This window comes from Psychrobacillus sp. NPDC096426 (genome assembly GCF_044762745.1).
In the GTDB taxonomy this organism is placed as follows: domain Bacteria; phylum Bacillota; class Bacilli; order Bacillales_A; family Planococcaceae; genus Psychrobacillus.
Genome location: NZ_JBIWEX010000025.1, coordinates 1 through 57,671 on the forward strand (window position 1 = coordinate 1; position 57,671 = coordinate 57,671).

The 57,671-nt window shown below is 35.9% G+C and carries 52 protein-coding genes, 1 pseudogene and 1 riboswitch (1 of these 54 running past the window's edge); of the genes and pseudogenes, 42 read left to right on the forward strand and 11 right to left on the reverse strand.

From position 1 onward, the window contains the following. Nucleotides 1–593: 593 nt before the first annotated feature. Entirely contained in the window at nt 594–1,946 is a 1,353-nt protein-coding gene (gene mgtE / locus ACIQYS_RS17945) for a magnesium transporter (protein WP_402983076.1), read from the forward strand. A gap of 56 nt (nt 1,947–2,002) precedes the next feature. Further along, a complete protein-coding gene (locus ACIQYS_RS17950) occupies nt 2,003–2,389 on the forward strand; it encodes a hypothetical protein (RefSeq protein WP_402982906.1) in 387 nt (128 codons plus the stop codon). A 531-nt stretch (nt 2,390–2,920) separates the two neighbouring features. On the opposite strand, the gene ACIQYS_RS17955 is transcribed toward ACIQYS_RS17950, so the two are convergent. Further along, nucleotides 2,921–3,442, reverse strand: a complete 522-nt coding sequence (locus ACIQYS_RS17955) for a CotY/CotZ family spore coat protein (RefSeq protein ID WP_402982908.1) — start codon at nt 3,440–3,442, stop codon at nt 2,921–2,923. A 132-nt stretch (nt 3,443–3,574) separates the two neighbouring features. On the opposite strand from ACIQYS_RS17955, the gene ACIQYS_RS17960 reads away from it, so the two are divergent. The 11 genes and pseudogenes from ACIQYS_RS17960 to ACIQYS_RS18010 all read left to right on the forward strand — a co-directional run bounded on the left by ACIQYS_RS17960 (nt 3,575) and on the right by ACIQYS_RS18010 (nt 11,364). Then, complete coding sequence (locus ACIQYS_RS17960) at nt 3,575–3,967, forward strand: hypothetical protein (protein ID WP_402982910.1); 393 nt, start codon at nt 3,575–3,577, stop codon at nt 3,965–3,967. Beyond that, the gene (gene spoVAC / locus ACIQYS_RS17965) at nt 3,967–4,422 is read left to right on the forward strand and encodes a stage V sporulation protein AC (protein ID WP_402982912.1); all 456 of its coding nucleotides are present in this window, start codon (nt 3,967–3,969) and stop codon (nt 4,420–4,422) included. The genes ACIQYS_RS17960 and spoVAC overlap by 1 nt, the downstream gene beginning before the upstream one ends. Continuing rightward, nucleotides 4,416–5,423, forward strand: coding sequence for a stage V sporulation protein AD (locus ACIQYS_RS17970; RefSeq protein ID WP_402982914.1), 1,008 nt, complete (start codon nt 4,416–4,418; stop codon nt 5,421–5,423). The genes spoVAC and ACIQYS_RS17970 overlap by 7 nt, the downstream gene beginning before the upstream one ends. Before the next feature lies 1 nt (nt 5,424). Next, on the forward strand, nt 5,425–5,790 hold the full coding sequence (gene spoVAE / locus ACIQYS_RS17975; protein ID WP_402982916.1) for a stage V sporulation protein AE: 366 nt from the start codon (nt 5,425–5,427) through the stop codon (nt 5,788–5,790). Between the two features lie 154 nt (nt 5,791–5,944). Continuing rightward, nucleotides 5,945–6,019: pseudogene (locus ACIQYS_RS17980) on the forward strand (YjcZ family sporulation protein); the annotation flags it as partial. A 33-nt stretch (nt 6,020–6,052) separates the two neighbouring features. Then, complete coding sequence (locus ACIQYS_RS17985; RefSeq protein WP_402982918.1) at nt 6,053–6,298, forward strand: stage VI sporulation protein F; 246 nt, start codon at nt 6,053–6,055, stop codon at nt 6,296–6,298. 185 nt (nt 6,299–6,483) lie between these two features. After that, nucleotides 6,484–6,783, forward strand: coding sequence for a hypothetical protein (locus tag ACIQYS_RS17990; RefSeq protein ID WP_402982920.1), 300 nt, complete (start codon nt 6,484–6,486; stop codon nt 6,781–6,783). 176 nt (nt 6,784–6,959) lie between these two features. Further along, nucleotides 6,960–7,484 carry a hypothetical protein gene (locus ACIQYS_RS17995; protein WP_402982922.1) on the forward strand — a complete coding sequence of 175 codons (525 nt, stop codon included), beginning with the start codon at nt 6,960–6,962 and terminating at the stop codon, nt 7,482–7,484. A 68-nt stretch (nt 7,485–7,552) separates the two neighbouring features. Further along, the gene (locus tag ACIQYS_RS18000) at nt 7,553–9,127 is read left to right on the forward strand and encodes a hypothetical protein (protein ID WP_402982924.1); all 1,575 of its coding nucleotides are present in this window, start codon (nt 7,553–7,555) and stop codon (nt 9,125–9,127) included. A gap of 25 nt (nt 9,128–9,152) precedes the next feature. After that, nucleotides 9,153–9,830, forward strand: a complete 678-nt coding sequence (locus ACIQYS_RS18005) for a DUF2642 domain-containing protein (protein WP_402982927.1) — start codon at nt 9,153–9,155, stop codon at nt 9,828–9,830. 175 nt (nt 9,831–10,005) lie between these two features. After that, on the forward strand, nt 10,006–11,364 hold the full coding sequence (locus tag ACIQYS_RS18010) for an arsenic transporter (RefSeq protein WP_402982930.1): 1,359 nt from the start codon (nt 10,006–10,008) through the stop codon (nt 11,362–11,364). 415 nt (nt 11,365–11,779) lie between these two features. Here ACIQYS_RS18010 and ACIQYS_RS18015 read toward each other — a convergent pair whose 3' ends face one another. The 3 genes from ACIQYS_RS18015 to ACIQYS_RS18025 are packed head-to-tail and all read right to left on the reverse strand — an operon-like array spanning nt 11,780 to nt 13,508. Beyond that, complete coding sequence (locus ACIQYS_RS18015; RefSeq protein ID WP_402983079.1) at nt 11,780–12,208, reverse strand: GNAT family N-acetyltransferase; 429 nt, start codon at nt 12,206–12,208, stop codon at nt 11,780–11,782. Nucleotides 12,209–12,211: 3 nt separating this feature from the next. Beyond that, nucleotides 12,212–12,727, reverse strand: coding sequence for a YjcG family protein (locus tag ACIQYS_RS18020; protein ID WP_402982933.1), 516 nt, complete (start codon nt 12,725–12,727; stop codon nt 12,212–12,214). 58 nt (nt 12,728–12,785) lie between these two features. Beyond that, entirely contained in the window at nt 12,786–13,508 is a 723-nt protein-coding gene (locus ACIQYS_RS18025) for an alpha/beta hydrolase (RefSeq protein WP_402982936.1), read from the reverse strand. A gap of 165 nt (nt 13,509–13,673) precedes the next feature. Between ACIQYS_RS18025 and ACIQYS_RS18030 the strand changes: the two genes are divergently transcribed. Then, nucleotides 13,674–14,258 (forward strand): phosphatidylglycerophosphatase A family protein, encoded by a 585-nt coding sequence (locus tag ACIQYS_RS18030; protein ID WP_402982939.1) that lies wholly within the window; start codon nt 13,674–13,676, stop codon nt 14,256–14,258. 169 nt (nt 14,259–14,427) lie between these two features. After that, a complete protein-coding gene (locus ACIQYS_RS18035) occupies nt 14,428–16,350 on the forward strand; it encodes an FUSC family protein (RefSeq protein ID WP_402982942.1) in 1,923 nt (640 codons plus the stop codon). Between the two features lie 47 nt (nt 16,351–16,397). On the opposite strand, the gene ACIQYS_RS18040 is transcribed toward ACIQYS_RS18035, so the two are convergent. Together ACIQYS_RS18040 and ACIQYS_RS18045 are read right to left on the reverse strand one after the other, a co-directional pair. Continuing rightward, complete coding sequence (locus ACIQYS_RS18040; protein WP_402982945.1) at nt 16,398–17,117, reverse strand: thermonuclease family protein; 720 nt, start codon at nt 17,115–17,117, stop codon at nt 16,398–16,400. A gap of 108 nt (nt 17,118–17,225) precedes the next feature. Then, nucleotides 17,226–17,369, reverse strand: a complete 144-nt coding sequence (locus ACIQYS_RS18045) for a hypothetical protein (RefSeq protein ID WP_402982948.1) — start codon at nt 17,367–17,369, stop codon at nt 17,226–17,228. Nucleotides 17,370–17,681: 312 nt separating this feature from the next. Here ACIQYS_RS18045 and ACIQYS_RS18050 point away from each other — a divergent pair, with 312 nt between their 5' ends. From ACIQYS_RS18050 to ACIQYS_RS18075, 6 genes are all read left to right on the forward strand, one after another. After that, entirely contained in the window at nt 17,682–19,070 is a 1,389-nt protein-coding gene (locus ACIQYS_RS18050) for an aldehyde dehydrogenase (protein WP_402982951.1), read from the forward strand. 78 nt (nt 19,071–19,148) lie between these two features. Further along, complete coding sequence (locus ACIQYS_RS18055; protein WP_402982953.1) at nt 19,149–20,198, forward strand: M42 family metallopeptidase; 1,050 nt, start codon at nt 19,149–19,151, stop codon at nt 20,196–20,198. Between the two features lie 88 nt (nt 20,199–20,286). Continuing rightward, nucleotides 20,287–21,861 carry a peptide chain release factor 3 gene (locus tag ACIQYS_RS18060; protein WP_402982955.1) on the forward strand — a complete coding sequence of 525 codons (1,575 nt, stop codon included), beginning with the start codon at nt 20,287–20,289 and terminating at the stop codon, nt 21,859–21,861. 186 nt (nt 21,862–22,047) lie between these two features. Continuing rightward, nucleotides 22,048–25,113, forward strand: a complete 3,066-nt coding sequence (locus ACIQYS_RS18065; RefSeq protein WP_402982958.1) for an efflux RND transporter permease subunit — start codon at nt 22,048–22,050, stop codon at nt 25,111–25,113. A 66-nt stretch (nt 25,114–25,179) separates the two neighbouring features. After that, nucleotides 25,180–25,338: riboswitch (yybP-ykoY riboswitch) on the forward strand. Then, nucleotides 25,337–26,128, forward strand: a complete 792-nt coding sequence (locus ACIQYS_RS18070) for a TerC family protein (RefSeq protein ID WP_402982961.1) — start codon at nt 25,337–25,339, stop codon at nt 26,126–26,128. Its footprint overlaps the riboswitch before it by 2 nt. Before the next feature lie 93 nt (nt 26,129–26,221). After that, on the forward strand, nt 26,222–27,574 hold the full coding sequence (locus ACIQYS_RS18075) for a TrkH family potassium uptake protein (RefSeq protein ID WP_402982964.1): 1,353 nt from the start codon (nt 26,222–26,224) through the stop codon (nt 27,572–27,574). A 140-nt stretch (nt 27,575–27,714) separates the two neighbouring features. Here the strand turns inward: ACIQYS_RS18075 and ACIQYS_RS18080 are convergent, their stop codons facing one another. Next, on the reverse strand, nt 27,715–29,466 hold the full coding sequence (locus tag ACIQYS_RS18080) for a B12-binding domain-containing radical SAM protein (RefSeq protein ID WP_402982967.1): 1,752 nt from the start codon (nt 29,464–29,466) through the stop codon (nt 27,715–27,717). A 187-nt stretch (nt 29,467–29,653) separates the two neighbouring features. Between ACIQYS_RS18080 and ACIQYS_RS18085 the strand changes: the two genes are divergently transcribed. Together ACIQYS_RS18085 and ACIQYS_RS18090 are read left to right on the forward strand one after the other, a co-directional pair. Beyond that, nucleotides 29,654–30,718, forward strand: a complete 1,065-nt coding sequence (locus ACIQYS_RS18085) for an ATP-binding protein (protein ID WP_402982970.1) — start codon at nt 29,654–29,656, stop codon at nt 30,716–30,718. Between the two features lie 75 nt (nt 30,719–30,793). Then, nucleotides 30,794–31,237 carry a MarR family winged helix-turn-helix transcriptional regulator gene (locus ACIQYS_RS18090; RefSeq protein WP_402982973.1) on the forward strand — a complete coding sequence of 148 codons (444 nt, stop codon included), beginning with the start codon at nt 30,794–30,796 and terminating at the stop codon, nt 31,235–31,237. A gap of 38 nt (nt 31,238–31,275) precedes the next feature. Here the strand turns inward: ACIQYS_RS18090 and ACIQYS_RS18095 are convergent, their stop codons facing one another. The 3 genes from ACIQYS_RS18095 to ACIQYS_RS18105 all read right to left on the reverse strand — a co-directional run bounded on the left by ACIQYS_RS18095 (nt 31,276) and on the right by ACIQYS_RS18105 (nt 32,807). Further along, nucleotides 31,276–31,887, reverse strand: coding sequence for a hypothetical protein (locus tag ACIQYS_RS18095; protein WP_402982976.1), 612 nt, complete (start codon nt 31,885–31,887; stop codon nt 31,276–31,278). A 54-nt stretch (nt 31,888–31,941) separates the two neighbouring features. Further along, on the reverse strand, nt 31,942–32,553 hold the full coding sequence (locus ACIQYS_RS18100; RefSeq protein ID WP_402982979.1) for a CPBP family intramembrane glutamic endopeptidase: 612 nt from the start codon (nt 32,551–32,553) through the stop codon (nt 31,942–31,944). A gap of 65 nt (nt 32,554–32,618) precedes the next feature. Next, entirely contained in the window at nt 32,619–32,807 is a 189-nt protein-coding gene (locus ACIQYS_RS18105; RefSeq protein WP_093264291.1) for a YkvS family protein, read from the reverse strand. A gap of 126 nt (nt 32,808–32,933) precedes the next feature. On the opposite strand from ACIQYS_RS18105, the gene ACIQYS_RS18110 reads away from it, so the two are divergent. From ACIQYS_RS18110 to ACIQYS_RS18140, 7 genes are all read left to right on the forward strand, one after another. Further along, on the forward strand, nt 32,934–33,122 hold the full coding sequence (locus ACIQYS_RS18110; RefSeq protein WP_402982982.1) for a hypothetical protein: 189 nt from the start codon (nt 32,934–32,936) through the stop codon (nt 33,120–33,122). A 91-nt stretch (nt 33,123–33,213) separates the two neighbouring features. Further along, nucleotides 33,214–33,369, forward strand: a complete 156-nt coding sequence (locus ACIQYS_RS18115; RefSeq protein WP_402982985.1) for an aspartyl-phosphate phosphatase Spo0E family protein — start codon at nt 33,214–33,216, stop codon at nt 33,367–33,369. Nucleotides 33,370–33,391: 22 nt separating this feature from the next. Continuing rightward, on the forward strand, nt 33,392–34,330 hold the full coding sequence (locus ACIQYS_RS18120) for an AAA family ATPase (RefSeq protein ID WP_402982988.1): 939 nt from the start codon (nt 33,392–33,394) through the stop codon (nt 34,328–34,330). Beyond that, nucleotides 34,327–35,481 (forward strand): DUF58 domain-containing protein, encoded by a 1,155-nt coding sequence (locus ACIQYS_RS18125; protein WP_402982991.1) that lies wholly within the window; start codon nt 34,327–34,329, stop codon nt 35,479–35,481. Before ACIQYS_RS18120 ends, ACIQYS_RS18125 begins: the two co-directional genes overlap by 4 nt. Then, complete coding sequence (locus ACIQYS_RS18130) at nt 35,481–36,722, forward strand: hypothetical protein (protein WP_402982994.1); 1,242 nt, start codon at nt 35,481–35,483, stop codon at nt 36,720–36,722. The genes ACIQYS_RS18125 and ACIQYS_RS18130 overlap by 1 nt, the downstream gene beginning before the upstream one ends. A gap of 144 nt (nt 36,723–36,866) precedes the next feature. Continuing rightward, on the forward strand, nt 36,867–37,733 hold the full coding sequence (locus ACIQYS_RS18135) for an NAD(P)-dependent oxidoreductase (RefSeq protein ID WP_402982997.1): 867 nt from the start codon (nt 36,867–36,869) through the stop codon (nt 37,731–37,733). A gap of 125 nt (nt 37,734–37,858) precedes the next feature. Then, nucleotides 37,859–38,764, forward strand: a complete 906-nt coding sequence (locus ACIQYS_RS18140; protein WP_402982999.1) for a chemotaxis protein — start codon at nt 37,859–37,861, stop codon at nt 38,762–38,764. A 194-nt stretch (nt 38,765–38,958) separates the two neighbouring features. Here ACIQYS_RS18140 and ACIQYS_RS18145 read toward each other — a convergent pair whose 3' ends face one another. Continuing rightward, entirely contained in the window at nt 38,959–39,426 is a 468-nt protein-coding gene (locus ACIQYS_RS18145) for a YkyB family protein (protein ID WP_402983002.1), read from the reverse strand. Nucleotides 39,427–39,617: 191 nt separating this feature from the next. Here ACIQYS_RS18145 and ACIQYS_RS18150 point away from each other — a divergent pair, with 191 nt between their 5' ends. From ACIQYS_RS18150 to ACIQYS_RS18205, 12 genes are all read left to right on the forward strand, one after another. Then, nucleotides 39,618–41,675 (forward strand): EAL domain-containing protein, encoded by a 2,058-nt coding sequence (locus ACIQYS_RS18150; protein WP_402983005.1) that lies wholly within the window; start codon nt 39,618–39,620, stop codon nt 41,673–41,675. 1,263 nt (nt 41,676–42,938) lie between these two features. Beyond that, nucleotides 42,939–43,391, forward strand: coding sequence for a cyclic-di-AMP-binding protein CbpB (gene cbpB, locus ACIQYS_RS18155; RefSeq protein ID WP_402983008.1), 453 nt, complete (start codon nt 42,939–42,941; stop codon nt 43,389–43,391). Nucleotides 43,392–43,480: 89 nt separating this feature from the next. Beyond that, nucleotides 43,481–44,356 carry a transcriptional regulator CcpC gene (locus ACIQYS_RS18160; protein WP_402983011.1) on the forward strand — a complete coding sequence of 292 codons (876 nt, stop codon included), beginning with the start codon at nt 43,481–43,483 and terminating at the stop codon, nt 44,354–44,356. Between the two features lie 56 nt (nt 44,357–44,412). After that, complete coding sequence (locus ACIQYS_RS18165; protein ID WP_402983014.1) at nt 44,413–46,821, forward strand: hypothetical protein; 2,409 nt, start codon at nt 44,413–44,415, stop codon at nt 46,819–46,821. Further along, nucleotides 46,818–47,747: an ABC transporter ATP-binding protein gene (locus ACIQYS_RS18170; protein ID WP_402983016.1), complete on the forward strand. Its 930-nt coding sequence runs from the start codon at nt 46,818–46,820 to the stop codon at nt 47,745–47,747. Before ACIQYS_RS18165 ends, ACIQYS_RS18170 begins: the two co-directional genes overlap by 4 nt. A 1-nt stretch (nt 47,748) precedes the next feature. Then, entirely contained in the window at nt 47,749–48,591 is an 843-nt protein-coding gene (locus tag ACIQYS_RS18175; protein ID WP_402983019.1) for an ABC transporter permease, read from the forward strand. 13 nt (nt 48,592–48,604) lie between these two features. Next, nucleotides 48,605–49,987, forward strand: a complete 1,383-nt coding sequence (locus ACIQYS_RS18180) for a hypothetical protein (protein ID WP_402983022.1) — start codon at nt 48,605–48,607, stop codon at nt 49,985–49,987. A gap of 12 nt (nt 49,988–49,999) precedes the next feature. Then, nucleotides 50,000–50,992 carry an AAA family ATPase gene (locus ACIQYS_RS18185; protein WP_402983025.1) on the forward strand — a complete coding sequence of 331 codons (993 nt, stop codon included), beginning with the start codon at nt 50,000–50,002 and terminating at the stop codon, nt 50,990–50,992. Then, a complete protein-coding gene (locus ACIQYS_RS18190; protein ID WP_402983028.1) occupies nt 50,989–51,864 on the forward strand; it encodes a DUF58 domain-containing protein in 876 nt (291 codons plus the stop codon). The genes ACIQYS_RS18185 and ACIQYS_RS18190 overlap by 4 nt, the downstream gene beginning before the upstream one ends. 11 nt (nt 51,865–51,875) lie before the next feature. Continuing rightward, complete coding sequence (locus tag ACIQYS_RS18195; protein WP_402983031.1) at nt 51,876–53,633, forward strand: vWA domain-containing protein; 1,758 nt, start codon at nt 51,876–51,878, stop codon at nt 53,631–53,633. Next, nucleotides 53,617–56,217 carry a VWA domain-containing protein gene (locus ACIQYS_RS18200; protein WP_402983034.1) on the forward strand — a complete coding sequence of 867 codons (2,601 nt, stop codon included), beginning with the start codon at nt 53,617–53,619 and terminating at the stop codon, nt 56,215–56,217. Before ACIQYS_RS18195 ends, ACIQYS_RS18200 begins: the two co-directional genes overlap by 17 nt. A gap of 179 nt (nt 56,218–56,396) precedes the next feature. Then, nucleotides 56,397–57,671, forward strand: partial view of a VanZ family protein gene (locus ACIQYS_RS18205; protein ID WP_402983037.1) — the 5' portion only. It continues 117 nt past the right edge of the window; the window shows 1,275 of its 1,392 coding nt (coding positions 1–1,275); its start codon is at nt 56,397–56,399; its stop codon lies off the right edge, out of view.

Genomic DNA, 57,671 nt, shown 5'->3' on the forward strand with positions numbered 1-57,671 from the left:
TACTTTGACAAGCAAAAAGAACAATCGATTGTACGATATTCTGTTCGAAGACTTGAAAACTTGGGTTACAACGTTACAATCACTGAACCAAATGCCTCCTAATCCAACAAATAATTCCATCCAGATTTTGGCGCTGCAATTTTTAAAAAACAAATGAGCCGCGTCTGCTTTCGTATTGTCTTTTTCTCTAAATCGAAGATTTTAATTTTCATGGGAGTATAGAGATAATGCGCACAGTTATTGATGTCTCACTTCAAGTTAACTTGTTATCTTGAAGAAATCTGTTGCTTTCATCAACAATTTGGTTGCTCTCGTGCTGATTTAGTAGTTTTCCGAATAGAAATGGGTGCTTTCCATAACTGATTGATTGCTCTTAGCTATTTACTGGATACCTACTATTATGCCCACTATTTATCATCATGCTCGCAAAGTTAGATAAAAGCTCATTTTTAAAATATAGTTTTAGAATGATTTCCCGGGGAATAATAAAATGTGAAACATCCCTGTTTTCTATGAAAGAGGTTGCTTATTCGTTTTTAAGCTCATACAATGAGAGAGGAACGCTGGAAGGAGGGAAAAGTGTGAAAGAAGAAATGAACCAACTACAATTAGAAGAATCAAATTTAATTGATTTTTTAAGTAAGGATTTAATGGATGACTTTAGAGAAGAATTTATGCAGCTACATCCTTATGATCAATCGCTATTTTTTGAAAAGGTGGAGCCAGAAATACGAAAGAAAATCTTTCACTACCTATCTCCTCAAGAAATGGCCGAGCTGTTTGAAGCAACAAAATTTGAAGAAGAACAATATGACTTCTATTTAAAGGAAATGGATACCACTTATGCTGCAGACATGCTTTCCTATATGTACGCTGATAATGCAGTAGATGTATTAAATGAGTTAGGCAAAGATCAAGTTGCTAGTTATTTAAGTATAATGGATGTGGAATCTGCACAAGAAATTAAAGATCTTCTCCATTATGAAGAATATACAGCTGGGTCTATTATGACAACAGAATATGTTGCCATTCCAGAAACATCCACATGTCGTTCCGCCATGACCATATTAAGAAACGAAGCACCGAAAGCTGAAACAATTTATTATTTATTTGTAGTAAGTGAGGAGCATCAATTAACTGGAGTTATCTCCCTTCGAGATTTAATCATTGCAGATGAAGATACGCTTATTAAAGATATTATGAATGAACGTGTCGTTAGCGTATTAGTTAGCGCCGATCAAGAAGAAGTAGCACATATGATTAAAGACTATGATTTCTTAGCGGTGCCGGTAGTAGATTTTGAACAACATTTACTCGGGATTGTCACGGTCGATGATATTATCGACGTATTAGATGAAGAGGCATCGGACGACTACTCTAAACTTGCCGGTGTTTCCGATATGGATACATTCGACAAAAATCCGTTTCAAGCTGCCAGAAAAAGGTTACCATGGCTTATTATATTATTATTTTTAGGAATGATGACTGCAAGTTTGATGAGTGTTTTTACGGAAACGCTAGAGAAAGTTGCATTACTAGCCGTTTTCATTCCATTAATATCTGGAACTGCGGGAAATAGCGGTACACAGGCATTGGCTGTAGCAATTAGAGGTATTGCGACAGGGGATATTGAAAAGCAAAGTAAAATGAAACTACTTGCAAGAGAAGCGGGAACTGGTCTAACTACTGGTCTATTATGTGGAGTTATTGTAGTTGGGATTGTTTTCTTTTGGAAGCATGATTTACTCATCGGGTTATTAGTCGGGGCAGCCATTTTTGTTTCCATTTTTGTTGCAACGATCTGTGGTTCTTTTATTCCTTTATTGATCCAACGAATGAAAGTAGATCCAGCTGTTGCATCTGGTCCATTTATCACAACGATTAATGATGTCATTAGTATTTTAATTTACCTTGGGCTTGCGACTGTGTTTATTTCTTCCTTGTAGGTCTCGTTCACATTATTTTAGCTAAATGCATAAAGTAAAGAAAAAAGGATGTGTCTGTGAACGCTTATAATGATCCTTTAATCTATATAAAAGGCCCACCGGTTTTCCATCTTCCACCTAGGGAAAAGATGGATATACAAATGGTAGAGCAAGTGAAAGAAGAAATTGAGCAAGAGGAAAGTACTTCTATCTATGAATTACGTACGAGTATGACGGATAAAACAATTGCTAAATTAGAAAAGTTGAAATTTTTAGCGAAACCATTTCAGCGGAAAGTATATCGCCCTTTAGTGTTCCATTTTGCAGATGGTTCACTTCTTCAAGGTGAAGTGGAAAAAGTGGATGGTGGGCTAGTTACTTTTTCCGTTGGAGCTGGAGAACTGATGACGTATCGAATCGATCAAGTAGAAAGAATTATATGGCGTGGAGTAGAAATGAAATAAAGTAAACAAACTATCCTTATAAGGGTAGTTTTTTTATAGCTTTGATGCAATATATAGATAATGCATTTTACGGATAGGATCTTCGGGGGGAGAGTTGAGTGTTCTATTTGACGCACTCGGGGTAGTCTTTGTCGTGTTCGAAGGCTAGTTTGTAGCGTTCGCAGTGGATTTCATCTCATTCAACCATATATTGGGTTTTATTTTCAAGAAATGTTACATAGATTGAATTTGGACCAGTGACACTGATCAACTAGCAAACTTCGTAGATTGGAGCGGAAGGGTGGCGACTCTGGGGGGATGAGTGAGACAGATGATCCATCACAACGTACGCGAAAGCGGCGGTGATGGATCATCGCTCACCCTGTGGAAAGCGTCCGTCCTGTAGCGGAAATCCTAGCGGAAACTTCTTAGTACACAGCATTCCTATTCTGCGCATTACGTACTTTAATGTTGTTTCTTATGTATCGAATTTCATAACAAAACCGTTCGGGATTAGCCCGAACGGAAGTAGACACTACAATGATGAAACGATCAGTCACATACATTTAAAAATACATCTGCTACGCATTCAATTGCGCAGAAACAATTTAAATCTACTGTAATACAACTACCTGTTAATCTAAAATTACGAACCTTACAAAGTTTTCTTAAATCAATTTTTGTACCTTCAGCATTCAATAAATCTACTTCATGTCTTTCTTTATTAAGTGGTTCTAAAACACGTAAAGTTGCACAACAACCATCAAAAATATCTTCTACACGGAAAAATACAGAAATACAATCATTATCGCAGTTATCTGTGTCACGGAAAAACGCTTTAAACGGATCACCATCTTTTGTTAACAACATGAAAACTCGTGTGTCCGCTCGATGCCGAGCAGCTGGACTAACAAGACCTCCAAGTGGCTCTAAAAAACAGTTCGTAGGACATTGCGGGCATTCTTCATTTGTCGCTTGATCTTGAATGTCTTTAATCGCACGAACAACATCGCAAACGCAACCTCTATCACGTTTAATTTCATCATTTTCATCTTCAATTCTTCCACAACCCATTGAGTTTCACCTCCTTTTTATCTCTTTCTAATCTATGTAGCTTCTTCCTAACGGGTAGGGCAAATATCTCGCAGGCATGTGTATATTTCATTTTCGTTCGAGTATACTAACACGAAAAGGAGCAAGTATCTAATGAAAAAAATAATGCATGTTTTCCTTGTGTTGCTACTCTTAACGGCTTGTTCAAATGAAAGAGACGAGGCCATTTATTCGACAGCGGACTCAGGACAACTAGAGGAATTACTGAACAAGCAAAATACGATTAACGGTTATAAAAGTGTGTTGGAAGAAAAGGATATTATCGTTGCAATCGATATAAAAAGGATGAAGCGATTCAATAAAGAAAAGATAGAAAAAAATTTAAAGAAGGAAATAGAAGAAAAATTTCCGGATAAAGAGATACTCGTCACAGGTGATTTGAAAATAAGGTGGGAATTAGAAAAAGTAATGGACAAACAATTGAAAGCAGAGGAACTATCTAAAAAAATTGAACAAATAAAATCACTTTCAAAGGAAGAGACATAATGGATCAAAAACAATTCGATAAAATTGTCGACAAACAAACACCGAAAACGCCTATATTCGCAAATATGTTAAAAGCCTTTTTAGTCGGAGGTATCATTTGTACCGTAGGACAGCTTGTTACCTTATTTTATATCCGATTTTTCTCATTTACTGAACGAACTGCGGCTAATCCTACAGTAGCGACTATGGTGTTTATTGCAATGATTTTAACTGGCACCGGTTTGTATAAAAAAATTTCTCAATTTGGTGGTGCAGGATCTGCAGTACCTGTCACAGGATTTGGAAATGCGGTAATTTCAGCATCTATTGAGCATAAATCAGAAGGATATGTACTCGGTGTAGGTGGTAATATGTTCAAGCTTGCCGGTTCAGTTATTGTATTTGGAGTTCTTTCGGCTTTTATTGTCGCTTTGATTAAAACAATTCTAGTGAAATTAGGAGTGGTCTCATGGTGAATGCATTTGGGACAATTCAATTTAAAGAAATGCCTAGTATTGCAAGTACAGGTGTGGTAGTTGGACCAGTGGAAAAAGAGAGTTTTTTTGCGGATGCTTTTGATGAAATATTGCCACTCGAGAATGAAAAAGGAGAAACGTATGAACAAGCAAATACTCGTTTCATCGAAAAGGCTTGCACAATAACTGTTCGAAAAGGCTATGAACAAATGGAAAATGTCGATGTATTTATCGGAGGAGATTTGATCAATCAGTTATCTCCGACGAATTTTGCTGCAAGAAAATTAGCAATTCCTTTTTTAGGTGTTTTTTCTGCTTGTGCAAGCTCAATGGAATCATTAATAATCGGTAGCCTACTCTTAGAATCCGGTAATGCTAAATCGGTTTTAGCTGGAGCGTCGAGTCATCATCCATCAGTAGAAAGACAGTTCCGGTATCCAATTGAATATGGGGCGCAGAAACCTGGAAGTGCACAATGGACGGTAACAGCAGCAGGCTTTGCACTACTTCAAAAACATGCAAAAAACGCGCCAATTATTACACATGCAACTATCGGAAAAGTAGTGGATGGCGGACAAACAAATCCTTTACATATGGGAGCGGCAATGGCACCAGCGGCTAGAGACACAATAGAAAGACATTTGAAAAATACGAATAGTAGCATGGCTGACTATGATGTTATTATGACTGGCGATTTAGGGAAAATAGGTTTGTCTATATTAAAAGAAATGTTTCAAGATGAGAATAGCGGTGTCATTTTACAAGACGCGGGAGCAAGTTTTTATGGAGAGAATTCCTTTTTTAATGCAGGAGCGAGTGGCGCAGGTTGTTCGGCTGCAGTTTTTTTTAGTTATATTTATGACCAATTAAAAAAAGGTGTATATAGCCGTGTACTGCTCGTTGCAACTGGAGCACTATTGTCACCTTTAACTTTTCAACAAGGGGAAACAATTCCTTGTATTGCTCACGCCATTGAATGCCGCATGGAGAAAAGGGGATAACATGATTATATCATTAATTACTTCGTTTATAGTCGGTGGTCTTATTTGTGTAGTTGGTCAAATATTAATGGATGGACTTAAATTAACTCCAGCACATACATTATGTACATTAGTTGTTTGTGGTTCAATTTTAGATGGAATTGGTTTATATGAGCCATTAATCGATTTTGCTGGAGCAGGGGCTACCATTCCGATTACGTCATTTGGAAACTCTTTAACGCACGGTGCACTGGCCGAGGCAGAAAAACACGGGCTTATCGGTGTATTAACTGGAATGTTCGAAGTAACAAGCTCGGGTATTAGTGCCGCCATATTATTCGGTGTGATCGGTGCTTTTATTTTTCAAAAACGGAATACGACCTACTAGTTGAATCGCCCTTTTTTTCCTCCCCTCTTTGCATATGATACGTTGAAGAGGAGAGGAGGGAAAGGATATGTACGGCTACTGTGATGGAGGATATCCCGGATATTGTGGAGGTTTTGGCGGAGGTTATGCACCAGAATATGGACACTGTGGGAATCGTAGTTCAACATTTGTGTTAATCGTAGTTTTATTCATTTTACTAATCATTGTTGGTAGAAGCTTTTTCCCTTAATCTTTGACAATCAAAATGTGAGGGGGAAAAGAAGTGCAAAATTCATTTTTTAAAGCAATTGAAAATAAAACTGGAGTATCTATGGAAGAACTTTTTACGCTTGCTAATGCCATCTCATATGCTGATTTTACGGATGAAAAACAAGTACGTAAAATAGTACGTAAGGTTGGCAAGTTAGCGAATAAACCGGTATCAAAAGAGCTAGAAGATGAATTAACGAAATCCATTTTACAAAGTGGAAGCTCGTTAAGTTTAAAAGATATTGAAAAACTTTTATAGAAATCCGTAATATCTTAATATACAGATGATGTAGTATAGGATAGTGAAGCCCCAGGAAGATGACTTATTTTACCCATGAAGTTGGCTAGAATATATGCTCAAATTCGCTGGGGCTATGTTGTGTTTTAAGCATATTATTTTCGGGTATGTAGTATATAGAAAGTAGAAAGATGGAGGTGGAAAAGATGGGTTATATTATTCCAAATCAACCGATACAATCTCAGATTTACGCAAATCGGATGTTTATGGATGATTATAATTTCGCTTATATAAATAATGTGTATGGTGTTAAGATGAAAACAAGCTTTGAGGATCAGCTAGAAAAGCAAGAACTAGAATACCATGAAAAAATGCAACTACGGGAACAAAAAGAAAAATCTAATCTACCATTATATAAAAGCTTTATCCAACCAAACCCCATTAATTTATCCCCTATAATCGCTGAAATCAGCGGTAAAGGGAATAATATAAACCGTTATATTTAAGGAAGATGCCGACATTTACGCTGGCATTTTCTTTTTTCTTTTAGACAATTTGTCCATGAGCAGAAAAAGCTCTATGTAGGCTTGAACTATAATTCAAAACTAGGCATTAGACCACTCCGAACAATCCCAGGATACATATAGATATTAGGATACTACAAAAGGAGGTTAGAAAATTTATGAATAAGAAGATGTTACTTTCACTAATCGATAAAGAAGTAAAAGTAGATAGAGGAGGACCCGAGTCCCGTGTAGGTAAGCTTCTTTCCGTAGAAGATGATCATTTCACGTTGCTTACTGCTGATGACGGCATTATTTATTATAATACACAACATATTAAAAGCTTAACAATTAATACAAAAAATCAGACGCAATTGGGATTTGAGATTCCCAAAAAATTTGAGTACATTACAGCAAATGACTTCAAAGGTGTTTTGGGAAAACTAGCACTTCGATGGGTAAAAGTAAATCGTGGTGGACCAGAAACACTAGAAGGTGTAATGGACTATGTGGATGACGATTATATTACAATTGTCTCGAATGAAGAAATAGTCCGAATTTCATTGTTCCATATTCGAAACATTAGCTACGGAGTAAAAATTGAAAAACCAAAAGAAAATGAGCAAGCAAACGGTGGGAGAAACAATCAGGAAAGAGCAAAGAATAATAGCAAAAAAAATGATTCCAATAAAGAAAGCGAATAACTAGATACTATATTCGTCGCTCCTATCTTGCGGAAGCGACGAATATTCTATGAAGGAGGCGCTCTAAGTTGCGAGAGAAGAATATGAAAACAGTATTAGACTCCCTTAAGAATATGAAAATACGCTTATATTTAGAGGGAAGTCAATTTGTAGAAGGTGTTTTGTTGAACGTTAAACAGGATTACCTAGTTGTTGATGTAGGTGGAAAACTATGTTATTTCACACTCGATCATATTCAAGCTCTATCGAATAATGCAAAAAACTTTCACATTTTCCCCAAAAACGATGTTGATTTGAACAATAATGATCTAATAGGTGTTTTGAAGGAATTAAAATACAATTGGGTAACTATTAATAGTTTGAGTGATCAGGAACTATTTGGAGTACTAAGCAATATTTTTGAAGACTCGATTATTGTAATTAATCAACAAGAACTACACTATATAGCTAAATCACATATATCGAATATTCATAAAGGAATATCCGAGAAGGAGAAAAACATAACAAGTAGCAAAGAAAAGCTAAATGTTGAAAAAACAACGGCGAATATGGAGCTAAATCAAGTTATGGAAAAAGCTACAGAAATTAGTCAAGAAGAAACGATACAAGACGTAATTTCTAGTTGGATCGAAGAAATAAACGAACCCGTTAACTCAAAGGATGAAGTAGAAAAATATTTGCCACAGGAACAAATGGTGTCAGATGTTAAGGATGAAACAAATAGTAATGAATTAGAAAAATTAAATGGAGACCATGAAGACCCTAATTTCAATGGAATAAAACAGCTTTTGGAACATCTTAATTCAATAGGCCAATTTAAAGTTGCGGAGCAATCTACAGAAATCAGAAAAGAAATAACGATACAAGACGCAATTTCTAGTTTGATCAAAGAAATAAACGAACTGGATGACTCAAAGGAAGAAGTAGAAAAATATTTACCACAGAAACGAGTTGTGTCAGATATTAATGAGTCAATAGCTCAAAAGATTGAGCCAATTCACGCTTCACTTGAAGAAATAATAGAAGGGAGTAATCTGGACGTAGTAGCTGATTCAACTACTAACAAATTGAAAGTAGAGAAAATAATGCAAACAGAACCTCCAGTAAGGAAAAACGAAAAAAGAATACTTCTAACGCCATGGAGTAAAATGAACTACGACCAAAATGCAATTGCTATCGCTCCGAAAAAAGATAAAGAAAGTTCAAATAATATAGGAGAACTTCCATTAAAGAAAACACAACTATTATTAGATAAAGAGCAAGATCTTCCTGCAACAAATGAAGCCCTAGAACAGGAAGAATTGAATATTGAAATGAAATCGCCAGAACCTATAGAAATAGTTGCCACAAAAACAACATTAATCAGCCCTCGAGAGAGAAAAGCGATGCTAGAAAAGCAATACTATGCACTGATGAGACATGCAGAACAAAGTTCTACCAATCTGGAACACCAAATTGCAACAATTAAATCCTTCCATCCTTCCCCTTTAGAGAATGAAGCAAACAATGATCTAGATAGTGGCGAATTACAAAAAATCCGCGTGCAGGAACGTAAAAAAGGGGAAAAAGCGATGTTAGAGAAACAGTTCAATTCTCTAATGCGGCACGCAGCTAAGATGTACCGTCAATTGAGGGACTATTAGATAATAATTAAAAGGAGATGTGCCCTTGAATAAAACTATTCAAAGTCTTATCAAGGAAATTGTTAAAATAGAAGTTTCAGGGAAAAAATTAATTAATGGTACGGTGATTGATTTAGGAAGTGACCTACTTGTACTGTTTAACGGTACAAATTTTATGTACATTCCTCTCGAACATATCCAAAACCTAAAAATGGATAAAAACAATGAAGAGGATATCCAGGATCCTACGGAAGACCCGAGTATAAAAGCTGGAGAAACACAACAAGAGTTATCGTTTAAAGAAACACTTGTCCTTGCAATTGGAAGGTATGTTGAACTATACGTTACAGACAGCCAACCTCTACATGGTCACATAACGAGTGTGCAAGACGATTATTTTGTTTTTTATTCCCCAATCTATAAATTGATGTATATTCCAATAGCGCATCTAAAATGGCTAATTCCTTATGCTCAAAATGAAAGTCCTTATGGTTTAGACGAAAAACATAGTATATTACAGTCGAATAGTGAAGTGCTTGCAACTACGTTTAAAAAGCAGATTGAAAAGTTTACAAATAAAATCGTCGTATTAAATATTGGAGGAATAAAAAGTTACAATGGAAAAATAAATAATATCGATGATCAATTGATGGAAGTGCAAAAAGCAAGGAAAAATGCTATATATCTAAACATTGATCATATAAAAACGCTTCACTTAGTGTAAAACGTAAAAATAGCAACTGCAAGAAGTATGAAAATGTGCATGCTTCTTGCAGTTGCTATTTATGTTCTTTCAAGAAATTACGATACCTTATGACATACATCTCACCCCAAGCAAATAGAAGTGAATATACATACATGGAATGGACAAACAAAAAAGGAGAGGACATGATACATGTATGAGTTTTCAGATAGGAATCGCCAGTTTGGTATTCCTTACGACTATGTTAGTCATTTTTTGGAGACCTAGAGGATTAAATGAGGCATGGCCAGCAGCAATTGGCGCAGCGATTATTTTACTTGCTGGAATTGTATCTCAAGCAGATATTATGGATATCATCAGTAAAATTGGTGGTGCTTCCATAACAATAATGGCAACGATAGTAATGGCTGTTATTTTAGAAAGTTTCGGTTTTTTCAACTGGGCAGCTGCAAGGCTTGCTAATTTAGCGAAAGGTTCTGGTTACCGCTTATATTGGTATATCCAATTGCTATGTTTTTTGATGACATTATTGTTTAATAATGATGGAAGCATTTTAATAACAACTCCCATTTTAATCTTACTACTTCATAATCTTCGTCTTAAACCTCATCAGCAAATTCCATATTTGTTAAGCGGTGCACTTATCGCAACAGCTTCTAGTGCGCCAATTGGCGTAAGTAATATTGTTAACCTGATCGCTTTAAATATTGTTGACATGTCTCTATGGATGCATACAGCAATGATGTTTGTACCAGCAACATTAGGTTTGTTATTTATGTCATTCTTAATGTATCTCGTTATAAAGAAAAAATTACCTAAAACATTGCCAAATGCAGCAACAGATATTGAGGAATATTTTTTTACGAAAAACTTCCATCCTTTAAAAAAGAAAACATCAGTAGAATCCAAACAGAAACGAACCAAATTTATGTTGAAAATATTACTATTTGTTTTTACTATGCGTTGCTTACTTTTTGTAGCTTCATATATAAATGTACCAATTGAATTTGTAGCTGTATTCGGATCCTTTGTTCTGCTTATGTGGAGATGGTATCAACTAGGAACGAACCCATTGGATATATTAAAGAAGACCCCTTGGCATATACTAATATTTGCGTTCTCTATGTATGTAATTATATACGCTTTAAATAATGTTGGTTTAACCAACTTACTTGTACAATGGTTTGAACCTATCGTCAACCAAGGCCTGTTCCAAGCAAGTTTTATTATGGGGGGATTAGTATCGGTACTTTCGAACTTGTTTAATAACCACCCTGCTTTGATGGTTGGTACGATTACCTTAACGAAAATGGGGCTAGATCCAATCACATTAAAAACAATTTATCTTGCCAACATAATTGGGAGTGATATGGGGTCTTTATTACTACCGATTGGTACACTTGCTTCGCTTATTTGGATGCATATTTTAAGAAAAAATAAAATAAAAGTTACTTGGAAGGACTATTTAAGTGTAACGATCATTGTTATCCCAATTTCCACGATCGTAACATTAACACTTTTATTTTTCTGGGTACAGTTAGTTTTTGCAAAATAAAGGTAGGGGGGCAAGAAAATTTCTAACAAGAAATAATCCTGCTTCTCTATTAAATGAATAAAAGAATCCATCGATAAAAACGTCTTTTTTCCGCTTATGAATTCAAAAAAGATAAGGGGACTTTAAGATGTAATTAGTATGGATTCTTTATAAATTATGAGTTATGTAGATTGGTAGAGAAATGATTACTTATATAGTTTCAACGTTTTTTGCATATATGAAAGTAGTAGCAATAATCCATACATATACTCATAAAAAAGGAGAAAACCTATGGATGGTTTTTTACTTTAGTTTTGAATCAGTCCTAGTATGTATATGTTAATCAGTGGAGAATTGATACAAAACAACTTGTACTAATTAACCTAAACAAAAAGTGGGATGCATATCTATTGCATCCCACTTTAATTTGCACTTACTATAAACTTTTATCCATCGCACGATGCGGAATACCTGCTTCTAGAAATTCAGGAGAAGTAATCGTGTAATTTCTTTTTTCATAAAATGGAATAGCATAGCTTTGCGCATTTAACTTCAGCTTTTGAAAACCATTAGAAAATGCATAGTCTTCCATACATTGCATCATTAAGTTTCCAAATTTTTTGCCTCTATACTCAGGGAGAATACAAACACGTTCTACTTTACCGATAGAAGGTTCTGTCGAGCGAATACGACCTGCACCAAAAGGTATCTCCCCATCATAAGCAACAAAATGAACTGCCTCCGCATCGTATTCGTCTAATTCTAGATGAAGAGGTACATCTTGTTCTTCTACAAAGACTTTTCGTCGAACGACGATTGCATCTTCATATTCTTTTTCAGTTTCTACTCTTTTTGCGATAACCAACACTTATTCAGCTCCAGACAATCTAAATGTTTCGTAAACGGTCCAAGAACCATCTTCTAGTTGGTATAACAAATGAAGGCGATCGATTTGTTCTTCAAATTCTGCACCAATCATTTTTAATTGAGGATAAATATCATCGTGTTCACTTGCATTCAATTTTTGTGCGATCGTAATATGTGGAACAAATGCATAATTTTCCTCGTCATTAAATCCAATATTATTTAAACTTTTGTGTAAAGAGATCAGTTCCTCTGTTGGTTCTACATTGAAGTAAATAGCATTTGTAACAGGAGCAAATGAACTAACTTTAGACGTTTTTAACGTAAACGGTTTATGTTCTTTTGCAACGAGGGCTATATTTTCTGATATTTTCTTGATTTCGTTCTCGTTTGCTTCGAATACTCCTTTAACCGTCATATGCGGTGTGATTAATGCATAATGAGGGTCATAGCGCTTTCTATAAGAGTTAGCGAAGTCCTGTACTTTTTTGGATGGGAAAGCAACAATACCGTATTTCATTTTTCATTACCTCCTCGAAGTTTTTATAGACCACATAACTAGTATAACAAAAAATAATTTATAAACCGAAATTGTTTTGTAATGATCTTGTCATATCTGGCTGCCAAAGCTTCCAAGTATGGTCTCCATCTAATTCGTCATAAAACGTGGAAAATCCTTTTTTTATTATTAAATTATGCAACTTTCTATTTGGTGTGACGAAATCGGTTAATAAGCCGTCTCCTGTTTTAACACCGAGTTCGTCTTTTCCGAAGACATGATAAATAGAAAAGGCGTGTACTTCTTTATGATTTTCCACTTGAGATAATACATATTCATTTACAAGTGGAGAGTGTAAAATAACTTTTCCATATGTATTTGGATACTGAAGCGCTGTTAATAATGACACAGTTGCAGCTAAAGAATCACCGATTAATGCACGTCCCATTCCAATTTGATAGGTAGGATAGTTTGCATCTATGTAAGGAACAAGTTCTTGTGCTAAAAATCGAATATATGCCTGGTACTTCTTGCCGTCAGGATGATACTTTTCTCTACGGTCTTTTACACTTTTGTAAGGAACACCAACAATGATCAAATTTTCGATTTTTTGTTGTTCATATAATTCATCGGCGACACGCGTAATTCGCCCTAACTGAAAATAATCTTTCCCATCGTTCGCGATAAGAATAGAATATTTATACAATGGGGAATAATTAGGTGGTAAGTAAATAAGTAATTGCATTTCCTCTTGCAATGCGTCGCTAAAAAGCGTTAAGTCTTGTACAACTCCTCGGTTCATATAGATCCTCCTACAAGTAATCATTTTGTATAGAAATTGTAACATATACATGAACAGAGGTATAATAATCATCCGTTAAAAAATATTGGCGTTTGGTAAGACAATATGCATGCATAATAGGAAAGTGCAACAGTTTCAAAAAATAAGCTAGAGGGGGTAGTTAAATTGGATAGACAGACGTCAAGAATACATTCAAGAACAGTGGAAAAGGCTGCGAACGACGCATTATTTAGAAGAGGTGTGACGATTGAAGAAATTGCTAAAATCGTTTTTGAGATGCAAATGCCATACAATAAAGGATTGACAATTGAACACTGTGTGGAATCGGTTAAAAGTGTTTTGAAAAAAAGAGAAATGCAACATGCCATTTTAGTGGGAATCGAATTAGATGAGCTTGCGGAGAAGAAGATGTTATCCGCCCCATTGCAACAAATAGTAGAAGCAGATGAGGGGCTATTTGGCGTAGATGAAACAATTGCATTAGGAGCAGTATATACGTACGGTAGTATAGCTGTTACAACTTTTGGTCATTTAGATAAAAATAAAATTGGAATTATATCGCAGCTTGATACGAAAATTGGTAATGGTGTGCATACTTTTTTAGACGATTTAGTATGTAGCATTGCTGCAAGTGCAGCGTCTCGGCTAGCGCATCGCACGAGGGATTTAGAAGAAGCAGATGAAACATTTGAAGATATAAAACCAGAACAAACAGCTCCTGAATCGAACATAAAGGACGTACGAACATAATCATATGGCGATATAAAATCCCAAGACTCTTACGTGTTTCTTGGGATTTTATATTGCTTTCTATTTACCTAAGTAAGTAATGGGGTTAAGATAAATGATTTCAGGGGAGTAATAAATGCAAAGTGTATTTATTTTATAATCTTAATAAATATAAAAGTAGGTGGTGCGAATGAAAAATAATTTTTTTGTAGGGTTAAAAGGAGCTTTTACAGTTAAAAACGTTCCCTTTCCCTGGATAAGAGCAATTTGTGCTGGAATATGTTCTGCTTCACCGATTGTAATTGGAATCCTTTTAGGAAACTTTCAATATGGACTTATCGCAGGAATAGGGGGATTTGCATATCTTTACGTTTGGAATGAGCCTTTCCTACAAAGAGCAAAGAAAATTTTCTTTGTGGCGCTCGGTCTTTCAGCTTCAATAGGATTCGGAATTCTGACGGCTTCATCCCCTATTCTATTTGCCATATTAATCGGCTTAATAGGGGGGATTGGCACATTCATATTTGGTGCATTAAAAATTCCTGGACCTGCTTCGATATTTTTTGTTATCGTTTTCGCCATGACTTCTGCTTCTCATCCGGATCCAAAGCTAGCTTCCACGTATGCGGGACTTGTTTTATTAGGAGGAGTTTTTGCTTGGATTATAGCGATGGTAGGATGGTTCTTCAATCCTCATGGACCTGAAACAAATGCGGTAAAAAGGGTGTATTTACAGTTAGCATCTTTACTTCAAACTGTTGGTACGGAACAGTTTAATGTAGCTCGGGAGAGAACGGTATTAGCGTTAAGAGATGCAGACGCAACATTAATAGCGGGATTTGCCTCTTGGAACAGTTCCCTTATTTATAAGCGATTATATTTATTGAAAGATCGGGCTAGCATTATATTTTCTGATATTCTTGAAATGTCCGCAGAAGGAAGAAAAGAGCTGCCAATTGAGTTGGGACAAACCGTTGAAGCGTTAGCCCATTCGCTTCACCCGAAGCAGAGCAGAGAAACCCCCATTATTCTCCAACCAGAAGAAACGGATAAAGCGGTAGATCGATTATTTTCCAAAATATACGATGCGGATGCCATTTTAAATGAACCAATGACGAAAATCAATCAAGAAATAACCATCACCAAACCTACTTTAAGCAGTGTTTTTTCAGATGCATTTGATAAGAACTCCATTGTATTTATTTCTGCTTTAAAATATGGGGTAGTATTGATGATTGCATCGCTGATTGCCTTTGCATTTGAATTTGATCGCTCCTATTGGATTCCTGTTTCTTGCGGAGCAACAATGTTAGGTTCTACGATAATGAGTACATTCCATCGTGGAATTCAAAGAGCGATTGGGACGATTGTAGGGATTTTGATCGTAACGATTGTACTCTCAATAGGACCAACCGGTATTTGGGTTGCCTTCTGCATTTTAGTATCCAGCTTTTTTACAGAGCTTTTTATGGTGAGAAATTACGCTTTTGCGGTTATGTTTATTACCCCAAGCTCGATATTAATAGCGGAAAATACGACAAAAATACACAGTCTTTCTTATTTTGCTACGGCTCGAATAACAGATATTATCATTGGCATTCTCATCGGTCTAGCTGGAGTTTTACTAATAGGTAATCGGTCCGCTTCGAGCAGACTTCCTCATCTAATAGCAAAAACAATTCGTAGTGAGTCCCAATTATTTTTTATGCTGTTTTCTGAACCAAATAGTAGTATGAATATCGATAAAAGCAAAACGTTGAATAAGTTAAGAACCAATTTGGTCAATTTAAGAACGATTTATACGACAGCTTTAGGGGAAGTACCTACGAACAAAGAAGCTTTAGAATTACTATGGCCAGCCATTTTTTCTATAGAGCAGATAGGATATGTTCTCGAGTTTAGTTCCAATCACTCCGAACGACCTATTCTACGAGACGACATACTTGCTCAATTTCTATTAGTTTTTGAAACGATGGCTAAAACTGTAGAACTCCAACAGGAAGAGGCAAATAAAGAAGTGCCCAGTATCGAAGGATTCTCTAAAATCCAACAAGAAATTAATTCTTTACAAACAGCACTTCAACTTTTCCATCATCAAAGTCGACTTACTTAAAAATCCCAAGACCCTTAAATAGAGGGACTTGGGATTTCTGTATACAATTATTCGCCGGATTTTTTAAACCCTGCTTTAACCGCATCTTCTTCTGTACAAAACCATTCCTCTGGCTTCGTCATTTCATAATACTTGCCGCTCGGAATATGATAAATCTTCTTTCCTTGCCTATTAATATTGCCTTTTATAATACATTTTTCATTTGTTTCAAAAGTAACGTTTTCTTTATGTAGAGCAGCAGTGTTAAATCCTCGATTCGTTACATAGCCTGGTATTTCCCACACGCCAATTTTTTTGTTTTGTCCTTTTTCCTCTGCCTTTTCAAATTCATTTATGTATTTTGTATTGGGAGGAAAGACATAAGCCACACGAGCTAACCCTTCTTCGAGAAGTGTTTCTTGGACACTGACACCATCGACATAAATATAGGCAAGCAATCGATTGTAATCGTCCAATCGATCCCCAACATCAAATTCTATTGTGACAACTCCGCTATTTAGCAATTGTTGATTGCGGGATTTCGCTTCTTCTCCAAATGGCTGTTTTCCAAGTGTTTGATGATGCGTTTCGGGGGTATCAATTAGCAAGTAACGCACAGTTTCAATATTTCCGTTATACTTAATTTTAATTGTATCACCGTCAATAACATTTATTACTTCGATGGGAATTTGATCGGTCCTGCCGGTAGTTTGTGTACTACCATTGGAAGAAATTTCTTCACAACCGAAGAGCATGCATAGACATATGAATAAAATCCATTTTTTCATCCTAATCACCATGAATAGTTTAGCATATAGAAAAGAAGAGAGAAATAATGAAAAAAATCAGCTTTTCCTTTTAATGAAGGGAAAGCTGATTTTATGTAGAAAGTAGATTCAATTATTACTCTCCGTCTCTTCTAGGTCTTCTGCAAAATATAAAAATGCTTCTTGGTCTAATTCTGATAACCGTTCTTTGTTAATCCCCAATGCAAATGCACCTGTAAAAATTGGTTCCCACCATGTATCTGTTTCTGTCATGTTCATTTCCTCCTTTAGTTTCCTTTAATCCATTTGACAAGTATATACCCGAACTAGTTCCACAAATAAACTGAATATCTGAAAATGAATCAAATATCATGTGCTTAAAAGTAAGACTTATAGACTAATGGAGCGGAATGCATAAAAAAGAATTTTTCTCTCTACATTAACAGTATTCCACATAATTTGTTTCTCATGTATCGCCCCAAAAAAGAAGTTTTAACGCAACGATCGATATGTAATACCTTTTCTATCCGAGAAACAAATAGTATGATTTTTAAAAAGGAAATTATACCTGAAGGAGATGGTTGCGTGAATTTTACTGAACAACATTTAGATAAAATAATAAAGGAACATCAAGCTTTTTTTGATACTGGAATAACCAAACCAATCAAATTTCGAATTGAACAATTATCGATTTTAAAAAAATCGATTAAAAAATATGAAAAAGATATCATACAGGCACTTTATCGAGATCTGAGAAAAAGTGAGTTTGAAGCCTTCACGACAGAAATTGGGTTAGTATACGATAATATTGCATTTATGAAAAAAAACTTGGAAAAGTGGATGGAGCCCAAACAAGTAAAAACGCCACTTGCACTTATGCCTTCGAAAAGTTTTATCGTGCATGATCCATATGGAACGGTTTTAATTATTGCTCCGTTTAATTATCCTTTCCAATTAGTAATGGAGCCACTGCTTGGAGCAATAGCCGGAGGGAACTGTGCAGTGATAAAACCTTCTGAATCGACACCCCATACAACTAATATAATACAAAAAATAATCTCAGAAACGTTTGATTCTTGTTATATTAGAGTAATGGAGGGAGAGAAAGAGGAGACTTCTCTGCTCATCCACGCTGCATTTGATTTTATCTTTTTTACTGGAAGTGTAAAAGTAGGAAAACTAGTCATGAAAGCCGCTTCTGAAAGACTCACTCCCATTGCCCTTGAACTAGGTGGAAAAAGTCCCACGATTGTCGATCACACAGCAAATTTGGAAGTAGCAGCGAAGAGGATTATTTGGGGGAAATTCGTAAATGCTGGCCAAACTTGTATTGCTCCTGATTATGTAGTAGTAGAAGAAAGTGTAAAAGAAAAATTTATCGAGCTTTTAAAACAGAAAATCTTACAGTTTTATGGGAAAAACATTCAAGATAGCTCCGACTTTGGGAGAATTGTCAATACAAATCATTTTGACCGGTTGAAAACGATTTTAGAACGAGAAAAAGATCAAATTATTTTCGGTGGAAAAACAGATTGTACGGATCTATATATAGAACCAACATTACTTACTGGAATAGATTTTTCAAGTCCTTCTATGGAGGACGAGTTATTTGGTCCAATATTACCCATTATAGGTTATACCGATCTGCCTGCAATAATTCGTCGAATTCGTAAATTGCCAAAACCACTTGCTGCATATATGTTTAGTGAGAATGAACGTGCACAACAATACTTTTTGGAAGAATTTTCTTTCGGTGGAGGTTGTATCAATGATACGATTTCACAGGCAGGAAGTGCATACTTACCGTTTGGAGGCGTCGGTAATTCTGGGGTTCAGGCATATCATGGGGAGGCGAGCTTTACTTTATTCACACACCAAAAGTCTATTATAAAAAAGAGTACAAAGTTACCTGTGAATATTGTGTTCCCGCCATATAAAAATAAAGTAAAATTAGTCCGAACCATTTTGAAATAAATAAAGAAACGCCCACCATACTTTTACCAATAGATGACTTTTTGTTACTATAGAAAGAAGAAGAGGAGGAAATAAAAAATGTCATTTACCTTTAACAAAGAACAAACTATTACCTTACTAAAACAATTAGTGGAAATACCAAGTCCATCTGGATATACAAAAGAGATTATGGATTTTATGGAACAAATACTAAAAGACCTGCAAGTTACTTATATTCGTACCAATAAAGGAGCGTTAATTGCTACTATTAAAGGAGAAGACGATATTAAACATCGTCTACTAACAGCTCATACCGATACACTAGGTGCAATGGTAAAGGAAGTAAAATCAAGTGGTAGATTAAAACTATCCATGGTCGGTGGTTTCAATTGGAATGCTGTTGAAGGGGAATACTGCACCATTCATACAGCGAGTGGTAAAAAAATTAGCGGAACAATACTAATGCATCAAACAACCGTTCATGTATATAAAAATGCAAGCGGTTTGCCAAGAGACGAGCAAAATATCGAAGTCCGAATAGACGAAAAAGTAACAAATGCGGAAAGTACGCGAAAACTTGGCATTGAAGTAGGTGATTTTGTATCATTTGATCCTCGTTTTGAAGAAACGGACACAGGATTTATCAAATCACGGCATTTAGATGATAAAGCAAGTACTGCATTATTATTACAACTTATTAAGTCATTAAAAGAACATAATGTCGTACTACCACATACAACACATTTTTATATTTCGAATAACGAAGAAATTGGTTATGGTGGAAACTCTAACATTCCAGAGCAAACCGTAGAATATATTGCTGTAGATATGGGAGCAATTGGCGATGGTCAAACGTCAGATGAATATACAGTATCTATTTGTGCGAAGGACTCTTCAGGACCATATCATTACGAATTAACGCGTCAGTTAGTGAATCTTGCGAAACAAGGAAACATCGATTATAAATTAGATATTTATCCTTATTACGGTTCTGATGCATCCGCTGCTATTCGTGCTGGATTTGACGTGAAGCATGCCTTATTTGGACCGGGGATAGAAGCTTCCCATGCGTACGAGCGAACACATGTAGACTCCCTAAAGAACACAGCAGAACTTTTATATGCATATGTAAACACAAAAATTTCTTAAGAATCGGGTCAAACCGATTCTTTTTTACTTGTTTTTTTTGCCTTAAATCCATATGATAAATAAGTGAATAAGAAGGAGATATAACAGAATGGATATAAAAACACAAGATGAAATATTAAAAAGAAGAACTTTTGCAATTATTTCCCACCCGGATGCTGGTAAAACAACTATTACGGAAAAGCTCTTATACTTTGGTGGAGCAATTCGTGATGCAGGAACAGTAAAAGGGAAAAAATCTGGGAAATTTGCAACATCTGACTGGATGGAAATTGAGAAACAACGTGGGATTTCCGTTACATCATCCGTTATGCAATTTGACTTTAATAATTGCCGGATTAATATATTAGATACACCTGGGCACCAAGACTTCAGTGAAGATACGTATCGCACATTAATGGCTGTTGATAGCGCAGTAATGATTGTTGATGCAGCTAAAGGGATCGAAGCACAAACATTAAAGCTATTTAAAGTTTGCCGCATGCGAGGAATTCCGATTTTCACATTTATTAATAAACTAGACCGCCAAGGGAAAGAGCCTCTAGAACTAATGGAAGAATTAGAAGAAGTACTAGGGATTCAGTCTTACGCGATGAACTGGCCAATCGGTATGGGGAAAGAGTTTTTAGGAATCTATGATCGCTATAATAACCGAATCGAGCAATTCCGTACAGAAGAAACAGAACGATTCCTACCTTTAGATGAAGATGGGGAACTAGCGGTCGATCATTCCATGAAACAAACTTCGTATTATACGCAAGCAATGGAAGACATTATGCTATTAAATGAGGCTGGAAATGATTTTGATAAAGAAAAAGTACTTGCAGGAGATTTAACACCAGTATTTTTTGGTAGTGCATTAACTAATTTCGGTGTCCAAACATTTTTAGAAACATACTTACAGTTTGCTCCAACACCACAACCTCGTAATACGGACAATGAAGAAGAGGTTAATCCTTTAAATGAAGAATTCTCTGGATTCATTTTCAAAATTCAAGCGAATATGAATCCGGCACACCGAGACCGTATTGCATTCGTTCGAATTGTTTCCGGGAAATTTGAAAGAGGCATGTCGATAACCCTTGCTCGGACCGGGAAAACATTTAAAGTAACGCAATCTACTCAATTTTTGGCGGATGATCGCGAAACTGTAGAAACAGCAGTAGCGGGAGATATTATTGGACTTTACGATGTTGGAAACTACCAAATCGGCGATACCGTTGTAGGTGGGAAGAAAGCATTTAATTATGAGGCGCTTCCACAATTTACGCCTGAGTTATTCGTTAAAGTAACAGCGAAAAACGTATTGAAATCCAAACACTTCCATAAAGGAATTTTACAATTAGTGCAAGAAGGTGCGATTCAATATTATAAAACGCTCCACACGGAAGAAGTTATTTTAGGAGCAGTTGGGCAACTTCAATTTGAAGTGTTCGAGCATCGTATGAAAAATGAATACAATGTCGAAGTACGTATGGAACCAATCGGATCGAAAGTAGCACGTTGGATTGAAAATGAAGAAGATGTGAAAGAATCGATGACTGGTCCACGAAGCATGCTTGTAAAAGATCGCTACGATAACTATGTATTCTTATTTGAAAATGAGTTTGCAACTCGCTGGTTCCAGGATAAATACGAGCATATTAAATTGTATAATTTACTTTAAGCAAAAAGACTGCCTTTTTATGAGGTAGTCTTTTCTTATGGAATCGCAAGATACCCGCCGTGAATCCAAGATAGACAGTTCAAATCGCAAGATAGGCCTCTAGAATCGCAAGATATCCACTTAAATTTGAACTCTTTTCCCCTAAAGCATATGATAGTAATAGCAAATAAGAAGGTGGACCTGACCATGAATATTAGTAATTTCTCGATAAAAAGGCCAGTATTTACAACTGTAATTATGTTTTTAATCATCATTTTAGGCGGTGTTTCTCTTTTCAAAATACCGATCACGCTAATTCCTAACTTAAATCCTCCGGTAGCGGTTGTCGTGACGAGTTATCCTGGAGCAAGCCCGGTAGAAGTGAATGAAAAAATTACAAAGCCAATAGAATCTTCCTTAAGTACGTTGCCCGGGATTAAATCCATAAAAAGCACTTCTCAAGAAGGTGCGAATTTTATATTACTAGAATTTGATTGGTCAACTAATATGGATGACGTTGAGCTAGATGTAATGCGACGACTGGATATGACGATACTACCAGAGAATGCGATAAAACCTCAGTTTTTAAAATTTGACCCTGCACAATTTCCAGTAATCCAGCTCGCGTTAAGTGGGACGAGTACAGGAGAAGATATTCGTTTAGTAGCGGAGCGACTAAAAAAGGATCTTGTTAGTACGGAAGGTGTAGCAAGTGTTAATGTTTCTGGTACGATTATACAGCAAGTGCAAATACTACTAGATCAGAACGCATTAGAAGAAAAAGGGCTTAGCCAAACGGATATTGTACAATTAATCCAAGCAAATAATATTTCGCTTCCAGGAAATACAATTGAAACGGCAGATAAAAAAACACTTACTACCCGAATTGTTAGTACACTTACAACCGTGGACGACATTAAAAATCTAGTTATTACAGTGAACCCGCTTAACGGGAAAAAGGTAACGATTGCAGATGTTGCTACTGTAGAATTAGCCGTACAACCGAAAAATTCGGACACGAGGGCGAATGATGAACCAGCCGTTTTACTTTCTGTTTTTCAAGAATCGGGTGCAAATACTGCTAGCGTTTCAAAAGCATTTCAACAAGCGTTGGACGAGCAGCTTGCGAAAGAAGCGTATAGTAACATAAAAGCAAATATACTATCTGACCAAGGAGACTATGTTAAAGCAGCAATCAACAATATTGGGACGAGCCTAATTTCAGGTGCAGTTTTAGCAATGCTTATATTATTCGTCTTTTTGAGAGGTATTAAAAGCCCGATTATAATAGGTATCGCTATTCCTTATTCTGTCATTGTTACATTCGTTTTAATATACTTTGCAGGATTCTCGTTAAACATTATGACGTTAGGTGCATTAGCACTCGGTATTGGAATGTTGGTTGATAATTCCATTGTTGTAATTGAAAATATCGAAAGGCATTTAGGTTTAGGAAAGACACCAAAAGAAGCAGCTTCTATTGGAACTAAAGAAGTTGCTAGTGCAATTATTGCGTCTACGTTAACGACGATAGCGGTTTTTGTACCTGTTTTATTTATAACGGGCTTAATTGGTCAAATTTTTACGGAATTTGCTTTAACTATTTCGTTTAGTTTATTTGCTTCATTAGTTGTTGCATTGACTGTCGTTCCAATGATGGCGAGTAAAATGTTAAAGAAACCGAGAGGAAATTTAGAAGCCAAAAGGCGTAGGTCGAAGGCTTATAATAATTTAGAACGATCTGTCAAATGGGCTCTTTCCCATCGTGCAATCATTCTTTCGGCTACGGTTTTATTATTAGCTATCTCTACGTTTGGATTATTCCGCATAGGTACGGAATTTTTACCCGCAACAGACGAAGGTTTTATGACAATCGCAGTAAGACTAGAAAATGGTGCCTCCTTAGCTGCAACGGATGAAGTAGTAAAAAAAATAGAGAAACAATTACAAAAAGAAAATGATGTGGAAGTGTACGTAAGTTTTGTAGGTGGCAATCAAGAAGGGCAGTCAAGAGGAACATCGATGTCTAATCGAGCAGAAATTTACGTAAAAATGGTCCCTTTAGAAAAAAGAGATCGTTCTATTTTTACATTTGTTGATGAAGTACAACCGAAAGTAAATGAGATTGTTGGACAAAATGTCGAGGTAAACTTTAATATGCAAACTGCTGCAGGTTCGGCACCAAATTCCATCTCCTTTACTATTTCTTCCGTAGACAAGGAGCATTTAAACAGCTCAGTTCATGCGATTACGAGTGAAGTAGAACAAATGCCGGGTGTTATCAGTTTTAGAAATGATTTAACAGAAACAATTGAAGAAGTACAAATTACTGTAAAACGAGATGCTGCGACAGAATACGGACTTGCACCAGCACAAATAGCGCAAACTGTCAATAATGTGACAAGGGGAGTTTTTGCGACGCAAATTATTTCGGAGCAAGAGGATGTGTACGGTGTTTATGTCCAATATGATGAAGCTTTTCGGAAAAATGTAGACCAATTGAAACTATTGAAGCTAAGAACTCCTTCAGGTCCATACATTACATTACAAGATGTGGCGAATATAGAAATTGCAGAGGGACCATTAACGATACGTAGAGTAGATCAAGCAGGTGCAGTAACTTTTACGATTAAGTATGAGTCAACATACACGTTAGGGGCAATGTCTGATGCTGTCGATGAAGCAATTGCCAATGCCAATTTAGAAGATAATGTAATGGTCTCATTTGGCGGGGATAGAGAATTGTTGGATAATGCGAAAAATGATATGATTCTGGCTGTTATATTAGCAGTTGTGCTCGTGTATATCGTGATGGCAGCACAATTTGAATCTTATAAATACCCATTTGTTATTATGTTTACAGTCCCTCTTATTACAATTGGCATATTCATCGGTTTGTTTACGACAACTACTCCAATTAGTATTTCAGCGGTTATCGGTATTCTAATATTAGTAGGTATTGTCGTAAATAATGGAATTGTATTAGTGGATTATATCAATCAGCGAAAAGCACAAGGTATGGGGGCATATGAAGCGATTACAACATCGGTAAAAGACCGAGTACGTCCTATATTAATGACCGCATTGACAACGATTTTAGGGTTAGTACCACTCGCTTTAGGAATAGGAGAAGGAACAGAAATTAATCAGCCGATGGGGATTACGGTCATAGGTGGTCTGATTAGTTCTACCTTTTTAACATTATATGTTGTACCCGTCATCTACAGTTTATTTGATAAAGAAACGAGAAAGAAAGCCACATCTTACAATTAAGTAATATTTGTTTACAAGTGGAAAAATAGACAGTATACTTAATACTATAAATTGAATAAACTTTTGACGTATGTCAAAGGGGAGTAGCTATAGGGAAACCTATTTCATAGTCGTCATTACATGGCTTTTGCCATCGGTTATGATAGCAATTTTTAACTTTGCTTAGCAAGACCTTTGCCTTTTTTAGGCAAGGGTCTTTTTATTTGCAAAAAGGAGGATATTGATGGATTTAGGAATATTGTTAGAGTATGGTTGGGTATTACTCGTACTAGTTGGATTAGAGGGATTACTCGCAGCCGATAATGCAGTCGTAATGGCTGTTATGGTAAAACATTTACCAAAAGATAAGCAGAAAAAAGCATTATTCTATGGATTACTTGGTGCGTTTGTCTTTAGATTTCTAGCGTTATTTATGATTACGTTCTTAGTAAATATTTGGCAAGTGCAAGCAATAGGGGCAGCCTACTTATTATTCATATCAATTAAGCATATTTACGATCAGCGGAAGCATAAAGATGACGATGAATCCGATGGTTTGGAACATGAAGTTCAAGGAAAAGAGAAAAAAGGTTCTGGTTTCTGGATGACTGTATTAAAAGTAGAGCTAGCTGATATTGCTTTTGCGATTGACTCTATGCTTGCAGCCGTTGCAATTGCCGTTACATTACCTCATGTAAGTGATTTTGATATTGGTGGCATTAATGCGGGACAATTCTCTGTTATGTTCCTTGGTGGTGTAATTGGACTAATAATTATGCGATTTGCTGCACATAAATTTGTTCGATTACTAGAAAAATATCCTTCACTTGAAACAGCTGCTTTTTTAATCGTTGGTTGGGTAGGGGTTAAACTTGCGGTGTTAACACTTTCACATCCAGGCGTTGGAATACTAGATGAGCATTTCCCACATTCGACAACTTGGAGTATCATATTCTGGACTGTATTATTTGGTATTGCTATTGGTGGTTATATATTAGGAGTAGCAAAAAATAAAAACGTACAAGCAGGAAAATAAAACATAAAGTATAAAAAGATAGTTTTAACTATCTTTTTATACTTTTTTTTTCTACAATGAGATAACAGGAATGTCTGAAAGGAACTAACACGTATGAAACAATCGCCACTAAAACTGAAATCTAGATTTACTCCAGCACAAGCTATCGTGACCTATTATTTTATTGCCATTGCAGTTTCCGTCATACTGCTCAGTTTACCTGGAGTTCATAGACCAGGGGTAGAAGTAGGCTTTATAGATAGCTTATTTACAGCTGTAAGTGCAGTAAGTGTTACCGGACTAACTACGATTAATATTTCAGAGACATACAGTGTGTTCGGATACATCATGATTATTCTCATCTTACAACTTGGCGGCATTGGAATCATGTCATTGGGTACATTTATATGGCTAATTTCTGGCAAGAAAATTGGTTTACGAGAAAGACAACTTATTATGGTTGATCACAATCAGCCAACTATGTCGGGAGTAGTGCACTTAATAAGAGAAATAATAAAAATTTTGTTGTTGATCCAGTTGATTGGTGCAATTTTATTAACTTTATATTTTACACAGTATTATGATTCATTTAAGGAAGCGATGATGCAAGGAGTTTTTACTTCAGTATCTGCAACTACGAATGCCGGATTAGACATTACCGGGCACTCATTATTACCTTATCACAATGATTATTTCATCCAAATTATTACTAGTTTTTTAATCGTTTTTGGTGCTATTGGATTCCCTGTTCTAATAGAAGTCAAAACATTTTTAAAGAATAAAAATAATAATTTTCGTTTTTCTTTATTTACAAAGCTTACGACGATTACGTATGGTGCTCTCTTACTATTTGGAACGGTTATGATCCTTTTACTTGAAATGTTTAATTCCTTTCAAGAGATGTCGTGGCATGAAAAGTTTTTCACTGCATTTTTTCACTCCGTTTCTACAAGGTCTGCGGGATTGACTACGATGGATATAACGCTTTTTAATGAGGGAACGGACTTATTAATGAGTGTTCTGATGTTTATTGGAGCTTCTCCAAGTTCTGTTGGTGGGGGAATACGGACGACGACTTTTGCGGTTGCACTGTTGTTTTTAATAAATTTTTCAAGAGGAAAAGATAGCATTCAAATTTTTAGCCGAGAAATCCAATTAATTGATGTTTTTCGAGCTTTCGCAGTAATTATACTAGCATTAATAATGGTTTTTGTAGCAACAATTTTACTGTCTGTTACAGAACCAGATATACCAATTACAACGCTGATTTTTGAAATCACTTCCGCTTTTGGAACTTGCGGTATGTCGCTTGGGATTACAAGTGAATTGTCGGATATAGGGAAAATTACGATGATGTTGCTAATGTTTATCGGGCGCGTGGGCATGCTTTCCTTCTTATTTTCATTAGGAGGAAAAAGTAATAAAACGAAATATCAGTTCCCGAAAGAACGTGTAATTATTGGTTAAAAAAGCCCTCCTAAGAAATAAAAAAACAACCGAGCAAACAGTCCTTATAGGTCTGACATGCTCGGTTGTTTTAGTTCAAAATATTCTATTCCATGTTATTTGGAAACCCGCGGTAAGCATCTAAAACAACTAGTGGAAACTTAAACTACGATTGCGCTTTTTTCAATCATTGAAAAATGAGGTGTTTCATCTTTCCCGAAAGTAGTTAATAAATAGCCTTCTTTTTCTTTTATAATTCCATTTTTATAAGCATCTACGCTAATAGAAATAGGGGTGATAAATGTCTGCTTATATAGTTCGCGCTCATTTAAGGCAAATGCAACAAACTCATCACCTGCAATGGAAGGATCATCCACTAGCTGCTTATATAATACAGATTGTTCTTCTTTATCTATATCATTTTCCCACCAAGGTTTACGTGGTTGGAATTTTTGTTTAGATAAATAATCGAGTTTCATTACACTTTGAATAGCTGACAATGAAATATTTTCTTGCCCTTGTAAAAAAGAAAATAAACGAGTATATAAATCTTCTAGCTGATGTCCAATTTTCGACCAGTTTCTTTCTTCCCAAAAAGTCCCGAATTGTTGAAAAAAGTCGAATGGCGTTTCGAATATATGAGCGAATAAATATTCAAGTGTGTTATCCATGCGATGCGCATTCCAATATTTTTCAAGTACATCTTCTACTTGTTTAATACGAAGAATATCATCGAACTTTAACACGTTATTAGAGAAAATTTCATAAGGTGCTTGATCTACATATACATAGCCATATTTTTCTGCCTCTACACGTAAACCAGTTCCACGGAGTAGCTTTAAAAATCCAAGCTGTAATTCCTCTGGTCGCATGTCGAACACTTCGTTAAATGTATTTCTAAACGAATGATAATCTTCTTCTGGTAAGCCGGCGATTAAATCTAAGTGCTGATCAATTTTACCACCGCTTTTAACCATAGTTACCGTACGCTGCAGTTTTTCAAAGTTTTGTCTACGTTGTACTAGCTCATTTGTTAAATCATTTGTAGATTGAACACCAATTTCAAAACGGAAAAGCCCGGCAGGTGCATTATCATTTAAAAATTGGATAACTTCAGGACGCATAATATCCGCAGTTATTTCAAATTGAAAGACAACGCCAGGTAAATGTTCATCAATAAGGAATTGGAACATTTCCATCGCATAGCTACGACTAATATTAAACGTTCGATCGACAAACTTGATCGTTTTTGCACCGTTTGCCATTAAGAAACGGATATCTTCTTTTACCTTATCTCGATTAAAATAACGAACGCCAACTTCTATAGAAGACAAGCAAAATTGGCATGAAAACGGACAACCGCGGCTCGTTTCGATATAAACAACTCGTTTTGATAAGTTTGGAAGATCTTCCGTAAAACGAAATGGCGAAGGTGAATCTCGTAAATCTAATTTTGGTGGTAGCGGATTTAGCATAAATTTGTCGTCTTGCACATAAGCTACACCAGGGACATCATTTAGCATTTGTTTGTCATGCAAGAAGTTTAACAACTCTTTAAAAGCGTGTTCGCCTTCACCTACAATAATATAATCGATTTCTTTCACTTGACGTAGCCATACATTTGTATCGTAGGAAACTTCGGGGCCGCCTAAAATGATTTTGATAGAGGGATCTACAGTTTTTAACATTTTAATAACTTTAATCGTCTCTTCAATGTTCCAGATGTAACAACTAAATCCAACTATATCAGGTTTTTTTTGATATAGATCTGCAACGATATTGAATGTCGGATCCTTAATCGTATATTCAACAATAAGGGGGGAATAATCGGGTTCTGCGTAGGCTTTTAAACAGCGTAATGCTAAATTTGTGTGTATGAATTTCGCATTCAGCGTAGTTAATATTATATTCATTATCAATAGCTCCTTCTTTTGTATAACCATTGTATCAAGATAGTCGTTGTCGACAATATAGGAAAAAAGTATCATATCAAAAATATAAGTGATGTGAAATAATCAGAATTAATAAACTTTTTCGTGTGTTATATTCATCATATAGTATTAATCTTTTTGAAGAAATTCATTCGCAATGAGAGGTTTGGTGAAGTTTGTGCTAGTTGAGTATGAATATAGACAAAAATTTGAACATATTTTTCAGTTTTTCTCAAATGGTCTATTTTTTGTTGATAAACATGGAATAGTGCTAGAAATGAATGCACAAATGGAAGAAATACTACAAATAGATAAAAATAAAGTTGTAGGTTTTAACGCATTAGAACTTTTGGATTTGTTTGTAAACCCATTTGAAACTAAAAAAGCATTCGTCACCCAACTGATACAGTTTGGGAAGGCAGAGCTTTTCAGTGAAATTCGAACTTTTTTAGGAGAATTCAAATATATTCATGTGAAGGTATTCAAACAAGAAGATACAAATCTATACTTAGCTGAAGTGCATGACGAGTCTGAGAAGTTCCATATGAAAAAACGTTTAAATCATACTGAGTCACTAAGTACAATTGGCCAATTAGCCGCAAGTATTGCACATGAGATTCGTAATCCTATGACATCATTGAAAGGATTCACCCAATTATTACAACAAACGACAAATGAGGATGGTAAAAGATATTTAGCCGTCATTAATGATGAAATAAAACGTATGGAAGAAATTTTAACTGAGTTTTTAGAAGTCTCCAAACCAACAAATAATAAATTTGAGTACTTCGAACTAAAAGAACTTATATCGGAAGTAGTAAATTTTATGGCTCCTCAAGCACTCATGAAAAATATAGAAATAATCATCACATTAACAATAGATAGCATATGCAAGATTTTAGGAGATCGAAATTTAATGAAACAAGTTTTTATGAATTCGATTAAGAATGCAATTGAAGCTATGCCAAAAGGTGGAAACATTTTTATAACTATTATGTATACAGGAAAAAAAGACGTTTGTATCGAGATCAAGGATCAAGGCCAAGGAATTGATGCAGATCAGCTAGACAAAATATTTGATCCATTTTTTACAACAAAATCTGGAGGGACAGGGCTTGGATTGTCTCATAGCAGTCAAGTAATTAAATCACATGGTGGAAGTATTGAAGTGGAAAGTGAAGTGGAAGTAGGAACAAGTTTTAAATTTATACTTCCATTACAACATGAGTTCTAGCCTGTTTTGACAAGATTATAGGATAACCTATATAATGATAGCTAATGTCAATTTTATAGGTGAGGATGACTAATAATGACAAATGATCAATCGAACAATGCACTAAAGCTATTTGTTGTGTTGTCTCGTGCCCATAAAGTAATTCACGAATGTACCAATCAATTTTTTCAAGAAAACGGATTAAACCCAACCGAATTTGCGGTTTTAGAACTTCTGTATCATAAAGGAAAACAACCACTTCAACAAATTGGTAATAAAATTTTGTTAGCGAGTGGTTCGATTACTTATGTAGTGGATAAATTAGAAGGACGCGGGTATATTAATCGGGTTTCTAGTGATACTGATCGACGTGTTACATATGCGGAAATTACAAAAGAGGGTACTACTTTTATGGACGAACTATTTCCAAGGCATGAGCAGCAATTGAAACAATTAATGGGTGTATTATCTGAACAAGAAAAGGATCAAGTGATAGAACTTTTAAAAAAATTAGGATTATCTATTAAAAACCTTTCTTAGCAAAATAAAAACTTCGAGCCAGATAAGGCCCGAAGTTTTTATTTTGCTTGAATAGTTGCAGCCATTTGTACAAAATTATCTATAGCTGGACTTTCTGTTGTATCGAAAACAGTAATTTTTACAAGTAATTCATCTTTTACAAATGTATAGCCGAAGACGTTTCCATCAGGCGTATCTATTTGATAAGCATTCATATGTTCCATAGATTCGTTCTGTGGAATTAGGTTTTGATCAGTGATTTCTTGTAATGTCCCATTGTCGTTAGAAGCTTGTAATGTGTCTACTAAGTTTTTAGTAATACCATCGATCGTTGCATCGTCTGTACTAAATGTCTCAATTCGCATCGATTGTTGGTCATTTTCCTGATTGAACAGCAAATCTTTATTTGGTTCTTCAGCTGTCAGTTCAAAACCTTCTATCACAGTAAGTTTATAATTTTGTGTTTCACTTTCTGTTTGTGTACCTTCAAGCACTTCTTTTGGTAAAGTGATACTTTCTGTTTCCCCTTGGGCTTGAGTCGTTTCTTCGATGTTTTCAGTTTCATCTGTAGGTGTTACCGGATCTGCACTTTCGTTTCCAGTGTCTGTTCCACAAGCTGCAAGTAAGATAGTTAGTAAAAGAATGGAAAGAAACGTATATATTTTTTTCACATTGATTCAGCTCCTTTTTTTAATAGACGTTTTAGTTGTAATAATGTTTCATTTTCAAGTAAATGGTATTACTAGAAAAAGTAGTACGAGCATCGTGATATGAGCTAAAATGATTAATGGCATACTTTTTTTCCATTCGTATAATAAGCCAAAAGCAAGTCCGACGATGAAGGCCGCTAGTATACCTAACCAAAATTCGCTGAAAGCAAATGACAAACTATATAATGCTGCACCTAGCATAATGGAAAATACTGGGGGGATATATTTTTTTAGCTGTTGCTGAATAAATCCTCTCCAAAAAAGTTCTTCACCTGGTGCTATAATAAATAAAAGTAGCAAATAATGCCATATGGAAGATGGCCCAAATTTATTCATAAAAGAATTGATACTTTTGATGGACAAGAATGGAGTAAAGTCGATCAATTTATAACCAATAAATAAGAGGGCATATGCGAGTGCGCCGTAAGCTATACTAAGAATGAAATAATGAACTGTTCTTAGTTCATCTTCTATTTTAACGTAATAATAAGCTAATGACATAAGAAATAAAGTAGTAAAGGTATAAAAATACCAAAATACTTTCTCATTTGAAAAGGTTAGCCAACTAAAGGCATAAGCGAAAACAAGGGGAATAATTAATCGTGTAATTGGTATTTGACGAAACATAAAAAGCACATCCTAACTATAATTCAAAAGCCGTTCTTCTTAAAGTGAGAGGAACGGCATGACGTTTAATCTTCATTACTGTATAATATTTTATAACGCTTGTGATTAATCACGGTTTTTTCTTCCATTTCTAGCTCATTAAAATTCTCCATAAAAGTCAAATTGACAATAACAGAGTTCTCATTCACTTTCTCAACAATACCTTGTAAACCATCTTTAAACTCAACAACATTACCAACTTCAGCTATTTTCATAGATTGTTCCATCCCCTTTTAGAACTTAATACAATACAGTTTGCCCTAAAAAAAGGTATACGTAAAGTATTTTAACCAAAAGTATTGAAAGTATACATGATTTATAAAAAGAAAGGAATGTTTTAGATGAATTCATATGAAGAAAAGATGAATATGTTACAAAGTGGTGACATCGATAAGTTAGAAATTTCCAAAGCTGACTTTTTATCATTTCGAGAAGTATTAGTCAAAAGAGAGGACTTTAAACATTTTTCCGGAATAGCAAAGCAAGGCGGCGAAATAATTTATACTTATTTACGCGTCGCAAGAAGCTGAAGTGTTCCTAATCGTTCGGAGACTGATGTTTAGACTTTAGACACAAAAGGTATACTGCATAGAATATACATTTTGTAAGGGGCGATCGAGTATGTTGGAACTACTCTTAAAAAAGGTAGAGTTGACGAGAGAAAAAATGATTCAAGTTGCTTTGGAAAAAGGAGTCTCCGATAAAGAAACAATTGAACTGAGTAAAGAACTTGATAGACTTTTAAACGAATATGAAATAAAGGAAAAACGAAAATAACTCATTTAAGGGAGAATTGTACATGCACGATATAAAGCTATTACAAGAAGAGTTGAATAAAGCGATTGTTGGAAGAGAAAAAGAAATTAATTTCATGTTAATGGGGTTATTAGTACAAGGGCATGTCCTGTTAGAAAGTGTACCTGGTTCTGGAAAAACAATGATGGCAAAAGCTTTTGCAGAGGCAATACAAGGAGAATTTAAGCGATTACAATTTACGCCGGACGTATTGCCGTCAGATGTAACCGGCATTAGTTTTTTTCATCCGCAACAACAGTCGTTTATCCTTCGCGTAGGACCTGTAATGAGTAATATATTGCTTGCTGATGAGATTAATCGTGCAACTCCACGAACACAGTCCAGTTTATTAGAAGCGATGGAAGAAAAACAAGTATCGATTGATGGGGAAACCATTAAGCTACCATCTCCATTTATGGTCATTGCTACTCAAAATCCCGTTGAATCACAACAAGGGACATTTCCACTTCCGGCTGCACAATTAGACCGTTTTTTATTCAAACTGTCGATTGGTTATCCAACTATTGCGGAGGAAAGAGTTATATTACAGCAATTTGGGCGATCACCTGGAGAGGTGCATTCGCAAAAAGTAGTCTCATTAGAGCAAATAGAAAAATGGTCGCAACAAGTAAAAGAAGTAGTCGTCCATGAAGATATATTGACTTATATTATTCAAATCGTACATAGCACAAGGAATCATCCATATATAGAATTAGGCCTCAGCAGTCGAGCATCACTAGCACTTCTTCAAGCGGCTAAAGCAAATGCCTTTATAAATGGCCGGATGTTCGTTATTCCAGATGATGTGAAGAGTGTAGTAGAACCAGTGTGCTTACATCGAATGAAATTATCATCAGAAGGCATGTTAATCCATGATATGGCCGAAGTGATGAAAGAGCTTTTAAAGACCATTGAAGCACCTGTTGAGGCAAATACTCGATGAACTGGATTCGTAGAGATTTTGGGATGAATAATACGAAAAACTATGTGCAAATTTTAGTTGTTTCATTGATACTTAGTTTCTTATTAAAGCAATATCTCCTTTTTTCTGTTTTTTCTTTTTTACTAATCATTGCCCTTATAAACATATATTATTACCAACGTGTAGGGGAAAAACTAGAATTAATCAATGAAAAAAAGAGAATTCGCTTATTAAAAGATACTACGTCTAATCTAGAACTAACTTTTCAAAATAAAGGAGTACCCATTTGGAATGGTACTCTTTTAATCTCTTTTCAAACTTATATAGCCCCAGATGGTATTTCCCATACAACGACAACCGGTTTTCACGAAGTAACATTTCCTTTTTCAATTGGAAATAAAAAGGAAGTAACTGTAAAGATTCCGATTAAGGGAGTTCATAGAGGACTTGCTAGGATAAAACAAATTGAATTACAAATTCCGCATCCTTTAACAGATGGATCAGTATTACTTGATTTTAAACCAATGATCTTAATGGATGCAATAGTTTATCCGCAAATTCATAAGCTGGAGGAAAATCTTATACCTTCTAGACTAAAGGAAGGCTATTTGGAATTGAACTCCTCTTTATATGATGATCCCTTTTTTCCAGTTGGAACAAGAGAGTACGCGCCAGGAGACCAATTCCATCATATTCATTGGAAGGCAAGTGCTAAAACGCAACAATTACAAACAAAAGTATTTACGAAAGTAGCGAATGTCTCCGTCTTATTCATAGTAAACGTGAAGGAAAAATATGGGGTAGTTACAGATTTTGAGGAAAAAATCGAGTGGCTAGCTTCTCGTATGGAGGCCTGCTATAAACAAGATATTCCTTACTCTTTTGCAATTAATATACGAACATATGGGAAGTTCCCTTTAGTATATTTACCTTTAGGGAGTGGGGAAGCACACCGAAAACAAGCGTTGGAACTTCTCGCCCTTTTGTCTCGGAGCGATAACTTAATCCCGTTTGAAAAGGTTCTTGCTTATATAGATAACCACGTGGAGCTACCCGTAGCTGTATATATTATGTCACATCAACTAGAACAGTATGTACCTTTACTAAAACGCTTAGAGCAACGTACGAACGTTTTGTATGAAACGGGTATTAGAGTGGAGGGAGTATTATAATGAACAATTCTACCCTTAACATAAAGATTCAGGCTCAATCATTTGGGAACTATTTGCGGGATATATGGTTCGTAGCTTTACTTTTTGTATTGATACGTTTTGAAACAACGGTTGCTTTACCATACATTTGGATTGGGCTACAATTAATCATTGCAATCTTTAGCTTACTTTTTTTCCGAAAAACTGGTCCAAATATGGTCATTCCTTTTGTTCTACCTTCTTTCATTCTTTTATCCTTGTTTTTATTTGGATCTCCAATTTGGCTATTTGTGTTAAGTGTAGTCTTTTCCATTTGGCGTTTACAGGCAAGGTTTAATATACGCCAAGAAGAACAAATAACGGATAATCAATTTACGATTTTCTATTTTTTGACGTTTCTAGGAATCCATTTTATCTATTATCTATTAGGATATGAGGGGTACCATTTCCTTCTCTACTCCGTATTTATTGTAGGAATAGTACTTTTTGGTGGAATCCGATTATTCGCTGTATCGACGAACACGGACAAACACAATGCTCTAACGAGAACTACCTTAATTGGGATGTACCTGCTTAGTATAGTTGTCGTAGTCTGTCTAGCTAGTGTTATTTATTACATAATCCCTTTCTTTCGTAAATTGTTCGATCTGCTGTTGGAAGCAGTACTTCGCGTCGCAATCATTCCTTTTGCTCCTGTAATAGGGTATCTAGAAGATTTCTTAAAAGGATTGCAAATAAGACAGCCAGAAGAGGACGAACACATTCCAATAGGGGAGCTACCGGAAATAGAAACAAAAGAATTAGCGACGAAAGAAACATTTGTAAATTTTCCAGTTGGATGGATTCTTACGGGACTAGCTATTATTGTGATTATATTTTTTATTCGTTATTTATTAAAAAATAAACCAAATAAATTAGAGATAGAGCTAAATAATGTACAATATGAAAACAAACAAATGAGTGATGCAGAAGAAAAAGAAACGAAACAATCGAACTCCTTGTATCAAGTAGAAACTTCTTATTTACGAGAAAAATACGCGCAATTTGAATTAGAAGCACATGCTTATGATTTTGTTAGAAATAAAAGTGAGACAGTCAGAGAATGGTTTAAACGAATGCAATGGCAAGTAGATACTACATTTTTTCAAACTTATGAAGAAATAAGGTATGGTAGTAAGATGATTAATTCCGAAAAAGCAGAATTGTTCATTAAAAACTTAGAAATAATAAAAAAAGTAAATTTTTTTAAAAAAGATGTTTAATAAATCGGTAAACGGGCATATTAATAAAGAACACAGCAACATTCTCATTTCCCCCTTTTAAAGGATCATCCAAAAGCTATTTGGATGGTCCTCTTTTTTTGGTACACTAGAAGTATGTAAATTACGATTTGGGGGAAATGACAGATGGAAAAATGGAAAATTGGATTTATCGGGACGGGTGTAATGGGGAAAAGTTTAGTGAAGCATTTACTAAATGCTGGTCATGAAGTAGTTATTTATACTAGAACAAAGGAAAAAGCAGATGAACTAATTTCACTTGGGGCTACTTGGGTAGAGCGTGCAAGTGACGTAGCAAGTAATGCGCAATTCGTATTTACGATGGTAGGCTATCCGCATGATGTGGAAGAGATATACTTCGGAAAGGAAGGTATTTTTGCTGCGGACAATAGAGGTTTAATTGTCATCGATTTGACAACATCGACGCCAACTCTCGCTCAACAAATAGAAGTGGCTGCAAAAGAAAAAGGAATGTTTGCGCTAGATGCACCGGTTTCTGGAGGAGATATTGGAGCACAATTAGGAAAATTATCGATTATGTGCGGTGGGGAGAAAGAAACGTTTGAAAAAGTTTTGCCTATACTAAACCTTTTTGGAGAGACTATTATTTACCAAGGTGCTGCTGGAGCTGGACAGCATACGAAAATGTGTAACCAAATAACGATTGCTACTGGAATGATAGGTGTCTGTGAAGCTCTAGCTTATGGACAAAAAGCTGGACTCGATTTAGAACAAGTGTTACGTTCCATCTCAACCGGAGCAGCTGGTTCTTGGTCATTAAGTAATTTGGCTCCACGCATGATAGCAGGTAATTTTGAACCTGGCTTTTATATTAAGCATTTTGTAAAAGATATGAAGATTGCACTAGAAGAAGCTGAAAAAATGAACTTGCAACTTCCAGGTCTACAACTAGCAAAATCAATGTATGATGAATTAGTTGCTAAAGGTTATGAAGAGAATGGGACACAAGCACTTATAAAATCATACGAATGAGATAGGAACTATTAACTACTATATGATACAATCTATTTAGCTTGATTCAATACAAGATAATTAGAGGGAATTTGGCTAAGAACGCCACTTCCATGATTTTGTGTTAATAGAGAGGAAGATTGAAAATGAACGATCATAAAGGAATATTGCTTGAAAGTGGTACGAATGAGCTAGAAATAGTAGAATTTCAAGTTGGCACTAGTAAATTCGGTATTAATGTTATTAAAGTAAAAGAAATAATACAACCAATCCCGGTTACATTTATCCCACTTGCACATCCACATGTAGAAGGTATCGTACAATTAAGAGGAGAAGTACTACCAGTAGTAAGTATGGCAAAGGTGCTTGGACTCCCAGAGGTAAATAAAAAGGAACAAGAAAAATATATTGTAGCGGAATTTAATAAGCAACAAGTAGTATTCCACGTGGATAACGTTACTCAAATTCATCGAATATCGTGGGAGCAAATTGAGAAGCCGAGTGATATTTATCAAGGTGGTACTTCTCATGTGATCGGAGTCATTAAGCGTGAAGACGAAATGGTTCTATTACTAGATTACGAGCGAATTATTGTCGACATAAACCCAGAATCAGGGATAAATGTTGAATCGGTTAAAAAGCTAGGCGAGCGAGAGCGCTCCAATAAAAAGGTCGTCATTGCAGAGGATTCACCATTACTTCGTAAGTTATTACATGATACATTGCATGAAGCGGGCTATGTTAACCTAGAGTTTTTTGAAAATGGAAAAGACGCACTAGGTTACTTAGAAGATTTAGAAAAAGTTTCATCCAATATCACAGAACAAGTGCAAATGGTTGTGACGGATATTGAAATGCCACAAATGGATGGACATGCTTTAACTCGAAAAATAAAAGAAAATAGTAATTTAGCTAAACTTCCAGTGCTCATTTTCTCGAGTCTAATAACAGATGACCTCCGCCATAAAGGCGATCAAGTAGGAGCAGAAGATCAAATTAGTAAACCAGAAATTGCGGAATTAGTTTTGAAAATAGATCAATATATTTTGTGAAAAGAAAAAAACGGGGCTGTCTCCTAAGTCATTTAAGTGACGAAGAGGTAGTCCCTTTTTACGGATGCATTCCGTGAACATGGCTTCAGTCTCCTCGTCCCTTCGCTAAAAAGCTAAAAAACAGATGTAGAAAAAAGAGACTTTTTCTATACCTGTTTCAATTTTAGTGGCTTATTAGACAGCCCCGTGGAAACCTAAGAATCTAAATATGATTTCATTGTTTGTTTTTTTCGATTAGTTTTCCTTGCATATGATTGCGTACATATTGTAGATTGATTAGAGGGATTCTTCAACGTAGATTGAGGTCCAATGTAATCAGTTAGTACTTGTTTTGCCATTTTTAAATTCATTTTTCGGATAGGATTTCTATAAGTATCATCTAGATGACCAAGATGCGGTAATTGTTTAAAGTCTTCTTTCGTTGGGATCATATGGAAGTAGTAGTCTGCACATTGAATTAATACGGAGGATTGCTGTTGGCTATTCCTTGGATTTCGAACAAAATGTAGACCGATTTTTTGTGCTATGTCTTCTTCTAACATCTTTTCAATAGCTAGTTTTTTTAACTGGTAAAGCGGTTTTTTATCAATGGCTGTTTTGGCATGGCGATTGACTGTATAAATTGCTGTAGCTATTCGTTCATCTTCTGTACTGGTTGTCATAAAATCCTCCCTCAATATATTTTATATTTACTATATCATACCAATTTTAAATTAAATTGTATACACAAATCAAAAAAGTAATGTTTGGCGCAAGACTAAAGATATACATAATAAAGTCGATAATAAAAGGTGAAGTAATAGTTGAAAATCGTTTCATTCTAGTTAGTTTACGATTCAAATTGGAGGATTCCATGGACAATTCAGTAAAGCCAAAGCTTATTATGAATCATTATATAGGTGATCTAATGGATGAAAATCCACTACCTTTTATTTTATTGGAACGAGAAAGCAAAAATAAATTTTCTTTAATCTATGTTAATCTTGCTGCAGGAATCTTTTTTGAAAATACAGGTAATGACCCTCAACAATTTTTTTCAGCAGAAGTCTGGAATCAGTTGCATATACTATTAAATAGTTTCGAAGGTGAAAAACAGAATCTACATAGCAATTTACTTTTTACTTTGCAAAATAAATTATATTCGGTCGGTTTTTCCGTTGTTTCCTTACAAAATGAAGCTAATAATTTATATGGATTAACTCTACATGATAATAAGATTGACATGATTGAAAAACAAGCGCTACAAGCAATAAAAGAAAAATATATGTCCCTTTTAGATCATAATACCGATTCCGTTTTTTTAGTGGATGAAAATGGAATGATTCAATATGCTAATGCGGTTGCAAGGAAGGTTTTAGGGTATGACTTAGATAAACTACTACATCAACCGATTGAACAGTTTATCGAGAGTAATTCGCTTGGTAATTTTCAGCTTATGATTAAGCAAACATTGAGTGGCTACCCTGCTGAATTGCAAAAATGTCTTTTACAGCATGCGAAAGGTCACTATGTATATGTATACTTAAAAGCAATTCCAATTCATGAACAAGGGAATGTGAAAGAATTTCATCTAGTATTTAGAGATCTGACAACAAGTGCAGATGAAAAAGAACAATTATATTATTTGTCATATCATGATCATTTAACTGGCTTGTGGAATCGCCGTTCTTTAAAAGAGCACTTACGAGATAATCTGATCGAAGCAGGTATTAGTAAAACTCAAATTTCCATTATGCGAATTGACTTAGATCGTTTTAAACTAATAAATGAGTCACTTGGTTATAATTATGGCGATGATTTTTTAAAAAAAGTAGCAGATAGACTAAGTCTTTTTATTAATAAATCTTGTAATCTGTATCGACAAAGTGGCGATGAATTTGTATTTATTTTAAAAGACAAAACACGCGAAGAGACGAGCAGTTTTGCAGAAAATATATTAAATGAATTGTCCAAGCCAATCTATCTAGATCATCAAGAATATTTTGTAACAGCTTCTATCGGTATTTCAATGTATCCGCTGGACGGAAAGAATCTAAATGAATTACTTATTAAAGCAGATCAAGCCTTGTATGTGGCGAAAGATAGAGGTAGAGCACACTATCGCTATTTTCAGGAGCAGATGAATTTATCATTTCCTAACGAAGCGTTAATGGAATCTCATTTAAGAAGAGCGATTGAGAAAGAAGAATTGACTATACATTATCAGCCACAGGTAAATTTAGCTACAGGAGAGATAAACTCCTTTGAAGCATTATTACGTTGGAATAATAGAAAATTTGGATTTGTCTCGCCGATGCAGTTTATCCCACTCGCAGAGGAGTCAGGAATGATCATGCAAATTGGTGATTGGGTTTTAGAGGAAGTTTGTAAGCAATTACAATATTGGCAAGAAAAAGGTTATCGTCCAGTTCGGATTGCTGTTAATATTTCTCCTAAACAGTTTAAACAAGAAAATTTTGCGATTAAAATTCGTGAGAAAATAAATAAATATGGCATCAGTCCATTTTCGTTAGAGGTAGAAATTACAGAAAGTGCAATGACAGATATGCAAGATACCTTTGCCATGTTAAAAGAATTAAAGGATATTGGGGTTGTTATTTCCATAGATGACTTTGGAACAGGTTATTCTTCTCTCAGCTATTTAAAGAAGTATCCCATCGATATTATTAAAATTGATCAATCGTTTATAAAAGATATGGAACAAGATGAAAAAAATGCAGCAATCGCAACAACGATCATCCAACTCGCGCATAGCTTAGGAATGGAGGTTATTGCGGAAGGTGTAGAAAAGGACCAGCAAGTCGAAATTTTAAAAGCTGCAAAATGTCAGAAAGCACAAGGTTACTTTTTTAGTCGACCAGTACCGATACACGACATTAATCAATCATATATGACAACTATTCAACCGTAAATTGTTCTGAAATTTACGGTTTTTTTGTGTTCTATGAAATAATAATATTTATGTGTGTGTATAGCTTTCTTCAAACAACATAAGGTATTCCACTTTTTTATTAATCGTAATATAGGAATAATGCGTCATAATGAGGCTCTTTTAAGTGTCCGCTAGGATTTCCGCTCCAGGCGGACGCTTTCCGCGGGGCGGGCGGTGAGCCTGCTCGGTCGCTAGCGCTCCACTGCGGAGTCTCACCTGTCCCGCTTAATCCCGTAAGAGTCACCGCCTTGCGCTTCAATCAAAAGGAATTTTATGCTAATTTGGTGTCTGCAGTGATCAGGGATTTAAATTGATCAGGTCTACTACGCAAGCAATATTTATTAAACCTATTTAGAAAATGCTGTCTCTAAATAAGTGGAGCATTTACTAAAATAAAGTTCGTTTCATTCAACCACTTATTGGAATAATATTTCATATTCATAATCGTCTCACTCCAAGTAAACTTGTTATTTTAAGAGTTGGTTGCTTTCACAAGCAATTTGGTTGCTCTATTGCTAATTTAGTTGCTTTCCGAATGGAACTGGTTGCTATCAATAACTGATTGATTGCCCTTATCCACTTACTGGATATTTATATGTCGAAATATTATACAGTTTAGGGATAAAGCACATAACACAGCATCTGTTGGGTTGGTTTAGTAATCTCAGCGGTCAGTTTGTTACTTTCAAGATGTACATTGTCGCGTTCACTGCATGCTATGTCTCACTCAACCATTTATTGGACCTTACTTTCAGGAAATTCTACATAAGATTGAATTTAAAACAGTGACACTGATTAGCTATCAATTTTCGGTGGATTAGAGCGGAAGGGCGGCGACTCCAGCGGGATGAGTGAGAAAGATGAGATATCACAACGTACGCGTAGCGTCGGTGATAGCTCATCGCTCACCCCGCGGAAAGCGTCCGCCCTGCAGCGGAAATCCAGGCGGTAAATTCCTTATGACGCATTATTCCATATTAAGTGAACTATCCAATTAAAAAGTTTATTTATTTTATGAAGAGTTATATTTTACTGTTGCCTTTTATTCAAGAAACCATAATGAATAGAAAAAGTTGTAGTCCGTGGGATAAACTAGCGGATTAGTAAACGTCTAATCATTTCGCACAAGAAAATAAAAAATAAATGTAAGCGATTCCATAGTCTTTTCATCCTTTCATGTGCTATCATAGTTTCATAGGGTATGTTTTCTTAAAGTGAAAACAGACAAAGGAGTAGAATGCGATGATAGTTGCAAGCAGTAAAGGTTTTTTACAAATTCCAATAGAGGATTATATTATTTCAGCAGAAAAAGTAGCACATGTACAGTTAGGTAATAACGCAGAACATGCATTGTTAGTTCTTACGAAAACTGGATATTCTTCCATACCAGTACTAGATGTAAAATATAGACTGCATGGTTTAATTAGCTCCCAACAAATAACAGATGAAATTTTAGGACTTGAACATATTGAATATGAACGACTACCTGACCTAAAAGTTGACGATATAATGAAAACAGACGTATCGGTTATTCATATTAAGGAAAAGTTTCAAAAAGGGCTGGATCTATTAGTAGATAATCCTTATATATGTGTAATTGACGACGAACGAACATTTTTAGGGATCTTAACAAGAAGAGTCATATTAAAGCAAATGAAAAAGTATTTATACCAAACGCAAGAAACTCAAGTATAATGATGTAAAAGTAGTGAAGGCCTCTTATTTAAAGGGCCTTCTTTTTCATGTATGCACCAACGATACTAAACAGAAAGGATGATTAGAAAATGACTTCCGATTTTCTCATTATTAAAGTATTAGCAGAAGAACAAAATATGCGAAAAGCAGCAGAGCGTTTATTTCTTTCACAACCTGCACTTTCACAGCGACTTCAAACAATTGAGAAGGAGTGGAATACGAAGCTTTTTTTACGTTCCCAAAAAGGGTTGACTGCAACTCCAGAAGGCGAATTAGTAATAGAATTTGCGACTAATATGATTCAACAAAAAGAAGCATTATATGAAGCGATTCAATCGTTGACATCCAAGGTACATGGAACATTGAAAATTGCTTGTGCATCTATTGTGGGACAAAATTGGTTACCGAAAGTACTGAAGGATTTTGTACAAACTTATCCGGAAGCGAAGATTTCCCTTCTAACTGGCTGGAGTTCAGAAATTGTCAAAGCTATATATGACGGGGAGGCGCAAATTGGGATCGTGCGAGGTCAAACGGACTGGAAAGGGAATAAAATACATTTATTTCGAGACACACTGTATTTAGTAGATAAAGAAATGACTTCCATTGATGATGTATTAACGACGGATAAACCGTTTATTCAATTCAAGAGTGATTCGAATTATTATCAAGAAATTCAGCAATGGTGGCAAAAACATTTCTCTAGCAATCCAAAAAGACAAATAATTGTAGATCAAATTGAGACGTGTAAGCAAATGGCTTTAAATGGGATTGGCTATGCCATTCTGCCATCCATTACGTTGACTGGACAAGAAGAAGTGCATAAAATTCCTTTAACGAATAACGAAGAGCAGTTTGAGTTAACGAGAGATACTTGGCTTATCGGCTATGATGCGGCGTTCGAACTTCCGCAAGTAGAAGCTTTTGTCAGCATTGTAAAAAAACATGCACAAATCTTTCAATAAGGAACTTTCATCTTTTAATAGCGTACTAATAACTAAGAAGTGAAGGGGGAAATTCGATGCATATTCGGAAGTTAGCGTTGGTTATTTCAGTATTATTTATCTATTTTTCATTATTACCAACAGTCAGTGTTTTAGCAGCGCCTAACTTAAACGTAAAGGTGACGACTGGATTTAATGGGAAAGCAAAATATGGGAAAGGGTTACCGATTACCTTAACTGTTGAAAATAAAGGAGATGCATTTTCTGGAGATCTCGTGTTAGATACGGTAGAGTCTTATAACCTAGGAAATGCACTTGCTATTCCATTTGAAATTGGAGCAGGAGAAACTAAAACAGTTCAAGTAGCAGTGAGTGGCTTGGGAGAAGACTATATGTATCAAGGGGCCAATGTGCAGCTTATCCACTTTTTTGAAGGTGGATGGGAAAAAGGAAAGTCAATTGATTTCAAGGGAACAAAAAACTTACGAACTAATTTTTACGATCCTACAACTATTTTTTATCTTACTTTAACAAACAGTGCAGATCGACTAAAGGCTTTGAACCAAATCAAACAGCCAAACCAATTAAATGATGAAGTAATTCATGTTGACCAGCTAAGTAACTTTTCTTTACCGACCGATGCAGTAGCATGGGAAATGGCTGACTATATTATTTTAGATGAATTTGTACTAGCAGATTTGGTGGATACGCAACAACAAGCACTTATTGATTATGTCAAAACTGGTGGGAATATCGTAATAGGTGCTTCTGATAATTTACTAGCGGAAGTAGGAAAACTAGGGGATTACTTGCCATTAACGTTAGAAGCAACTACACAAACATTAACAGCGGATAATATGCGAGCATTTACTGCAAATAATACATTATCCAATGATTTAACCGTATATAATTCCACTTTAAACGAAGGGGCTACACCTTTATTTAAAATGGATGGAACGATATTAGCAGGAAAGAAACAAGTAGGCAGTGGTGCAATTATCCAAACGACTTTTTCTTTAGGTGATGATCCATTAGCAAAAGATCCAGTTTATAGTGATTTAATGTCCACTATTTTACAGTCGGTTAATGTCCAAAATACGCCAAATATGTATGGCTATAATAGTGCTAAGGATCAACTCGTTTATGAGTTAGGAAACACGAATTCCCTATTTAGTTCATTTAAAGTTTCTACACCATTAATGATTGGAATCGTAGTCGTTTATATGATTATTGTTGTCCCTCTTTTATATATCGTATTGAAAAGAAAAGATAAAAGAGAATATGCTTGGGGGATTATACCGCTCACAGCAATTATTGCTTCTGCTGCTATTTTCGGTTACGGAGCAAGAGATCGCATCGCTCGTCCCCAAGTGCAACAATCTTCGTTTTTACATGTGAATGAAGATAAAAGTGTGCAAGGGTATTATGCAGAGTCTATTTTAAGTAACAAAAGCGGTGATTTTACTTTTGAAGCCCCTACTACTACAACGATGGTTGCGAAGAGAAACTTCAATTCATTTACTGGGCAATCACCAAATGTGTATGAAAATGCGATTATGGAAAAACATGCAACAAGTAGCGAGTTGACGTTTCGAGATGTAGGCTACTGGTCTGTTTCTTCCTTGTTCGGTGAAACACAGATACCGGAAGTAGGAAATTTTGATATAGACCTTCGAGTGGAAGCAAGTCAACTTACTGGAACGGTCCAAAATAACTTCCCTTTTGTTGTAAAAGAAGTTTCCGTTTGGTCTGGAAGTAAATTAATCCCATTAGGTGATCTTCAACCAGGTGAAAAACTGGAAGTAAATAAAAAGTTAAGTTCGGTCATGTTAATGCCAATTTCAAATCCGTATATCAATCAGAACTATGGAATGAACCCTGGGACGTCTGTTGATTTAGTAGAACAACGAAAGCAATCGATGTATTCTACAAGTTTAATGGGCAACCAAAACGGAAAAAGTCCCGTAATAAGTGGCTTTGTAGACGATAATATTATACCTATTAAGCTAAAAGATAAAAAAGTAGAGATGTCAGCCCTACATTTACTTATACAACCATTTACTGCGGAAACTATCTTTGCAGGAGAATTTGTATTACCTGCGAATATGTTCACTGTAAATGTCAATACGAATGAATACGGCAAATATATGGAACCAGTCATGAACAACGGTTTGGAATGGTATTTAGATGATGGGGAGTATAATGTATATTGGAAAATTCCAGATACAATTCCGTTGGATAAAGTAAAATGGGCACAATTACAAATTGCGAATACAGATCGAAATTCCCATACGATCGAAATATGGAATATAGAAACAGGGAGCTTTGAAGAAATAAGCGAAAGCAGATTTACAAATACGGAAAATATCCAACATTATATTAATGATGCAGGAGAACTATATTATAAATTGCAGAAAAAATCGGTCGATGGTAATGCTTATACAAGACTTCCAGAAGTGCGATTGAAAGGGGAGGTTACGCAATGATTGAGATAAAAGGATTAACAAAAAAGTATGGCTCTTTTTATGCATTGAATGACTTAAACCTTACATTAAAAGAAGGTACCGTATTCGGATTTGTAGGAGCGAATGGTGCTGGAAAATCCACTACTTTTTCCATTTTAGCGACACTTCTCCAACCTACTTCTGGTGATGCTTTTGTGAATGGAAAAAGTGTGAAGGCGGATGCCCATGAAGTGCGAAAGCAAATTGGCTATATGCCCGATTTTTTCGGTGTCTATGATCAGTTAAAAGCAAATGAGTATTTAGATTTTTATGGAGCGAGCTACGGTATTTCAGAAAAAGAAAGAGAAATTTTAATACCCCAATTACTAGAGTTGGTTAATCTAAGTCATAAGCGCTATGAATATGTTGATTTACTTTCCCGTGGGATGAAACAACGTTTATGTTTGGCACGCTCGCTCATTCATGATCCAAAAGTGTTAATCCTCGATGAACCAGCTTCTGGTCTAGATCCCAGAGCTCGCGTAGAAATGAGAGATATACTAAGGCAATTAAAAGAAATGGGCAAAACAATTCTAATTTCATCTCATATATTGCCGGAACTAGCAGAAATGTGTGATGAAATTGGCGTTATTGATGGAGGAAGATTAATCGCACATGGTTCCGTAGCGGATATTCAAGCACAACTTGCCGGTGAAAAACAAATAACGGTGAAGCTGAAAGGATTATTAGAAAACGCGATTTCCTTTTTTGAAGAAGATCCTTTTGTTTCTAAAGTGGAAGCAGCAATGGAGAAAAATGCAATTACGTTTACTTATAGAGGGACAGAAGAAGATCAAATCAATTTGTTGAAAAAAGCATTGAATCACTCATTAAGCATTCTTTCTTTCTCGGAAACAGAAACGGACTTAGAAGATGTGTTCATGGAAATTACGAAAGGGGTGAAATAAGATGAAGCAGTTACTAGCAAATCCAGTGTTAGTTAAAGAAATAAAACTTCGCTTTCGCTCGTTAAAAAGTTTTACAGGTATTCTCTTTTACTTAATAGCAATGTGTATATTTGTATTTGGCTTTATCATGCTGACTACTTCGTTTACCGGTACTGGTTATTTCAGACCGGAAGAAAGTTTCTTCATGTTTGCTATGCTAACGTATATTCAGCTAGGACTTATTCTTTTTATCACCCCTGGGTTAACTGCAGGGGCGATTAGTTCGGAGCGCGAGAAGCAAACGTTAAATATATTACTGACAACTTCTCAAACATCTTTTCAAATTATTTTCGGAAAGTTAACTTCGTCCATTGCTTTTCTTTTGTTATTAGTAGTATCTGGGTTACCTATTTATAGTTTAGTTTTCCTTTTTGGAGGAGTATCCCCAGGACAACTTGGCATCATTTTCTTATTTTTCTTTTTAACGATGCTTGCCATTGGTGGGATTGGTATTATGTACTCTACCATTATTCGTAAAACGATTGTAGCAATGATTGCTACTTATGGAACGATGATTTTCTTCACTGCGGTTACAGGGTTTATATACCTCGTGATTATAGGTATGAATAGCATGGCTGCAAATACGCTAGCTTCATCGCCTGTCGGTCATTTTTTTGCAAGTATTAACCCAGTAGTTTTAATGCTTACGTTAATCTCTCCAGGCTCGGATAGAATTATCACGGAAATAACGAAAGTGGATTTACCGATCTGGTCAGGATATGCGATTTTCTATATTTGTATAACGATTATATCGATTCTTATTGCTGTAAAAAAATTACGTGTGAATATGAAGCGTACTAGATGAGGAGGAAGTTCAAATGGGTAGCCCACATAAGTTAATTCGTTATATCGGGAAAGCTAAACGTGGCCTTATGTTGGAACATTATATTAGAATGCTTCAAGCGGCTTTGTTTTATGGATTTGCTTCTGCTGCGGCTATTCTACTCGTCTCCAGGTTATTTGTATTTCCATATTATATTCGACTTGCTGTGATTGTTGGTAGCATCGCGTTTATCGCCGTTTTTTTGTATGCATTTTGGAAAAGACCTTCTAGGGAAGTTGCAACTCAAAAACTGGATGCTTTCTATCCTGATAATTTATGCTTAACAGCCGTTTCATTCCTACGTGAAAAGTCTCCGCTTATCAAAGAGCTACTTGAAAAAGCGGAGCAGAGTAGTGAAAAAGCATTTGTACAATTCAAGCAGCGGGAGAAGCGCTATATTCAGCCTAAATGGATGATAGGGTTTGTCACTGCTTTTACTGCTGTTCTTGTACTATATGCGTTTCCTGCAGCAACCCAACTGGAAGCGAAGGATATTGAAAAAGAAAATCAAATTGTGAAGGAAATGAAAAAAGAAGTAGAGAAACTAGAGAAAAAAGAATTAGTTCCGTTTGTAAAAAAAGAATTGAAGGATTTAAAAGAAAAGCTTAAGGAAGTAGAAACAGCAGAAGAAGCATTACGTGAAATGGTGAAAAAGCAAAAAGAATTAGCTTTAAAAGAGCAAAAGTTGGAAAAAAAGAAGGAACTTTCGAAACAAGGGGACTCTACTGAATCATCTCTTACTGCTGAAGAACAAAAAGAACTTGCTTCTTTAGAAGAAACGGTCGGTGCTCTATCAAAAAGTGCCGCCACTTCTCAAACAGCTCTAAGCAAGATGGGGAAATCGTTTCCTTTTACTTCTAATCAAACAGCACAGAATAACTCAAGCGCAAATACGCAGAAAAATGCTAATCAATCTAACCAAAGCCAAGGGAAAAACCAAGGCCAAGGCCAGAGTCAAGGCCAGGGTCAAGGCCAAGGTCAAGGTCAGGGTCAAGGCCAGGGTCAAGGCCAAGGTCAGGGTCAGGGTCAAGGCCAAGGTCAGGGTCAAGGTCAAGGTCAAGGCCAAGGCCAGGGTCAAGGCCAGGGGCAGGGTAAAGGTGCAGGTAAGGGTTCCGGTGGAAGAAATTTGCTTTCCATTCCAACAAGAATCGGCGGAACTGGTAACACTTCTGTAGATGGAGGAGAGCTAGGCGCGGGAGAAGCTGCTAGTGAGCAACCTGGCGAAGTACCAGTGACACGTGGTTCAGCGAAGCCATATGAAGAAGTCGTCAATGAGTATGCAGATTCCTATATAAAAAGCTCCGAGCGCTTGCAACTACCATCGGACTTACAAAGAATCGTTCAAGATTATTTTTCAACCGTTGAAAATAGTGAATAATGGAGGATAATGATGACTTTTACAACAGAGGATTACACAAATATTAGTAAACGACTAGAGGAAGTTCGAGCGGAAATAGGTCATTTTATTGTAGGTCAAAAAGAAGCTGTGGAATTTTCCATTTATTGTGTCCTAGCCGATGGTCATGCTTTACTAGAAGGCTTGCCTGGGTTAGGGAAGACAATGCTCATTCGAACTATTTCTGAAGTACTGGATTTATCTTTTTCGCGAATTCAGTTCACACCAGACTTAATGCCATCGGATATAACTGGAACGAGTATGATTGAACGATTGGAAAACGGTAAACAGCAATTCACATTCCAAAAAGGTCCTATTTTTAGTCAAATGGTTTTAGCGGATGAAATAAACCGGGCAACGCCGAAAACACAAAGTGCGCTACTAGAAGCAATGGGTGAAAAAACCGTAACGGTTCTTGGAGAAACGAAGCAAATGGATAAACCTTTTTTCGTACTTGCTACACAAAACCCAATTGAAATGGAAGGAACATATCCATTACCAGAAGCACAAATGGACCGTTTCTTATGTAAAATTCTTGTTTCGTATCCAACAAAAGAAGAACTGATGGAAATTACAAAGCGAACGACAGGTGGTCAATCCATTCAGTTGAATAAAATAATGAATGCAAAAGAAATTGTACACGCACAACAAATGGTAAAAGAAGTGCTAATAGCAGATGATATGTTGGAGTATGCAGTGGATCTAGTAGCTGCCACACATCCAGAAGCAGCAATTATTCCTGAAGTTGCACAATATGTACAATACGGAAGTGGACCTCGTGGTTTGCAAAGCCTTATAAAGCTTGCGAAAGCACGTGCGTTAGTTGCTGGACGTTATCATGTGTCGATTGCGGATATTAAATCTGTTGCGAAACCAGTGCTCAGACATCGTTTATTATTGAATTATGAAGGAGAAGCAGAAGGGAAAACAGCAGATGAGCTAGTAGATATCGTATTGCAAAATATTAAACAAGGGCAAAACGTATGAGTACTGATCATCTAGTGCCAAAAGATTGGGCAGGTAAACTAAGTAGGTTATCCATTTCTACTAAGTCCAAATTGCGTGGGCAGCATAAAGGTTCGCACCGTTCGCAGCGCTTTGGGGCATCCTTAGATTTTTCCGATTTTAGAGAGTATAGCCCAGGTGATGATGTGCGCCAAATAGATTGGAATGTCTATGCGCGAACAGATAAGTATTTTATAAAACGATTTTTAGATGAACAAGAAATGCGCGTACATATTTTACTCGATTGTACCAAGTCCATGAGTGATTCGCTGAAATGGACATTTGCAAAACAGCTCGCGGTATCTCTCGGTATACTCGTTTTACAACGGGATGATCGTTTGTCTTTTTCGGCAGTAAGTAATGATAAGAAACCGCTATTTAGACGGAAAGGTGCTAGTTATCGGAAAGCCTTTACACAAACCATTTCTGATTTAAAAGAACCTGTCATGACTACTTCGTTTTCGGAAAATGCGATTTCTTTTTTACCGAAAGACAGCACAGTTTTATTTGTTATTTCAGACTGCTTGGAAAGCTTGGAGTCTTGGGAAAGATTGCTTCAAAAGCTACCAAAATTTGCGGGAGATATTCGCATTTTACAAGTAGTAACAAATGACGAACTGGAACCAACCTATCGGGGGGACGTGCAAGTAGTAGATGTGGAAACTTCGGCTCAATTAAATGTGTCCATATCTTCACGAGTACTCGAATCATACGAAGAAAAGAGAAAATTACATCAACATGGACTAGAATTATTAAGTAATAAATTTGGAGCAAGATTACTTCAAGTAAATGCAGATGATGGTATTTCGCATGTACTATTTCAACAACTATTACGTGCAAATTGGGTGCAATGAGGTGAGATTACTTGGGTTTTAATCAACTACTATTTTTATGGACAGCTATTTTTCCGATTGCTGTATTACTTTATTATTTCTTCCGAAAAAAATATGCAAAGCAGCCTGTTTCCTCTACACTTTTTTGGCAAGAAGTGATGAAAGAAACAAAAGCTTCACCCTATTTACAGCATTTGCAGCGAAATGCTTTATTTTATTTGCAAATGATCGCAATGATTTTACTTGTTTTAGCTTTACTTCAGCCTTTTTGGAAAACAAAGGCACTCGCCGGAGAACAAATAGTTTTTATTGTAGATACTTCTGCAACGATGGAAGTAAATACAAATGATTCAACACTTTTTGAAGAACATAAAAAACAAATGCTACAACTTGCTGATGGCTTATCAGGCAAGCCGCTCACCATCATAACAACTGGCAATGAACCGACTCTAGTAGTCCGTGCGGAAACGAATATCGATCAAATAAAAAGCGAGATTGATAAACTGAAAGTCAGCTATGAAGAGGAAAATATGTCAAAAGCATTAGATTTTGCGCAATCATTTTTTCAGCATAAAGCAACTTCTGTTTATATTTTCACGGATGTATTAGATCGAAAGGAACTCCCTTTGCAATATGAAAATGTCACTTGGAATGTAGAAGGACTAACATCAGAAGTAGGAAACTTGTCGATGAAACGATTCGGTGCAACCAAAACGAATAATGGGATATCTGCATTAATTCAACTAGAAAATCAATCGAATAAAGAGCAAATAACAGAACTATCCATAGCAAATGAACAAGAGGATCTATGGAAAGAAAACGTCACAATTCCGCCAAATGAAACGATTACACTATCATTTGATGAATTAGCAGCATCTTCTTTTTTAAAAGCATCTCTTGATGCGAAAGATGGATATACATTAGACAATACGATGACTGTATTTATGCAAGATCAATTATCGAAAGTATTTATCGATAGTGGCTTGCATGAGCTAGTGAGGACCGCATTTCAATCAATGGATATTGAAGTAAGCAGCGTACCGACCGAGCAAATAGGGTTATTGGCAGAAGAAGGTATTGCTGTTACGAATCAATTTGGAATTTTAAATCAACTAGACCGTCCAGCTTTATTCATCGGAAGAAACGACGTAAATGCGATAGAAGTAAATGGTGAAGTACAAACAACTGAACATGCGCTTTTTTCTTTCGCTAATTTATCCGATATTTATGTGAGTAGCGTATATCCAGAAATTCAAGGCTATACAACGATAGCAACAGTAGGGGATCAGCCATTTATTCAAGTTTCTCCTCGTGGGGATATTGTCGTGCTAGCGGATATTCAAATGACCGATTGGCCCCTTCACCCATCTTTCCCGTTATTTATGTGGAGCGTGAAGGAACAGCTTTCTGTTGGAAATGCGTATTTAGGTACGTTTACTCCAAATCAAAGAAGTCCGCAATCACTAGGGAGTGCTTCGAATGAATGGGAAATATATACGATGGATGATTCCTATCAATATTCGATCGATAATGGTGGAGCATTTATCGCACCGATGAAACCAGGATTATACGTACTTCGTTCTAATGATGTCGTAAAAAACTTTTCTGTTGCTTTATCTCAAAAAGAGAAAGAAATAGAAAAAGGAGAGACGTACAAAGTAAACGGCGAGCAAATAGAAATGAGCGAAAATTATTCGCAACATTCATTTGTTCCATATATATTACTAGTATTGTTGTTATTATTTGTCATAGAGTGGGAGGTGCAAAGACGACGTGGATTTACGAGTTGACCAACCACTTTGGCTATTGTTATTAGTTCCTATTGTTATTTATTTTATATGGACTTGGAAGAAAGAAAAGAAAGGTTTTCGTAAAGAAGGAAAAGTTGTCTTTTTTCTTCGATTACTTGCCATTGTTTGCTTGATTTTAGGTTTGACCAATCCTTATCTTTTATTACCTATAAAAGAAGAACAAGTACTTTTCTTAGTCGATCGTTCCGCTTCTGTACAAGGAACGGACAACCAAGTGATTTCGTTTATCGAGCAAAGCTTATCGTCGCGAAAAAATACACAGCTTGTAGGTGTATATACATTTGCGGAAGACTTTCAATCAGAGGTTGCTTTAACTGCTGGGGAAGTAAATTTACCCGTCTTTACACCGATGAAAGCTCCAGGTAACACGGATATAGCAAGAGCATTGCAACTTGCGACTGGGATTGTAGAACCATCGAAAGCGACAAGAATCGTCCTTTTCACGGATGGATTAGAAACGAGTGGTTCGGTACAAGATGAGCTTTTGAAAATTGCAGGTGGAAACGTGACGATTGATGTTGTTCAACTCGAGCGAGCATCTTCTGAAGATGTTGCGATTACCTCGTTTGAAACACCACCCATTGCATTTGAAGGGGAGCAACAACAACTAAATGTCCAATTAGAAGCGACGACGAATACGACAGGTGAATTATTGCTGTATGAAAACGATCAATTGTTATCTCGTGAGCAAATTACACTAGAACAAGGATCGAATAGTTTTACATTTCGAAATGCATCTACTGGAGAAGGATTATTAAAATATGAAGTCCAAGTTGTCGTAAGTGGGGATGGATTAATCGAGAACAACAAGCTGACGAGTGTAACAAACGTGGAAAGCTCTCCACATTTATTAGTCGTAACACATGATGGCAACCGCTCTAATATTCCAACCGTCATTGACCAAGCCGCTATTCAAACGGACGTTATGGATGCCAGTGCATTGCCGTTTGATTTATCGAATTATTTACGGTACGATGCGATCATTTTTGATAATGTCCCTGGGCATGTTGTAGGGGAACAAAAAATGACGGTCATTGAACAAGCGGTGAAAAATTTCGGTGTTGGTTTTATGATGGTCGGCGGAACAAATAGTTTTGGTTTAGGTGGATACTTCAAAACGCCTATTGAAAAATTATTACCAGTTGAAATGGAGATTAAAGGAAAACACCAAATGCCATCTCTCGGTTTAGTTATTGTGATGGACCGTTCGGGAAGTATGAGTGGGTCTAAATTTGAATACGCGAAAGAAGCTGCAGCTCGTTCAGTCGAAATGCTTCGAGAAGGGGATACGCTTGGCTTCATCGCGTTTGACGATCGCCCCTGGGAAATAATTGAAGCATCACCTCTATCTGATAAACAAGAAGCATTAGACACTATATTATCCGTTGGAGTAGGCGGTGGAACAGAAATTTACTCGAGTCTAGCACTAGCTTATGAAAAGTTAGCTCCTTTAAAGTTACAGCGTAAGCATGTCATTTTATTGACCGATGGACAATCTGCTTCTAGCGGGGATTACCAAACATTAATCGAAGAAGGGGCAAAAGATTTAATCACCGTTTCGACGGTAGCGATTGGGCAAGATGCCGATAGAGCGTTACTTGAAAGTTTAGCTGAAATGGGCGGAGGAACATTTTACGATGTAGTAGATGAATCGACTATTCCAGCTATCATGTCTACAGAAACGGCGATGATTTCCCGAACCTATATCGAGGATAATCCATTCTATCCAATTATTTATGGTGATGCTGCTTGGACTAGTTTGTTTATAGATGGAGTGCCGCAAATGAACGCCTATATTGCGACGACACCGAAACAAACTGCATCGATTATTGCCGAAAGTGAAAAAGAAGATCCAGTACTTGTTGAGTGGATGTACGGGCTAGGAAGAACAATGGCTTTCACTTCCGATTCTACAGGGGCGTGGAGTGGTGATTTTGCTAGATGGAACCATTGGGGAGACTTTTGGAACACAGCAGTCTCTCGCCTATTACCTGCTTATAGTGAAGTGCCATTTACGATTCAAAAAGCTAGTGATGGTAGTTATACGGTAACCGATCCTTCAGGAAAATCTTCTTTTTTAGAAGTAGCTGCGGTTAATGAAAAAGGGGAAGAGCTCCCCGTTACATCAGAACCACTCGCACCAGGCAAATCACGTGTAACCGTAGAAAGTGATCCAGGTCTTGTATTTTTCCGAGTATCCAATGAACAAGATGCGGTTTATCAAGCAGGTATTTCTATTCCATATAGTGAAGAATATAAAGTACAAAAGCCAAATACAAATAAGTTAGAGATGATTGCAAACCGAGCAGGTGGTAAAATGCTTACAGAAGCATCTGAAGTATTCCGACCTATCGATTTAAAAAGTTCAGAGCGACAATCAATCCAGCAATTGCTTATATTAGCGGCAATCGTCTTATTTTTTATTGATATCACGATTCGTAGATTTGGTTTTAACCAATTGCTCGCACCTTTTAATAGGATTAGAAAGAAAAAGAAGATTGTAGAGACCACAGTTGGAACAAGTAATGTGGAAAAGCTTGTGAAAGAGATGAAAAAACGGTAAGAATTGTGGAACGGCTAACGGCATATTTATGTTGTTAGCCGTTTTTTGTTCAGCAAGCGGGCCCTTAAATGGAACAACACTTGATGGCTAAAATTGGTTATAATATTAGGAAATAGGTTTTTTTCTAGAAAGATTAACATAATTTTGTAATTTATCGCTTTGTATGAGGGGGATAGAAAATGAGGATTCAAGAAATAATAGATATAATAAGGGAGTATTTTTTTCTAGCATTAATAGCAATAATTATTTTAGGGGTTATTTTCTTTTTAGGATATTTCATTCTATATAGAAAACTCTTTGGAGGGAAAAGAAGACTTCTCAAAAAGCAATTACTGTTTGGAGGATTGTTTATTGGATATATCATCATGGTGGCTGGTGTAACCTTTTTGAATAGAGGTTCTAATTATCTGGGCGAGATGGACTTATCTTTTCTTAGTTCATATAGAGAAGCTTGGTATAGTTTTAGTGTAAGGCATTGGCAGTTTGTGCTTTTAAATATTCTCATGTTTGTACCGTTCGGTATACTTTTACCATTATTACATTCGCGTTTTCGTAGAGGTATTTGGACAATCGGAGCAGCAATACTATTTACTCTTTCCATTGAAAGTCTCCAACTAGTTACAGGATTTGGCATTTTTGAAGTTGATGATTTATTTAATAATTTACTCGGTTCAATCATTGGATACGGTATTATTATGGGATTCATCACAATGAAAGGAAAGGAATTAAAGCTATCGTTTTTCTACTTTTCACCTTTATTATTAGTATTGGTCTTATTAGGAAGCATGTTTACGTACTACCACTTTAAGGAATTTGGGAATCTCTCCATTGCTCCCATTCATAGAACTGATATGACACAAGCAACAACCACTATAGATGTACAGTTAAACGATAATACAATAACAGTCCCAGTATATAAAGCACCGAGTTATACAAAGGATGTCGCTAATAAATTTGTCCTAGATTTTTTTAAAAGAATGAATCTTGATACGTCGGATATGGAAATTATTTCTTATCAGAATGAAGGGGTCTATTGGAATGGACGTGAGAGATCTCATAATATATGGTTCCGATTTTTAGATGGAAGTTATGATTATACGGATTTTTCAAGCTTTAACGAAGATACAGAGCTAAAAGATGTAGATGAAGAAACCTTAAAAGAAAACTTAACAAAATTCGACATTGACATTCCACAAGACTCTCATTTTCAAAAAGTAGATATTGGGATTTATGAGTGGACTGTAAATAAAAAGGCAATAGACAACCAGTTAAAAGATGGATATTTAACTGTAAATTATTATAGCGATGATACGGTAAAGAGAATTAATAATAAATTAATAACTTATGACAAGGTAAGGGATATACAAATAATAAGCGAACAAGAAGCGTATAAAAAAATTTTAGATGGGGAATTTCAACATTACTCTGAAAATAAAATAATAGAAACCTTACAT

Excerpts from the sequence above, each read along its gene's own strand:
- mgtE (WP_402983076.1), top strand. The coding sequence starts at position 594 with ATGAACCAACTACAATTAGAAGAATCAAATTTAATTGATTTTTTAAGT.
- ACIQYS_RS17955 (WP_402982908.1), bottom strand. The coding sequence starts at position 3,442 with ATGGGTTGTGGAAGAATTGAAGATGAAAATGATGAAATTAAACGTGAT.
- ACIQYS_RS17960 (WP_402982910.1), top strand. The coding sequence starts at position 3,575 with ATGAAAAAAATAATGCATGTTTTCCTTGTGTTGCTACTCTTAACGGCT.
- spoVAC (WP_402982912.1), top strand. The coding sequence starts at position 3,967 with ATGGATCAAAAACAATTCGATAAAATTGTCGACAAACAAACACCGAAA.
- ACIQYS_RS17970 (WP_402982914.1), top strand. The coding sequence starts at position 4,416 with ATGGTGAATGCATTTGGGACAATTCAATTTAAAGAAATGCCTAGTATT.
- spoVAE (WP_402982916.1), top strand. The coding sequence starts at position 5,425 with ATGATTATATCATTAATTACTTCGTTTATAGTCGGTGGTCTTATTTGT.
- ACIQYS_RS17990 (WP_402982920.1), top strand. The coding sequence starts at position 6,484 with ATGGGTTATATTATTCCAAATCAACCGATACAATCTCAGATTTACGCA.
- ACIQYS_RS17995 (WP_402982922.1), top strand. The coding sequence starts at position 6,960 with ATGAATAAGAAGATGTTACTTTCACTAATCGATAAAGAAGTAAAAGTA.
- ACIQYS_RS18010 (WP_402982930.1), top strand. The coding sequence starts at position 10,006 with ATGAGTTTTCAGATAGGAATCGCCAGTTTGGTATTCCTTACGACTATG.
- ACIQYS_RS18020 (WP_402982933.1), bottom strand. The coding sequence starts at position 12,727 with ATGAAATACGGTATTGTTGCTTTCCCATCCAAAAAAGTACAGGACTTC.
- ACIQYS_RS18025 (WP_402982936.1), bottom strand. The coding sequence starts at position 13,508 with ATGAACCGAGGAGTTGTACAAGACTTAACGCTTTTTAGCGACGCATTG.
- ACIQYS_RS18035 (WP_402982942.1), top strand. The coding sequence starts at position 14,428 with ATGAAAAATAATTTTTTTGTAGGGTTAAAAGGAGCTTTTACAGTTAAA.
- ACIQYS_RS18040 (WP_402982945.1), bottom strand. The coding sequence starts at position 17,117 with ATGAAAAAATGGATTTTATTCATATGTCTATGCATGCTCTTCGGTTGT.
- ACIQYS_RS18045 (WP_402982948.1), bottom strand. The coding sequence starts at position 17,369 with ATGACAGAAACAGATACATGGTGGGAACCAATTTTTACAGGTGCATTT.
- ACIQYS_RS18055 (WP_402982953.1), top strand. The coding sequence starts at position 19,149 with ATGTCATTTACCTTTAACAAAGAACAAACTATTACCTTACTAAAACAA.
- ACIQYS_RS18060 (WP_402982955.1), top strand. The coding sequence starts at position 20,287 with ATGGATATAAAAACACAAGATGAAATATTAAAAAGAAGAACTTTTGCA.
- ACIQYS_RS18065 (WP_402982958.1), top strand. The coding sequence starts at position 22,048 with ATGAATATTAGTAATTTCTCGATAAAAAGGCCAGTATTTACAACTGTA.
- ACIQYS_RS18070 (WP_402982961.1), top strand. The coding sequence starts at position 25,337 with ATGGATTTAGGAATATTGTTAGAGTATGGTTGGGTATTACTCGTACTA.
- ACIQYS_RS18075 (WP_402982964.1), top strand. The coding sequence starts at position 26,222 with ATGAAACAATCGCCACTAAAACTGAAATCTAGATTTACTCCAGCACAA.
- ACIQYS_RS18080 (WP_402982967.1), bottom strand. The coding sequence starts at position 29,466 with ATGAATATAATATTAACTACGCTGAATGCGAAATTCATACACACAAAT.
- ACIQYS_RS18090 (WP_402982973.1), top strand. The coding sequence starts at position 30,794 with ATGACAAATGATCAATCGAACAATGCACTAAAGCTATTTGTTGTGTTG.
- ACIQYS_RS18100 (WP_402982979.1), bottom strand. The coding sequence starts at position 32,553 with ATGTTTCGTCAAATACCAATTACACGATTAATTATTCCCCTTGTTTTC.
- ACIQYS_RS18105 (WP_093264291.1), bottom strand. The coding sequence starts at position 32,807 with ATGAAAATAGCTGAAGTTGGTAATGTTGTTGAGTTTAAAGATGGTTTA.
- ACIQYS_RS18110 (WP_402982982.1), top strand. The coding sequence starts at position 32,934 with ATGAATTCATATGAAGAAAAGATGAATATGTTACAAAGTGGTGACATC.
- ACIQYS_RS18115 (WP_402982985.1), top strand. The coding sequence starts at position 33,214 with ATGTTGGAACTACTCTTAAAAAAGGTAGAGTTGACGAGAGAAAAAATG.
- ACIQYS_RS18120 (WP_402982988.1), top strand. The coding sequence starts at position 33,392 with ATGCACGATATAAAGCTATTACAAGAAGAGTTGAATAAAGCGATTGTT.
- ACIQYS_RS18125 (WP_402982991.1), top strand. The coding sequence starts at position 34,327 with ATGAACTGGATTCGTAGAGATTTTGGGATGAATAATACGAAAAACTAT.
- ACIQYS_RS18130 (WP_402982994.1), top strand. The coding sequence starts at position 35,481 with ATGAACAATTCTACCCTTAACATAAAGATTCAGGCTCAATCATTTGGG.
- ACIQYS_RS18135 (WP_402982997.1), top strand. The coding sequence starts at position 36,867 with ATGGAAAAATGGAAAATTGGATTTATCGGGACGGGTGTAATGGGGAAA.
- ACIQYS_RS18140 (WP_402982999.1), top strand. The coding sequence starts at position 37,859 with ATGAACGATCATAAAGGAATATTGCTTGAAAGTGGTACGAATGAGCTA.
- ACIQYS_RS18145 (WP_402983002.1), bottom strand. The coding sequence starts at position 39,426 with ATGACAACCAGTACAGAAGATGAACGAATAGCTACAGCAATTTATACA.
- ACIQYS_RS18150 (WP_402983005.1), top strand. The coding sequence starts at position 39,618 with ATGGACAATTCAGTAAAGCCAAAGCTTATTATGAATCATTATATAGGT.
- cbpB (WP_402983008.1), top strand. The coding sequence starts at position 42,939 with ATGATAGTTGCAAGCAGTAAAGGTTTTTTACAAATTCCAATAGAGGAT.
- ACIQYS_RS18160 (WP_402983011.1), top strand. The coding sequence starts at position 43,481 with ATGACTTCCGATTTTCTCATTATTAAAGTATTAGCAGAAGAACAAAAT.
- ACIQYS_RS18165 (WP_402983014.1), top strand. The coding sequence starts at position 44,413 with ATGCATATTCGGAAGTTAGCGTTGGTTATTTCAGTATTATTTATCTAT.
- ACIQYS_RS18170 (WP_402983016.1), top strand. The coding sequence starts at position 46,818 with ATGATTGAGATAAAAGGATTAACAAAAAAGTATGGCTCTTTTTATGCA.
- ACIQYS_RS18175 (WP_402983019.1), top strand. The coding sequence starts at position 47,749 with ATGAAGCAGTTACTAGCAAATCCAGTGTTAGTTAAAGAAATAAAACTT.
- ACIQYS_RS18180 (WP_402983022.1), top strand. The coding sequence starts at position 48,605 with ATGGGTAGCCCACATAAGTTAATTCGTTATATCGGGAAAGCTAAACGT.
- ACIQYS_RS18185 (WP_402983025.1), top strand. The coding sequence starts at position 50,000 with ATGACTTTTACAACAGAGGATTACACAAATATTAGTAAACGACTAGAG.
- ACIQYS_RS18190 (WP_402983028.1), top strand. The coding sequence starts at position 50,989 with ATGAGTACTGATCATCTAGTGCCAAAAGATTGGGCAGGTAAACTAAGT.